60 protein-coding genes and 1 riboswitch (1 of these 61 only partly in view) are annotated in these 56406 nt (G+C 69.8%); of the genes, 8 read left to right on the top strand and 52 right to left on the bottom strand.

The window, feature by feature from the left end; genetic code table 11:
* Nucleotides 1–830: the 3' portion of an ABC transporter substrate-binding protein gene (locus ACGFIW_RS32795; RefSeq protein WP_393324142.1), read on the top strand. It extends 349 nt beyond the left edge of the window; 830 of the gene's 1179 nt are visible here — the last part of the coding sequence; its start codon lies off the left edge, out of view; the stop codon is at nt 828–830.
* 130 nt (nt 831–960) lie between these two features.
* Here ACGFIW_RS32795 and ACGFIW_RS32790 read toward each other — a convergent pair whose 3' ends face one another.
* Together ACGFIW_RS32790 and ACGFIW_RS32785 are read right to left on the bottom strand one after the other, a co-directional pair.
* The gene (locus tag ACGFIW_RS32790; RefSeq protein WP_393324139.1) at nt 961–1821 is read right to left on the bottom strand and encodes an ABC transporter permease; all 861 of its coding nucleotides are present in this window, start codon (nt 1819–1821) and stop codon (nt 961–963) included.
* A 102-nt stretch (nt 1822–1923) separates the two neighbouring features.
* Nucleotides 1924–2952 carry an ABC transporter substrate-binding protein gene (locus ACGFIW_RS32785; RefSeq protein WP_393324136.1) on the bottom strand — a complete coding sequence of 343 codons (1029 nt, stop codon included), beginning with the start codon at nt 2950–2952 and terminating at the stop codon, nt 1924–1926.
* Between the two features lie 270 nt (nt 2953–3222).
* Between ACGFIW_RS32785 and ACGFIW_RS32780 the strand changes: the two genes are divergently transcribed.
* The 4 genes from ACGFIW_RS32780 (at nt 3223) to ACGFIW_RS32765 (ending at nt 8890) form a co-directional block, all read left to right on the top strand.
* Nucleotides 3223–4008, top strand: a complete 786-nt coding sequence (locus tag ACGFIW_RS32780) for an ABC transporter ATP-binding protein (RefSeq protein ID WP_393324133.1) — start codon at nt 3223–3225, stop codon at nt 4006–4008.
* Between the two features lie 2 nt (nt 4009–4010).
* Nucleotides 4011–4961, top strand: coding sequence for an LLM class F420-dependent oxidoreductase (locus ACGFIW_RS32775; RefSeq protein ID WP_393324237.1), 951 nt, complete (start codon nt 4011–4013; stop codon nt 4959–4961).
* On the top strand, nt 4958–5266 hold the full coding sequence (locus ACGFIW_RS32770) for a cupin (protein WP_007465195.1): 309 nt from the start codon (nt 4958–4960) through the stop codon (nt 5264–5266). The genes ACGFIW_RS32775 and ACGFIW_RS32770 overlap by 4 nt, the downstream gene beginning before the upstream one ends.
* A 78-nt stretch (nt 5267–5344) precedes the next feature.
* Entirely contained in the window at nt 5345–8890 is a 3546-nt protein-coding gene (locus ACGFIW_RS32765; RefSeq protein ID WP_393324130.1) for a hypothetical protein, read from the top strand.
* Nucleotides 8891–9096: 206 nt separating this feature from the next.
* Here ACGFIW_RS32765 and thiC read toward each other — a convergent pair whose 3' ends face one another.
* The 7 genes from thiC to thiE form a co-directional block, all read right to left on the bottom strand.
* Nucleotides 9097–10689 carry a phosphomethylpyrimidine synthase ThiC gene (thiC, locus tag ACGFIW_RS32760; protein ID WP_393324128.1) on the bottom strand — a complete coding sequence of 531 codons (1593 nt, stop codon included), beginning with the start codon at nt 10687–10689 and terminating at the stop codon, nt 9097–9099.
* Nucleotides 10690–10706: 17 nt separating this feature from the next.
* On the bottom strand, nt 10707–11492 hold the full coding sequence (gene thiD / locus ACGFIW_RS32755; protein WP_393324125.1) for a bifunctional hydroxymethylpyrimidine kinase/phosphomethylpyrimidine kinase: 786 nt from the start codon (nt 11490–11492) through the stop codon (nt 10707–10709).
* A complete protein-coding gene (locus tag ACGFIW_RS32750) occupies nt 11489–12256 on the bottom strand; it encodes a thiamine phosphate synthase (RefSeq protein ID WP_393324234.1) in 768 nt (255 codons plus the stop codon). The genes thiD and ACGFIW_RS32750 overlap by 4 nt, the downstream gene beginning before the upstream one ends.
* Before the next feature lie 125 nt (nt 12257–12381).
* Nucleotides 12382–13161 (bottom strand): thiazole synthase, encoded by a 780-nt coding sequence (locus tag ACGFIW_RS32745; RefSeq protein ID WP_393324123.1) that lies wholly within the window; start codon nt 13159–13161, stop codon nt 12382–12384.
* Nucleotides 13158–13358, bottom strand: coding sequence for a sulfur carrier protein ThiS (gene thiS, locus ACGFIW_RS32740; protein ID WP_393324121.1), 201 nt, complete (start codon nt 13356–13358; stop codon nt 13158–13160). Before thiS ends, ACGFIW_RS32745 begins: the two co-directional genes overlap by 4 nt.
* Nucleotides 13349–14599 (bottom strand): glycine oxidase ThiO, encoded by a 1251-nt coding sequence (thiO, locus tag ACGFIW_RS32735; protein ID WP_393324118.1) that lies wholly within the window; start codon nt 14597–14599, stop codon nt 13349–13351. Before thiO ends, thiS begins: the two co-directional genes overlap by 10 nt.
* Nucleotides 14593–15219: a thiamine phosphate synthase gene (gene thiE / locus ACGFIW_RS32730; protein ID WP_393324115.1), complete on the bottom strand. Its 627-nt coding sequence runs from the start codon at nt 15217–15219 to the stop codon at nt 14593–14595. The genes thiO and thiE overlap by 7 nt, the downstream gene beginning before the upstream one ends.
* Nucleotides 15214–15323: riboswitch (TPP riboswitch) on the bottom strand. It overlaps the preceding gene by 6 nt.
* A gap of 311 nt (nt 15324–15634) precedes the next feature.
* Between thiE and ACGFIW_RS32725 the strand changes: the two genes are divergently transcribed.
* Together ACGFIW_RS32725 and ACGFIW_RS32720 are read left to right on the top strand one after the other, a co-directional pair.
* A complete protein-coding gene (locus ACGFIW_RS32725; protein ID WP_393324113.1) occupies nt 15635–21478 on the top strand; it encodes a ThuA domain-containing protein in 5844 nt (1947 codons plus the stop codon).
* Nucleotides 21479–21549: 71 nt separating this feature from the next.
* Nucleotides 21550–22077 carry a hypothetical protein gene (locus tag ACGFIW_RS32720; RefSeq protein ID WP_393324110.1) on the top strand — a complete coding sequence of 176 codons (528 nt, stop codon included), beginning with the start codon at nt 21550–21552 and terminating at the stop codon, nt 22075–22077.
* Nucleotides 22078–22261: 184 nt separating this feature from the next.
* On the opposite strand, the gene ACGFIW_RS32715 is transcribed toward ACGFIW_RS32720, so the two are convergent.
* Genes ACGFIW_RS32715 through ACGFIW_RS32705 form a run of 3 tightly spaced genes read right to left on the bottom strand, consistent with a single transcriptional unit; the run spans nt 22262 to nt 25587 of the window.
* Nucleotides 22262–23224 carry an aldo/keto reductase gene (locus tag ACGFIW_RS32715; protein WP_393324107.1) on the bottom strand — a complete coding sequence of 321 codons (963 nt, stop codon included), beginning with the start codon at nt 23222–23224 and terminating at the stop codon, nt 22262–22264.
* A gap of 37 nt (nt 23225–23261) precedes the next feature.
* Complete coding sequence (locus tag ACGFIW_RS32710; RefSeq protein ID WP_393324104.1) at nt 23262–24941, bottom strand: ABC-F family ATP-binding cassette domain-containing protein; 1680 nt, start codon at nt 24939–24941, stop codon at nt 23262–23264.
* Between the two features lie 40 nt (nt 24942–24981).
* Nucleotides 24982–25587: a class I SAM-dependent methyltransferase gene (locus ACGFIW_RS32705; RefSeq protein ID WP_393324101.1), complete on the bottom strand. Its 606-nt coding sequence runs from the start codon at nt 25585–25587 to the stop codon at nt 24982–24984.
* A 103-nt stretch (nt 25588–25690) separates the two neighbouring features.
* Between ACGFIW_RS32705 and ACGFIW_RS32700 the strand changes: the two genes are divergently transcribed.
* Nucleotides 25691–26770 carry a hypothetical protein gene (locus ACGFIW_RS32700; protein ID WP_393324098.1) on the top strand — a complete coding sequence of 360 codons (1080 nt, stop codon included), beginning with the start codon at nt 25691–25693 and terminating at the stop codon, nt 26768–26770.
* A gap of 22 nt (nt 26771–26792) precedes the next feature.
* Here the strand turns inward: ACGFIW_RS32700 and truA are convergent, their stop codons facing one another.
* From truA to ACGFIW_RS32500, 40 genes are all read right to left on the bottom strand, one after another.
* Complete coding sequence (gene truA, locus ACGFIW_RS32695) at nt 26793–27623, bottom strand: tRNA pseudouridine(38-40) synthase TruA (RefSeq protein WP_393324095.1); 831 nt, start codon at nt 27621–27623, stop codon at nt 26793–26795.
* 68 nt (nt 27624–27691) lie between these two features.
* The gene (gene rplQ / locus ACGFIW_RS32690) at nt 27692–28249 is read right to left on the bottom strand and encodes a 50S ribosomal protein L17 (protein ID WP_357557770.1); all 558 of its coding nucleotides are present in this window, start codon (nt 28247–28249) and stop codon (nt 27692–27694) included.
* A gap of 33 nt (nt 28250–28282) precedes the next feature.
* The gene (locus ACGFIW_RS32685; RefSeq protein WP_007465227.1) at nt 28283–29305 is read right to left on the bottom strand and encodes a DNA-directed RNA polymerase subunit alpha; all 1023 of its coding nucleotides are present in this window, start codon (nt 29303–29305) and stop codon (nt 28283–28285) included.
* Between the two features lie 98 nt (nt 29306–29403).
* Nucleotides 29404–30030 (bottom strand): 30S ribosomal protein S4, encoded by a 627-nt coding sequence (gene rpsD / locus ACGFIW_RS32680; protein ID WP_030489600.1) that lies wholly within the window; start codon nt 30028–30030, stop codon nt 29404–29406.
* A gap of 13 nt (nt 30031–30043) precedes the next feature.
* Nucleotides 30044–30451, bottom strand: coding sequence for a 30S ribosomal protein S11 (rpsK, locus tag ACGFIW_RS32675; RefSeq protein ID WP_030329919.1), 408 nt, complete (start codon nt 30449–30451; stop codon nt 30044–30046).
* A gap of 87 nt (nt 30452–30538) precedes the next feature.
* Nucleotides 30539–30919, bottom strand: a complete 381-nt coding sequence (rpsM, locus tag ACGFIW_RS32670; protein WP_030329917.1) for a 30S ribosomal protein S13 — start codon at nt 30917–30919, stop codon at nt 30539–30541.
* A 265-nt stretch (nt 30920–31184) separates the two neighbouring features.
* Nucleotides 31185–31298, bottom strand: coding sequence for a 50S ribosomal protein L36 (gene rpmJ, locus ACGFIW_RS32665; protein WP_088952025.1), 114 nt, complete (start codon nt 31296–31298; stop codon nt 31185–31187).
* A 91-nt stretch (nt 31299–31389) separates the two neighbouring features.
* The gene (gene infA, locus ACGFIW_RS32660; protein WP_007073013.1) at nt 31390–31611 is read right to left on the bottom strand and encodes a translation initiation factor IF-1; all 222 of its coding nucleotides are present in this window, start codon (nt 31609–31611) and stop codon (nt 31390–31392) included.
* Between the two features lie 310 nt (nt 31612–31921).
* The gene (locus tag ACGFIW_RS32655) at nt 31922–32518 is read right to left on the bottom strand and encodes a DUF1707 domain-containing protein (protein ID WP_393324091.1); all 597 of its coding nucleotides are present in this window, start codon (nt 32516–32518) and stop codon (nt 31922–31924) included.
* A 238-nt stretch (nt 32519–32756) separates the two neighbouring features.
* Nucleotides 32757–33608 carry a type I methionyl aminopeptidase gene (gene map, locus ACGFIW_RS32650; RefSeq protein WP_393324088.1) on the bottom strand — a complete coding sequence of 284 codons (852 nt, stop codon included), beginning with the start codon at nt 33606–33608 and terminating at the stop codon, nt 32757–32759.
* A 92-nt stretch (nt 33609–33700) separates the two neighbouring features.
* Complete coding sequence (locus ACGFIW_RS32645; protein ID WP_007465256.1) at nt 33701–34354, bottom strand: adenylate kinase; 654 nt, start codon at nt 34352–34354, stop codon at nt 33701–33703.
* Nucleotides 34355–35683 (bottom strand): preprotein translocase subunit SecY, encoded by a 1329-nt coding sequence (gene secY / locus ACGFIW_RS32640; RefSeq protein WP_393324085.1) that lies wholly within the window; start codon nt 35681–35683, stop codon nt 34355–34357.
* A gap of 234 nt (nt 35684–35917) precedes the next feature.
* Entirely contained in the window at nt 35918–36361 is a 444-nt protein-coding gene (rplO, locus tag ACGFIW_RS32635; protein WP_357557767.1) for a 50S ribosomal protein L15, read from the bottom strand.
* Nucleotides 36361–36543, bottom strand: coding sequence for a 50S ribosomal protein L30 (rpmD, locus tag ACGFIW_RS32630; RefSeq protein WP_007465262.1), 183 nt, complete (start codon nt 36541–36543; stop codon nt 36361–36363). The genes rplO and rpmD overlap by 1 nt, the downstream gene beginning before the upstream one ends.
* A complete protein-coding gene (gene rpsE, locus ACGFIW_RS32625; protein ID WP_007465263.1) occupies nt 36543–37157 on the bottom strand; it encodes a 30S ribosomal protein S5 in 615 nt (204 codons plus the stop codon). The genes rpmD and rpsE overlap by 1 nt, the downstream gene beginning before the upstream one ends.
* A gap of 33 nt (nt 37158–37190) precedes the next feature.
* Complete coding sequence (gene rplR / locus ACGFIW_RS32620; protein ID WP_151488126.1) at nt 37191–37580, bottom strand: 50S ribosomal protein L18; 390 nt, start codon at nt 37578–37580, stop codon at nt 37191–37193.
* Entirely contained in the window at nt 37577–38119 is a 543-nt protein-coding gene (rplF, locus tag ACGFIW_RS32615) for a 50S ribosomal protein L6 (protein ID WP_266246314.1), read from the bottom strand. Before rplF ends, rplR begins: the two co-directional genes overlap by 4 nt.
* Before the next feature lie 16 nt (nt 38120–38135).
* Nucleotides 38136–38543, bottom strand: a complete 408-nt coding sequence (gene rpsH / locus ACGFIW_RS32610) for a 30S ribosomal protein S8 (protein ID WP_007465270.1) — start codon at nt 38541–38543, stop codon at nt 38136–38138.
* 116 nt (nt 38544–38659) lie between these two features.
* Complete coding sequence (locus ACGFIW_RS32605; protein ID WP_007465272.1) at nt 38660–38845, bottom strand: type Z 30S ribosomal protein S14; 186 nt, start codon at nt 38843–38845, stop codon at nt 38660–38662.
* A 1-nt stretch (nt 38846) separates the two neighbouring features.
* The gene (gene rplE, locus ACGFIW_RS32600) at nt 38847–39413 is read right to left on the bottom strand and encodes a 50S ribosomal protein L5 (RefSeq protein WP_110563094.1); all 567 of its coding nucleotides are present in this window, start codon (nt 39411–39413) and stop codon (nt 38847–38849) included.
* Entirely contained in the window at nt 39413–39733 is a 321-nt protein-coding gene (rplX, locus tag ACGFIW_RS32595; RefSeq protein ID WP_179781030.1) for a 50S ribosomal protein L24, read from the bottom strand. Before rplX ends, rplE begins: the two co-directional genes overlap by 1 nt.
* The gene (gene rplN / locus ACGFIW_RS32590; RefSeq protein ID WP_007073026.1) at nt 39730–40098 is read right to left on the bottom strand and encodes a 50S ribosomal protein L14; all 369 of its coding nucleotides are present in this window, start codon (nt 40096–40098) and stop codon (nt 39730–39732) included. The genes rplX and rplN overlap by 4 nt, the downstream gene beginning before the upstream one ends.
* A gap of 97 nt (nt 40099–40195) precedes the next feature.
* Nucleotides 40196–40474: a 30S ribosomal protein S17 gene (gene rpsQ / locus ACGFIW_RS32585; protein WP_030489590.1), complete on the bottom strand. Its 279-nt coding sequence runs from the start codon at nt 40472–40474 to the stop codon at nt 40196–40198.
* The gene (gene rpmC, locus ACGFIW_RS32580; RefSeq protein WP_007465283.1) at nt 40471–40707 is read right to left on the bottom strand and encodes a 50S ribosomal protein L29; all 237 of its coding nucleotides are present in this window, start codon (nt 40705–40707) and stop codon (nt 40471–40473) included. The genes rpsQ and rpmC overlap by 4 nt, the downstream gene beginning before the upstream one ends.
* Nucleotides 40707–41132: a 50S ribosomal protein L16 gene (gene rplP / locus ACGFIW_RS32575; protein WP_053653940.1), complete on the bottom strand. Its 426-nt coding sequence runs from the start codon at nt 41130–41132 to the stop codon at nt 40707–40709. Before rplP ends, rpmC begins: the two co-directional genes overlap by 1 nt.
* A 3-nt stretch (nt 41133–41135) precedes the next feature.
* Nucleotides 41136–42005 (bottom strand): 30S ribosomal protein S3, encoded by an 870-nt coding sequence (gene rpsC / locus ACGFIW_RS32570; RefSeq protein ID WP_007465294.1) that lies wholly within the window; start codon nt 42003–42005, stop codon nt 41136–41138.
* Entirely contained in the window at nt 42005–42463 is a 459-nt protein-coding gene (gene rplV, locus ACGFIW_RS32565; RefSeq protein WP_007465297.1) for a 50S ribosomal protein L22, read from the bottom strand. Before rplV ends, rpsC begins: the two co-directional genes overlap by 1 nt.
* Before the next feature lie 41 nt (nt 42464–42504).
* The gene (gene rpsS, locus ACGFIW_RS32560; RefSeq protein WP_007465299.1) at nt 42505–42786 is read right to left on the bottom strand and encodes a 30S ribosomal protein S19; all 282 of its coding nucleotides are present in this window, start codon (nt 42784–42786) and stop codon (nt 42505–42507) included.
* Between the two features lie 12 nt (nt 42787–42798).
* Nucleotides 42799–43638 carry a 50S ribosomal protein L2 gene (gene rplB, locus ACGFIW_RS32555; protein ID WP_357557766.1) on the bottom strand — a complete coding sequence of 280 codons (840 nt, stop codon included), beginning with the start codon at nt 43636–43638 and terminating at the stop codon, nt 42799–42801.
* Between the two features lie 12 nt (nt 43639–43650).
* On the bottom strand, nt 43651–43953 hold the full coding sequence (gene rplW / locus ACGFIW_RS32550) for a 50S ribosomal protein L23 (RefSeq protein ID WP_007465304.1): 303 nt from the start codon (nt 43951–43953) through the stop codon (nt 43651–43653).
* Entirely contained in the window at nt 43950–44600 is a 651-nt protein-coding gene (gene rplD / locus ACGFIW_RS32545) for a 50S ribosomal protein L4 (protein WP_393324079.1), read from the bottom strand. The genes rplW and rplD overlap by 4 nt, the downstream gene beginning before the upstream one ends.
* Nucleotides 44597–45262, bottom strand: a complete 666-nt coding sequence (gene rplC / locus ACGFIW_RS32540) for a 50S ribosomal protein L3 (RefSeq protein WP_393324076.1) — start codon at nt 45260–45262, stop codon at nt 44597–44599. The genes rplD and rplC overlap by 4 nt, the downstream gene beginning before the upstream one ends.
* 11 nt (nt 45263–45273) lie before the next feature.
* The gene (gene rpsJ, locus ACGFIW_RS32535; protein WP_007073037.1) at nt 45274–45582 is read right to left on the bottom strand and encodes a 30S ribosomal protein S10; all 309 of its coding nucleotides are present in this window, start codon (nt 45580–45582) and stop codon (nt 45274–45276) included.
* 350 nt (nt 45583–45932) lie between these two features.
* The gene (gene tuf / locus ACGFIW_RS32530; protein ID WP_110563098.1) at nt 45933–47126 is read right to left on the bottom strand and encodes an elongation factor Tu; all 1194 of its coding nucleotides are present in this window, start codon (nt 47124–47126) and stop codon (nt 45933–45935) included.
* A 212-nt stretch (nt 47127–47338) separates the two neighbouring features.
* Complete coding sequence (gene fusA, locus ACGFIW_RS32525) at nt 47339–49435, bottom strand: elongation factor G (RefSeq protein ID WP_393324073.1); 2097 nt, start codon at nt 49433–49435, stop codon at nt 47339–47341.
* A 74-nt stretch (nt 49436–49509) separates the two neighbouring features.
* Complete coding sequence (rpsG, locus tag ACGFIW_RS32520; protein ID WP_007465317.1) at nt 49510–49980, bottom strand: 30S ribosomal protein S7; 471 nt, start codon at nt 49978–49980, stop codon at nt 49510–49512.
* A gap of 1 nt (nt 49981) precedes the next feature.
* Nucleotides 49982–50356 carry a 30S ribosomal protein S12 gene (rpsL, locus tag ACGFIW_RS32515; protein WP_007465318.1) on the bottom strand — a complete coding sequence of 125 codons (375 nt, stop codon included), beginning with the start codon at nt 50354–50356 and terminating at the stop codon, nt 49982–49984.
* 497 nt (nt 50357–50853) lie between these two features.
* Nucleotides 50854–51225 carry a hypothetical protein gene (locus tag ACGFIW_RS32510; RefSeq protein WP_393324232.1) on the bottom strand — a complete coding sequence of 124 codons (372 nt, stop codon included), beginning with the start codon at nt 51223–51225 and terminating at the stop codon, nt 50854–50856.
* Between the two features lie 675 nt (nt 51226–51900).
* Complete coding sequence (locus ACGFIW_RS32505; RefSeq protein WP_393324070.1) at nt 51901–52269, bottom strand: hypothetical protein; 369 nt, start codon at nt 52267–52269, stop codon at nt 51901–51903.
* Between the two features lie 93 nt (nt 52270–52362).
* A complete protein-coding gene (locus tag ACGFIW_RS32500; protein ID WP_357557762.1) occupies nt 52363–56250 on the bottom strand; it encodes a DNA-directed RNA polymerase subunit beta' in 3888 nt (1295 codons plus the stop codon).
* Between the last annotated feature and the right edge of the window lie 156 nt (nt 56251–56406).

The following is a 56406-nucleotide window of genomic DNA, read 5'->3' as shown; positions in this document are numbered from 1 at the left end:
TCGGTGCGGTTGGGACCATCAACGAGAAGCGGATTCCCACCATTGCGCTCGCCGCTTCCGGTGCCATCGCCAGCCCGGCCGCCGAACGACGCTTCGTGTTCAAGCTCGGCCCCAACGCCCCGGACAGCGCCGCCGCACTGACCACGGAACTGCGTCGCAACAACATCCGCAAGGTCGGTGCGCTCTTCAGTGACGACGACTATGGCCGGGAGGGCGCGGCCGCACTCCGCAGTGAGTTGGTCAAGGCCAACATCACGCTCCGCGAGCAGCGGGCCAAGACCACCGACACGGACGTCAGCCAGCAGATCCAACAGCTCACGGCGACCAAGCTCGACGCGCTGGTCTTCTGGACCCCGCCGGAGCAGGCGACACTGGCCGCCACCAGCGCTCAGCAGACCACCTTCCGCGGGTCCCTGTTCTTCGACGCGGGTGCGGCCGGCGACCTCTTCCTCGGCGCGGCGGCCAGGGCGACCGAGCGGGCCACGCTGATCTTCACCCAGACGATGGTGATCGACGACGTGATCGCGACGACCCCGGCCAAGGCTGCGCGGCGGCAGTGGTTCCAGGACTACACCGCACGCTACGGCGGATACAACGGGTCCTCGTCCTTCGCGGCGGACGCCATGCAGCTGATCGCCGACGCGGAACTTCGTGCCGGTGGTGAGGTCGGAAAGGTGAACCGTACCGGCATTCGGGATGTGCTTGAAACGTCCCAGATGGACGGCCTGTCGGGCCCGATCCGAATGACGCCGGACAACCACAGCGGTCTGATGCCGCAGGCGCTCACCACGCTGGTGGCCCGCAACGGCCGTTGGCGCCTGGCGGGTTGACGCAATCACCGATCACCCCGTTATCCGCATGATCGACATAACGTCGTCGATGGTGCGGTGACCGGGACGGTCCGACGAGAAAAGGGCCGGCCTCCCGCGGGGAGGCCGGCCCTTCGCGTTTCCGGTGTGGTCAGCGACTGCTGGTGGTCTCGCGGACCCAGGGCAGGGCGATCCGTTCGGTTAGCACGAGCGCCGAGTAGAGCAGGATGCTCACCAACGCCACCAACATGATCGCCGCCCACGCGGTGGCGGTGTCACCGACGCCCGCGTACTGCGTGATGACGTAGCCGAGGCCACTCTCGCCGGCCTGGAACTCACCGATCACCGCGCCGATCGCGGCCAGTGGCATGGCCACCTTGAGCCCGACGAAGATCTGCGGCAACGCGGCCGGGAAGCGCACCTTGCGGAACGCCTGCCAACGGGAGGCGTTCCAGGAACGCACCAGCTCGGCCAGGTCGGCCGGCGTGGTGGTGAGCCCGGTCGCGGTGGAGAGCACGATCGGAAAGAAGCAGAGCAGGAACACCATGGTCAGGATCGGTTTCTGACCCCAGCCGAGCGCCACCACCAGCAGCGGGCCCAGCGTGATCTTCGGCACCGCGTTCACCGCGACCAACAGGGGCGTGAACATCCGCTCCACCGTTCGGGAGCTGGCCAGCGAAAGTCCGATCAGGATGCCGGCCGCCGCCGACAGCGCGAAGCCGACAAGGATCTCCAGCAGGGTGTCCCAGGTGTGTTCCAGCATCTGGGCGGGCTTGTCGACGAACGCGGTGAGCACGTCGCCAGGCGGTGGCAGGGCCGCGGGATGGACCAGTTCCAGCCGGGCGATCAGCCACCACGCCGCCAGGGCGACCAGGAGGCCCGCCGCGGGCAGCAGCGTCGCACCGGCACCGGCGCGGAGACCGGCGCCTCGACCTGCCCGCCCCGCCTGGGGTCCGACACCCACGGGTGGGGATGCCACCACCGCCGCGTCCACCGACCGGACGTCGGTCATCTTGTCCTCCTCGAAATCCCACGGCCCCGAGAGGCCGACGAGCGACGGGGGTACGCCCCACCGGAATTCGGCGAGACGTACCCCCGGGTGACGACCGGACGATCAGGCCTTCGGCGCGAGGCTGAAGTCGATGATCTGCTCGGGGGTGATGTTCTGCTTGAGCGCGCCGGCGCCCTGCAGGATCGCGATGCTCTTGGCGACCCGGCCGCTGTCCAGGGTGCCGATCGCGGTGCCGGTGTTGCCGGACCGGACGTACGCGGCCATCAGCTCCAGCTCGGCGGCGGCGGCGACCGGGTTGGCGGCGTCGACGTTCTTCTTCAGGATCTCGCCGGCCTCCTTGGAGTTGGCCAGGCTGTACTCCAGGCCCTTGAGCAGCGCCGTGGTGAATCGCTTCACCATCTCGGGCTTCTCCTTGGCGATCTTCGAGGACGTGATCAGCACGTTGCCGTAGAGGTCCTGCATCACGTTGCTGTACGGCAGCATGACGGCCTTCTTCTTGGCTACCGCCTCGATGGTCGGCTGACCAACGACGAACTGGCCGATGCCGTCCACCGCGCCGGAGGCGAGCGTGCCGATCAGAGCCTGCGCCTCACCGTTGACCCAGGTCACCTTGCTCGCGTCCACGCCGGCGAGCCGGGCGTACGTCGGGAAGAGGTTGCGGACCACCGAGCCGGGGGTGTCGGCGAGCTTCTTGCCCTCCAGGTCCTTCGGCGAGGCGATGTTCTTGCCCTCGACCGAGGCGATGCCGGCCATGGTGCGCTGCTGGATCGCGGCCACCACGGTGAAGTCCTTCGCCTGGCCGTTGCCGACCTGGAGCAGACTGCCGGTGAGGTCGACCGGGCCGAAGGTGGCCTGACCACCGACGATGGTCTGGATCACGCCACCGGTGCCCTGACCAGGCTTGATCTCGACGTCGAAGCCGGCGTCCTTGAAGAAGCCCTTCTCCTTCGCCACCCAGGCGTAGGAGTCACGGCCGAAGTTGCCGAAGGAGGTGAGGTAGATCACCTTCTCCATTGCCCCGTCCTTGCCGCCCTTGGCGTCAGACGAGTCCGACCCGCTGCTGCAGGCGGAAACGAGAGCGAGGGCGGTGGCCAGCGCGGCCGTAGCGACCGTACGGGTCAGCCTTCTCATCAGTAGCACCATGTCCTTTCCAGCCGGGGCCGAAGGGCCGCCGGAGGGGGTTGTCATGACGGGCCGGCTGGAGGGGTGGAAGCCGGGCGCCGCCGTCGTGGGGGGACTCTTCGCGGGCACAGCGTACGAGAAAGGCACAGTTGTGACGCCAGGCGTATCGGGTTGCGGATCGGGAACAACCTCATGACCACCCCGGACGGTTCGATAGGCGGACACGCCGCTAGCCTTTGTCGGATTCCTGACCGACCACTCAGCGGAGGTGCGCCGGAGATGATCCGACTGACCGGGGTGTCCCGTACCTTCGAGGGCCGTTCCGGCCGGGTGGAGGCGCTGCGGGGCATCGACCTCGACGTCGCCGAGGGTGAGTTCGTCGCCGTGCTCGGTCGCTCCGGCTGCGGCAAGTCCACACTGCTGCGGTTGATCGCCGGGCTACTCCCGCTGACCGCCGGTGAGATCACCGTGGCCGGTACGCCGATCTCCCGTCCCCGCCAGGACATCGCCATGCTGTTCCAGAAGCCGGCGCTGCTGCCCTGGCGCACCGTGCTGGACAACGTCCTGCTGCCGGTGGAGATCTTCGGCTGGAGCCGCGCCAAGCACCGCGAGCGGGCCCGGCAACTGCTCGACGTGGCCGGGCTGGCCGGGTTCGAGAAGCGGCTTCCGCACGAGCTTTCCGGCGGCATGCAGCAGCGGGTGTCGCTGTGCCGGTCGTTGATCGGTGAGCCCAGGGTGATGCTGATGGACGAGCCGTTCTCCGCGTTGGACGCGCTCACCCGTGAGGAACTCTCCGGCGAACTCCAGCGGGTGCACATGGAGAACAAACCGACGATCGTCTTCGTCACCCACTCGATCGACGAGGCGGTGCTGCTCGCCGACCGGGTGGTCGTGCTGAGCCCCCGCCCCGGCCGGATCCGCAAGGTGGTGGACGTCGCCATCCCCCGACCCCGCACCCTGGGCCGCAACGCCCACCTGGCCGACGTCGCCCGCGTCAGCGCCGACCTCCACGAACTGCTGATGGAACGCGACCAGCCGGCCGCGGCCGGCGCGGAAGGACGATGAGCATGCGGGTGTCGGTCTTCACCGAGCCGAACCGTGGCGCCACCTACGACACGCAACTCCGGTTCGCCCGACTGGTCGAGGCCTGCGGCTACGAGGGCTTCCTCCGCGCCGACCACTACCAGTCGATGGGCGCCGACCCGGGCCTGCCCGGCCCCACGGACGCCTGGCTGACCCTCGCCGCGCTGGCCCGGGAGACCGAGCGGATCAGGCTCGGCACCCTGGTGACGTCGGCCACCTTCCGCCTGCCCGGCCCCCTCGCGGTGATGGTCGCCCAGGTCGACCAGATGAGCGGCGGCCGGGTCGACCTGGGCATCGGCGCCGGCTGGTACGAGCGCGAGCACACCTCGTACGGCATTCCGTTCCCGCCGGTCGGCGAACGCTTCGACCGGCTGGCCGAGCAGCTTGAGGTGATCACCGGGCTGTGGCGGACCCCGTCCGGCGAGACCTACAGCTTCACCGGCGACCACTACCGACTGGTCGACGCCCCGGCCCTGCCCAAGCCGGTGCAGGTGCCGGGACCGCCGATCATCGTGGGCGGGCGCGGCCCCAAGCGCACCCCCGAGCTGGCCGCCCGGTACGCCGACGAGTTCAACATGCCGTTCAAGTCCGTGGCGGACACCGCCAGGGCGTTCGACCGGGTGCGTGAGGCGTGCGAGCGCACCGGTCGGACGGAGTCCGGTCGAGCGCCGCTGGTGCTCTCCGCCGGGCTCGTCGTGGCCATCGGCCGGACCGACGCCGAGGCCCAGCGGCGGGCCGCGCCCCTGCACGAGAAGAGCGCGTTGCCGCCGGAGGACCCCGTGGTCGGCTCGCCCGCACAGCTCGCGCAGCGGATCGGCGAGTTCGCCGCGATCGGCGCCACCCGCGTCCACCTGCGCCTGATCGACTTCGCAGACCTCGACCACCTTGAGCTGATCGCCGCCGAGGTGCTCCCGCAACTGGACGGAGAACGATGACAGACGTGATCGACGGCACCGAACTCGGGCCGGTGGGCCAGGAGATCGTGTACGAGAACGACCGGGTCCGGGTCTGGCACATCCGGCTTGAGCCGGGTGAGCGGCAGCCGCTGCACCGGCATGATCACCCGTACCTGGTGGTGGCGATCGAGGGCGCGAAGAACGTCGTGCAGACCATCGACGGCACCCGGATCGACGCCGACGAGCCCACCGGCGGAGTGGTCTACCGGGACCCGGGAGCCGTACACATGCTCACCAATGTCGGAGACACGACATACCTGGCTCGACTGGTCGAACTCAAGTAGACCCGCCGAGCGGCGAGCCGGCGCGCCGCGCGGCGCGCCGGTGGCGGTCCGGTGTACAGGGTGCGTAACGTGCCCGACATGGCCTTTCGGACCTGGGGCAGACTGCTGCTCACGGCGCTCGGGGTGAGCGTGCTGGCCGGGGCCGGCCAGCTCGGCGTCGCGTACGGTTTCGGCATCGTCCGGTTGACCGGCGCCTTCACCGGCACGACCGTCAACCAGTGGCCCGCCCAGCTCGTCTGGGTGGGCTGGTTCGCCGCGAACGCCGCAGTCGTCGGCGCTGTCCTGACCGGACGCCTCGCCCGCAGCGACGCTCCGGCAGCCAGCACCCGCCGGCAGTTGGCCATCGGCGGCGCGGCGGCACTCGGCGCGACAGTCATCGCGCCGCTCTGCATGCAGCCCGCCCGCGCCGCGGAGTTGATCTCCGTTGACCCGGTCTGGGCGGTGGGCATCTGCGCCGTACTCGGCGCGGTGATCGGAGCGGGCGCGGCAATCGCCGTCCTGCTCCGGCCCGAGCTGGGCTGGAACATGGCGGCCGTGGCCGGCGCGATCTGGCTACTGGCGTTGATCTCCGTCCTGCCGTCGCTCGGCACGGCCGGGCCGCTGCCGACCGTCCGCCTCGGCGTGCTGGAGCCGAGCTGGCTGGACGATGCCGCCGCGCAACGACTGGCACTGCTGCTGCTGCCCATCGTGGCGCTGCTGGCCGGGGCCGCGACCGCCGGGTTGGCTCGCTGGCGGGGGCAGGAGCCCCTGATCAGCGGGGCGACCGGGGTGGCCGGTCCGGTGCTCGTAGCATTCGCCTACCTGACCGCCGGCCCGGGCGACTCCGTGGACCGCTACCAGGTGAATCCGTACTACGGCGCACTGATCGCGGTCCTCGCCGGCGCGCTCGGCGCGGCCGCCGCCGCGTTGCTGCGCTGGCCGTCGCGCGCCCGCGCCACGCAATCCACGGCGATCGAACCCAGCGACATCCTGGGCGCGCTGCCCACCGGCCCGGCCCTGCCCAACGCCGCGTCGACGCGCCCGGGGAACGACACGGTCACCACCGACCGGACCGACGCAGCGGAGCCCGCCGGGTCGTCGGCCGTCGTGCCGCTGGCAGGCGGATCGCCGGCGGTCGGATCGCCGGCCGGCGAGATGGCCGGCGCTGAGCTGGCCGGCGCCACGCCAGGTCCGCGCACGGCCGGCGGCTCCGATGGTGTACGCACCGTCCCGGCGCACTGGGACTGGCCGGAGGCCACCGCGAGCGGCCAGCACGGTGCGACTCCCGCCGCTGCGGCGGAGCCCGCGAGTTGGCTGACCGATCCGACAGGTGAATTCACCGCCAGACGGCAGACGCCCTCGTTGGGCCGGGATGATGTCATCTCCCCGGCCGAGACCACGCACTCGGCCAAACCCGCCGCCACCAGCGCGACCGCCATCAGTTCGACCGGCACCAGCTCGACCGCCATCAGTTCGACCGGCACCAGCTCGACCGGCACCACGGCCGGGCGCGCCGACGCCGCCGTTCCGCCGGATGGTCCGGCGGCCGACGAACCGACCGCCAGCAGCGCGGCAAGCAGCAGCGAAAGCCCGACCGGCGAGCGCACCGCCGCCCCGACCGGCGCGGAGGCACCCAGCGACGACACGAGCAGCACGGGCGGCACGGGCACGAGCGGCACGTTCACGAGCGGCACGAGCACGAGCACGAGCAGCACGAGCGGCACGGCAGCAACCGGCGCGGGCGTAACGAGTACGGCAGGAGCCAGCGCAGGCGCAATCAGCCCGGGAAACGTCGGCACGACCGCCGCCAGCACGGGGACAGCCGCTGCGGACGAGGTCAGCACGGGAACAGCCGGCGCGGCCGCCGCCAGCACGGGAACTACCGGTGCGGATGAGGTCAACACGGGGGCAGCCGGCGCGACCGCCGCCAGCACGAACCCCGCCAGCGCGACCGGTGCCAGCACGGGAACAGCCGGTGTGGACAAGATCAGCGCGGATCCCGCCGGCACGGTTGCCTCCAGCACGAGGACAGCCGGTGCGGCCAAGATCAGCGCGGACCGAGCCAGCACGGACGGGACCAGCACGGACGGGGCGGATGTACCGCTGACGGTCAAGCCCCGCCGAGCCCGTAAGCCGAAGGCCAGCCCGCTCGCCACCACCGACAGGGCCGACGGTACGTCGGCATCGGGGTCGGCGAGCACCGACGAGACGGCCGCCGGCACCGATGTGTCCGACACCGAGGGCCGGAGCTCCGAGGCCGGCCCGGCCTCCGAGGCGACCCCGACCACCGCGAGCGCGGCGACCCCGACCACCAGAACCGGTCCGACGAGAACTCCCGTCGCCCCGACCCCCACGACAGGTCCGATGAGAACGCCCACGCCGACCACCAGCGCCGGTCCCACCAGAACACCCACGCCGACCACCACCGCCGGCCCAACGAGGACACCAACCCCCACCACCACCGCCGGTCCGGCCAGAACACCCACTCCCACCACGACCGCGGGCCCACCGAGAACACCCACACCGACCAGCACCGCCGGCCCGGCCAGAACACCTACCCCCACCACAGCCGGCCCGGCCAGAACACCCACTCCCACCACCGGTTTGGCAGGAGCAGCGGCCCCGGCCGGCATACAGGCGGCGGACGATTCGTCGCGTACCCCGGACGCCCCCGGCGCTGCCTCCACGGTGCGGCCTGCCGACCCGGCCAGCGAATCGGCCGCCGCCGGAGCTGGCGAGACGAGCAGCGCGCGGCCGGTCACCGAGGACGATCAGACCGGTGGTTTTTTCGGGGTCGCGGCCGCCAGCGACCCGGACGCGGTCCGGTGGACGCCCGCACCGTCGGCTTGGCCGGTCACCCCGGCTTGGACGGTGCCACCGCAGGCATCCGAGCCGGGGTCGACGGCAGCGGACCCGTCGAGCGGACCGGACGAGTCGATCGGGCAGACGCCGAGGGCCAGGCACCGGGTGCCGCTGCCGGATTTGAGCCGGGTTGCCACCTGGAACGCCTTCGACACCTCTCGCCGCACCGAGCCGACGGAGTCGCCGGACGATCTGGCGGCACCGACCGGCCCGGCCACGGCAGGCGAGCTGGCCGCTGCGGCCAGACACCCGGGCTCGACGGAGCCTCCGGCCGTGCCGGACCGGGCTGGCGCGCCCACCGGCACGGGCACCGGCACGGGCACCGGCACGGGCACCGGCATCGGCATCGGCATCGGCATCGGCAACGGCAACGGCAACGGCACGGGCAACGCCACCAGCAGAGGCAGCGCTACCAGCACCGGCAGCGCCACCGACAGCGCCACCAACAGCGACACCGCCGCTGAGAGCGACACCGGCGACAAAGCAGGCACCGGAGACAGGGCAGGCACCGACGACCCGGCGAGCACCGACGCAACAGGCGCCGCGACCGTCGTCGAGCAGCCCACCCGACGTGGGCGGCTCGGCGGTCTGTTCCGCCGCAACCGGTCCCGGGCCGACGAGAAGAGCCCGGACGGGTCGGACGCGACGGAGGCCCTGCCGACGCAGGACGAGGAGTTCGTCGACTGGGTCGCCGGTCTGAGCAAGCCGGTGTCGGACAACGAGCCGCAGCAGGAGAGCGGCCGACGTTCGCTGCGCTCCACCGGCCGACACCACCGCGACTGACCCGCCGGCCGGTGGGTCAGTCGCTGCTCGGGTGCGACTGATCCACTCGGGTTCATTGAAGTCGGGCTGTCCCGCCCGCCTGGATACCGCGATATCAGTGAACCCGAGTGGATCATCCCGGGGCGCGCGCGGCGGGACGGTCAGGCCACCCGGGGCGCGCGCGGCGGGACGGTCAGGCCACCCGGGGCGCGCGCCCGCGAGACTGGTCAGGCCAGCGGCAGGTAGACCCGGCCGCCGCCGGAGACGAACTCCTCCGACTTGTCCTTCATGCCGCGTGCCGCGTACTCCTTGAGCTCTTGGGTGATCTTCATGGAGCAGAACTTCGGGCCGCACATCGAGCAGAAGTGTGCCGTCTTCGCCGGCTCGGCCGGCAGCGTCGCGTCGTGGTACGAGCGGGCCGTCTCCGGATCCAACGAGAGGTTGAACTGGTCCTCCCAGCGGAACTCGAACCGCGCCTTCGACAGCGCGTCGTCCCAGGCCTGCGCGCCGGGGTGCCCCTTGGCCAGGTCCGCCGCGTGGGCCGCGATCTTGTACGCGATCACGCCCGCCTTCACGTCGTCCCGGTCCGGCAGGCCGAGGTGCTCCTTCGGGGTGACGTAGCAGAGCATCGCGGTGCCGAACATGCCGATCATCGCGGCCCCGATCGCCGAGGTGATGTGGTCGTACGCGGGCGCGATGTCGGTGGTCAGTGGACCGAGCGTGTAGAAGGGCGCCTCGTGGCACCACTCCTGCTGGAGGTCCACGTTCTCCTTGATCTTGTGCATCGGCACGTGACCGGGGCCTTCGATCATCACCTGCACGTCGTACGCCCAGGCGACCTTGGTCAGCTCACCGAGCGTGCGCAGCTCGGCGAACTGCGCCTCGTCGTTGGCGTCCGCGATCGAGCCGGGGCGCAGCCCGTCGCCGAGGGAGAACGTCACGTCGTAGCGCGCGAGCAGTGCACACAACTCCTCGAAGTTGGTGTAGAGGAAGTTCTCCTCGTGGTGCGCCAGGCACCACGCCGCCATGATCGAACCGCCCCGGGAGACGATCCCGGTCACCCGGTCCACGGCCAGCGGCACGTACGGCAGGAGGACCCCGGCGTGCACCGTCATGTAGTCCACGCCCTGCTCGGCCTGCTCGATGACGGTCTCCCGGAACACCTCCCAGCTCAACTTCACCGGGTCCCCGCCGACCTTTTCGAGGGCCTGGTAGATCGGCACCGTCCCGATCGGCACTGGCGAGTTCCGCACGATCGACTCGCGGGTCTCGTGGATCCGTTTCCCGGTGGACAGGTCCATCACGGTGTCCGCGCCCCAGCGGGTGGCCCAGGTCAGCTTCTCCACCTCCTCGGCGACAGACGAGCTGACCGCCGAGGTGCCGATGTTGGCGTTCACCTTGACCAGGAACGCCTTTCCGATGATCGCCGGCTCACACTCCGGGTGGTTGACGTTGAGCGGCAACACCGCCCGACCGGCGGCGATCTCGGCCCGGACCAGCTCCGGGTCGACGTTCTCCCGGATCGCCACGAACTCCATCTCCGGCGTCACCACACCCGCCCGCGCGTACGCGAGCTGGGTGGGCCGACGGCCGTCCATCCCGGCCAGCGGCGTGCCCGCGCCCCGCACCGGGGCCACGTCACCCCGCTCGGCGATCCACGGTCCGCGCAGCGGCGGCAGCCCCACCTCCGGGTCCGAACCAGGTCCGGACGTGTCGTAGAGCCGCACCGGCGGCAGGTCCCCGGTCAGCCCCACCTCTGCGAACGGCACCCGGACATCGGGCCTCGAACCCTCGACGTACACCTTGCCTCGTGCCTGCATGACAACTCCCTTGGTGATCAGGCGGACCAGCCGAAGTGATCCAGCGGTCCACGTCCCGCGCCCAGCTCCCAACTCCGTGCGCCGGTCAGCGCACGGAGCACGTACTCCTTCGCGGCCCCCACCGCGGCCGGCACCGGGTCGCCCAGGGCGAGCCGCACGGCGATCGCCGCCGAGAACGAGCAGCCGGTGCCGTGGGTGTGCCGGGTGTCGACCCGGGGGGCGCGCAGCAGGGTGGTGACGCCGCCGCCGTGCAGCACGTCGACCGCCTCGCCGCCGCCCAGGTCACCGCCGGTGACCACGACGTACTCCGGGCCGCCGGCCGCGAGGGCCTCGGCGGCCACGACCATCGCGGCCACGTCGTCCACCGGGCGTCCGGTGATCGCCGCGGCCTCCGCGCAGTTCGGCGTCGCCACCCTGGCGTACGGCAGCAGCCGCTCCACCGCACTTACCACGCCGAGGCGGTGTCCACTCGTGGCGACGAGCACCGGATCGACGACGAGCTGCGGCAGCCGGCAGTCCCGGGCTGCCTCGGCGACCACGTCCGCGACCGCCGGGGTGCCGAGCATCCCCGTCTTGACCGCGCGCACGGTGAAATCCATGAGTACGCTGTCCAGCTGCTCGGTCACCGTGCGCGGCGGCATCGGCAGCACGGCGTCGACGCCCCGGGTGTTCTGCGCGGTGACCGCGGTGAGAACGCTCGTGCCGTACGCGCCGAGCGCCGCGAAGACCTTGAGGTCGGCCTGGATGCCCGCGCCGCCCCCGGAGTCGGAGCCGGCGATGGTGAGGATGGTGCTCGGGGTCACTTCTCCTCCTTGGTTGCGGTTGGCCGTTTCTGGTTGCGGTTTGGGGCTGCGGCCGACAGTGCCCACTCCGGGCGGTCAGGCTTGATCCCTGCGTGGGCACTGTCGGCCGCAGCCCCGCGCGTGGGGGCCTGGCTGACCCCGCGCCGGGTTTTGAGAGCCTGGGTGAACGCCTCTTGGTAAGCGCTGGTCAGGGTGGTGGCTGTTTCGGCGGGGTCTTCCGCTCGCATGATCGCGCCCAGCACTGCCACTCCTGTGGCTCCTGCCTCTACGCAGGCGGTTACCTGTTCCGGGGTTTCGATGCCGCCCAGGGCCAGTACCGGTACGTGGCTGATCCTGATCAGCTTGCGCAGCCCTTTGGTGGTCAGGGGTGGGCCGTAGCCCGGTTTCGTCCTGGTGAGGTGGACCGGGGAGACGGTGGCGTAGTGCTCGGTGGTCAGGCGGTTCAGTTCGCTGTCGTCGTGGCAGGAGCGGCCGACCAGGCGGTGGGTCGGCGGCGGGTACGGGCCGGCGGCGGGCAGGTGCACGGCGTCGCCGCCCAGTGGGTCGGGACCGGCCACGACGAGGGTTCCGCCGACGTCGGCGAGGATCGCGCGCAGGTCGGTGGCGAGAGCGGCGCGCTCGGCGCGGGGCAGGTCCTTCTCCCGCAGCACCACCCAGCGCACTCCCCCGGCCACCGCTCCCGCGACAACCTGCTCCAGCCCACCGCGAGCGAGCAACCGATCGGTCAGAACGACAACCCCCGACGGCACGGTCCCCGACGAGATCTTGGAAGCAATGCGCCCCTCCAGGGGCAGTTTCCTTCCAAGATCTACCGCCGCTGCCGCTGCCGGCGGCGACGGCGGCGACGGCGGCACCGGCGGCGGCGGGGCTGCTGGTCTTGGTGGGTCGGTCACAGGTTGGGTCTTCCCTCGTCGGGGGTGGACGCCAGCGCGTGGAAGCGGCGGGCGATCCGGCCGGCACCGGCCGCGAGATGCCCGGCCTCGACCGCGTAGCGCATCGCGGTGGCCATCGCCACCGGGTCCGCGGCCCGGGTCACCGCGCTGGCCAGGAGCACCCCGTCGCAGCCCAGCTCCATGGCCAGGGCCGCGTCGGAGGCGGTGCCGATGCCGGCGTCGAGGATCACCGGCACGTCGACACCCTGGCGGATGAGCCGGATGTGGTGCGGGTTGCCGATGCCCAACCCCGAGCCGATCGGCGAGCCGGCCGGCATCACCGCGGCACAGCCCACGTCGGCGAGTCGGCGGGCGAGCACCGGGTCGTCGCTCGTGTACGGCAGGACGGTGAAACCGTCGGCGACCAACTCCTCGGCGGCGCGGAGCAACTCCACCCCGTCGGGCAGCAGCGTCCGCTCGTCGCCGATCACCTCCAGCTTGACCCAGTCGGTGTCGAACGCGTCCCGGGCCAGTCGGGCCACCTTCACCGCCTCGGTCGCGGTGTGGCAGCCGGCCGTGTTCGGCAGCAGGCGTACCCCGCACCGGTCCAGCAGGTCCAGCAACCCGCCGGCCGTGCCCGGGGCGGTGTCCACACGGCGCAGTGCCAGGGTGACCAGCTCGGTGCCGGACGCCCGGATAGCCTGCTCCAGCACGTGCAGATTCGCGGCACCACCGGTGCCGAGGATCAGCCGTGAGGTGAACGTCTCCCCACCCAGCTCGAACGACATCGCGCTCACCCGCCCTGCGCCGCGGTGAGCACCTCGACCCGATCACCGTCGTGCAGCGCCGTCGTCGCCCAACCGGCCCGGGGCACCACCTCGCCGTTGACCGCGACCGCCACCCCGCGCGGTTGCGGGGCGACGTCACGGACCAGGTCGGCCACCGACACCTCACCCGGGACGCTTCGCCCGGCCCCGTTCACCGTCAACTCCACAGGTCCCCCTTCATCGTCGTTTCGGGCTCGCCGTCCGCCGCCGCGCCGACGAACCGGTCCGCCACAAAGGGCTCGCCGTCCCTCGCCGCGCCGACGGATCGGCCCGCCACAAAGGGCTCGCCGTCCGCCGCCGCGCCGACGAACCGGTCCGGCCAGAAGGGCGCGAGCAGCGGATCGGGTACGCCGGTGCACACCAGGTCGGTGATCAGGTCGGCGGTGACCGGGGTGAGCACGATGCCGTGCCGGTGGTGGCCGGTGGCGACCAGGACATCCGGTCGGCCAGGCAGCGGCCCGAGGATCGGTGCGTTGTCCGGGGTGCCCGGCCGCAGCCCGGCGACCGCCTCCACCAGGTCGTACTCGGCCAGCTCGGGCAGCAGGTCGACTCCGGCGCGGAGCAGGCGTTGCACCGCACCGGCGGTGACAGTGGTGTCCGATCGTTCCTCGACCGTCGCGCCGAGCACGACCTCGCCGTCGGGGCGGGGCACCAGGTAGACGGGTTCGCCGTCGGCGTACCCCCGGATCACGTGCCGGAAGCCCGGCGCGACGCCGTCGGGCGCGCGCAGCCGGAGGATCTGGCCCTTCACCGGCCGCACGGGCAGCCCGGTGAGTGCGGCGGCCCCGCAGCCGGCGGCGACCACGGTGACCGCGGCGTCCACATCGGACAGTTGTGTGACCGCCTGCGGCACCAGCACCGCACCGGCCCGCTGCGCGGCCGTGCGCAGCGCCGGCACCAGCAGCCGGGGGTCGACCTGGTGGTCGGTGGGCGCGAGCGCGCCGCCGCGCACCCGGGGGGCGAGCGCCGGTTCGAGGTCGCGCAGCTCGCTGGGGCGCAGCGGGGTCACCGGCAGACCCAACCCCTGTTGGTACGCCCACAGCCGGCGCGCCTCGGCCAGGTCGTCGCGGGTCAACCCGACAAGCAGGGTGCCCTCGGTCCGGTAGCCGATGTCGGTGCCCGCCACCTCGGCAAGCTCGGCGGCGAACGTGGGCCAGCGGGCGGCGGACGCCAGCAGCAGCTCGGTCAACTGCCGCTCACCGAAGTACGCCTCGGCTACCGGGGCGAGCATGCCGGCGGCTACCGCCGACGCCCCCGAGCCGGGTGCCGGATCGTGCACCACCACCCGCAGCCCCCGCGCGGCGCAGCGCCAGGCGATCGCCAGCCCGATCGGCCCGGCCCCGATCACCGCCACGTCCGGCCGGGCCCGGTCGTTGGACGGTGCCGACGGGGACCGGCCGGTCAGCACGTCAGGGCCTCGATCAGCGTGGCGGTCGCCTGCGCCGGGTCGGCGGCGGCGGACAGCGCGCCGACCACCGCCACCCCGTACGCCCCGGCGGCCCGCAGCTCCCGGACGCGGACGGCGGTCACGCCACCGATCGCGATGACCGGCACGTCGACGGCGTCGGCGACGGCGCGTACCCCGGTGGGCCCGATCGGGTCCGGTAGGCCGGACTTGGTGCTGGTCTGGTGACACGGGCCGACGCCCAGGTAGGTGGCTCCCGCCGCGACTGCCGCGGTCGCCGTTTCCGGCGCGCGGGCGGTGGCCCCCAGCACGCCGTCCGGGCCGAGCACCCGACGGGCGGCGGTGACCGGCAGGTCGTCCGCTCCGACGTGGCCGCCGGCGGCACCCACCGCCAACGCCACGTGCAGTCGGTCGTTGACCAGGCAGGTCGCCCCGTACGGCACGCAGAGCGCCAGCACCCGTTCGGCCAGGTCGTACGCCTCGCGGTCGGTGGCGGAGTCCTCGACCCGGACCTGCACGACCAGGTCGGCGCGGGCCACCGTGAGGGCGGCCCGGACCACGGTGAGCGGGTCCCGGCCGGGTCGGGTGTCGGTGATCAGATGCAGTCGCCCCAGGGACGGCACGGCAACTCTCCTCCCTGCGCCGGCATTACCCGGATCAGGTTCGACGGTCGGGGGCTGTCAGCCCCCCTCTCAGCCCGGTACACCGGGCTCCCGTGGGTTACTTGCGTGTCACCGTACGACAGATCCGCCGGTCTGCCAAGGCGGGGCTCGGCGGCGATCCGTGGGCCGGAACGCGCCGAATCGAGCTAGATCTGTGGGGCGGTTCATACGGTCCTGTTCGGAATGTCGCCTGCCGTTGCAGAACCGTTACCCGCCGGCATCTTGCCGGACATTGAACCAGTCGAATTAATTTGTTCAGCGATTCGACAAAATGCCGGTGGGGGCACCCTGGCAGGGTGTGACCACCGGCTCCATCAGGGACGGCCTTCGGCGAGCCGACTCCCGCGATCTCCGTCACTACGACACAGGAGGCGGCGTGTCCCGTTCTCGTCGTGCCCGCGTACCCATCACCGCAACCCTCATCTCCCTGGCCCTCGCCTCGACCACCCTGTTCGGCACGCCCGCGCAGGCCGCGCCGGCCGCCGCACAGGTCCCCCCACGGGAGGCAGCGGCCGGAACCCCGGTCACCCAGGTGGCGCCCAAGGCGCCCAGGAAGGCCGCCGACGATCCCTTCTCGGTCCTGGTCTTCTCCAAGACGGCCGGCTTCCGCCACGACTCCATCCCCACCGGTGTCGCCGCCATCAAGCAGCTCGGCGCCGAAAACGGATTCACCGTGGACGCTTCCGAGGACGGTGCCGCGTTCAGCGACGCCAACCTGGCGAAGTACAAGGCCGTGATCTGGCTCTCCACCACCGGTGACGTCCTCAACGCCGAGCAGCAGGCGGCGTTCGAGCGTTACGTGAAGGCCGGCGGCGGTTACGTCGGCATCCACGCCGCGTCGGACACCGAGTACAGCTGGGCCTGGTACGGCGACCTGGTCGGCGCGTACTTCGCCAACCACCCGCAGAACCAGCAGGCCACGGTCAAGGTGGAGGACCACGCCCACCCGTCCACGGCCGAGCTGCCGGACCGCTGGTCCCGGTTCGACGAGTGGTACAACTTCCAGACCAACCCGCGGCCGGACGTGCACGTGCTGGCCAGCCTGGACGAGAAGAGCTACACCCCGGGGGCGGGCGCGATGGGCGCCGACCACCCGACCTCCTGGTGTCAGGACTTCGACGGCGGTCGTTCCTGGTACACCGGTGGCGGGCACACCCGGGAGTCGTACGCCGAGCCCGAGTTCCTGTCCCACCTGCTCGGCGGCATCCGGACCGCGGCCGGTGTCGCGGACGCCGACTGCGGTGCCACGAAGACCTCGAACTTCGAGAAGGTCGCCCTGGACAGCAACACCAGCAACCCGATGGAGCTGGACATCGCCCCCGACGGGCGGGTCTTCTACATCGAGCGCGACGGCCGGGTGCAGATCATCAAGCCGGACACCGGCAGCACCGTCACCGCCGTCGACCTGGATGTCTTCACCGGCAACGAGGACGGTCTGATCGGCATCCGGCTCGACCCGGACTTCGCCACCAACAAGTGGGTGTATCTCTACTACGCCCCGAACGACGGCGTCACCCGCAACCTGCTGTCCCGGTTCACCGTGACCGGCGACACCATCGACCCGGCGAGCGAGAAGCAGGTGCTGCGGGTCGACACGCAGCGCAACACCTGCTGCCACGCGGGCGGCAGCATGACCTTCGACAGCGCCGGCAACCTCTACCTGGCCACCGGTGACAACACCAACCCGTTCGAGTCCAACGCGTACTCGCCGCTCGACGAGCGCCCGGGCCGCCAGGACTACGACTCGCAGCGCACGTCGGCGAACACCAACGACCTGCGCGGCAAGGTGATCCGGATCCACCCGGAGGACGACGGGACGTACACCGTTCCGACGGGCAACCTCTTCGCGCCGGGCACCGAGAAGACCCGTCCCGAGATCTACGCGATGGGCTTCCGCAACCCGTTCCGGATCGGCACCGACCCGAAGACCGACACGCTGTACGTCGGCGACTACGGGCCGGACGCCAACGCGAACAACCCGACCCGGGGCCCCCGCGGTCTGGTCGAGTGGAACATCGTCACTCCCGGCAACTACGGCTGGCCGTACTGCACGGGCACGAACGAGGCGTACAACGACTACACGTTCCCGTCCGGCCCGAGCGGCGCGAAGTTCGACTGCGCCGCGCCGGTGAACAACTCGCCGAACAACACCGGCCTGACCAACCTCCCCCCGGTCGTCCCGGCCACCGTCGACTACGGCTACGCCGGCGACGCGCGGTACCCGGAGATCGGTGGCGGTGGCGCGCCGATGGGCGGCCCGGCCTACCGGTACGACCCCAACCTCAACTCCACCCGCAAGTGGCCGGCCTACTACGACGGCAAGGCGCTGCTCGGCGAGTGGAACCAGAACAAGATGTACACGATGCAGGTGTCCGCCGACGGCAAGTCGTTGGTGGACATCAACCAGCTGCTCACCGGGATGAGCATGATCCGGCCGATGGACTTCGAGTTCGGCCCGGACGGCGCGCTGTACCTGATCGAGTGGGGCAGCGGCTTCGGCGGCAACAACGACAACTCCGGCATCTACCGGATCGACTACACCGCCGGTGACCGCGCGCCGATCGCGGCGGCGTCCGCCAACCCGACCTCGGGTCCGGCGCCGTTGACCGTCACCTTCTCCAGCGCCGGTTCCCGGGACCCGGACGGTGGCGCGCTCACCTACGCGTGGGCCTTCGGCGACGGGCAGACCTCCACCGAGGCGAACCCGACGCACACCTACGCGACGGCGGGCAACTACACCGCCCAGCTCACCGTGACCAACCCGAAGGGCCGTACCGCGGTGGCCAACGTGCCGGTCACCGTGGGCAACACCGCACCGACGGTGACCATCGAGTTCCCGCCGGACGGTGGTTTCTTCAACTGGGGTGACCAGGTCAAGTACACGGTCAAGGTGACCGACCCGGAGGACGGGGAGATCGACTGCACCAAGGTGAACCTCCAGGTGCTGCTCGGTCACGACGAGCACGCCCACCCGCTGGAGCAGCACACCGGCTGCACCGGCACCGTCCAGACCTCGCTCGCCTCCGGGCACGGCGCCGAGGCGAACGTGTTCGCGGTCTTCGAGGCCACCTACACCGACGAGGGTGGTGCCGGCGGCGCGGGTGCGCTCACCGGCCGCGCGATCGAGGTCCTCCAGCCCAAGCAGATGCAGGCCGAGTACTTCACCGCAACCGGCCGGACGCCGGTGAGCACCGGCGGCGGAGACGCCGGTGTGCAGCGGGAGGCCGGGGCCGACACCGCCGGTGGCGGCCAGAGCATCGCGTTCATCGAGGATGGTGACTGGTGGTCGGTCGCTCCGGCGAACCTGACCAACATCACCGAGATCCGGTTCCGGGCCGCCTCGGCCGCCGCTGGCGGTCGGATCGAGGTCCACGCGGGTGCCGTCGACGGACCGGTGGTCGCCACGGCCGTCGTGCCGACGACCGGCGCGTGGCAGACGTACACGGACGTGAGCGCGCCGGTCACCGGTGCCGCGAGCGGTTCGCTGTTCTTCGTGGCCCGCGATCCGAACGGCGGAACGGGTTCGCTGTTCAACGTCAACTGGATGGACTTCGTCGGCCGCGGTGTCACCGAGAACGCGCCTCCGGCGGTCAGTGCCACGGCCACCCCGGCCACCGGCACCGCGCCGGTCACCGTCGCCTTCGACGGCACGGCGACCGACGCCGAGGGCAACACCCCGCTGACGTACGCCTGGGATTTCGGTGACGGAGGTACGGCGACCACCCTGGACGCCAGCCACACGTACACCAACGCGGGCACCTTCACGGCCACCCTCACGGTGACCGACAGCAAGGGCGCCAAGGCGTACGCCACGGTGCCGGTGCGGGTGGACGCTCCGGACACGTCCTGCCTCGGGGCGCGCTCGGACGACTTCAACGGCAACACCCTCGACAAGGGCCGGTGGACCAGCGTGGTCCGGGAGAACCAGCTCTACTCGCTCAGTGGCGGCGCGCTGCGGCTGCCCACCGGGGTGGGTGACCTCTACGGGGCTCGCAACGACGCCACCAACCTGGTGCTCCAGGCGGCTCCGACCGGCGCCTGGGAGATGACCACCAAGGTCACCCTCCCGGTGACGGCCAACTACCAGCAGGCCGGCCTGCTGGTGTACGGCGACGACGACAACTACGCAAAGGTGGACCTGCTCTACAACGGCAGCCGTCGGGTGGAGTTCATCCGGGAGACCGCGGCCACGCCTCGCAACGATGCCGCCGACGCCGCCAACGCACCGGCGGGTGACACCGTGTACCTGCGGATCACCAGCGACGGGACGAACCTGACCGCGTCCGCCTCGGGCGACGGGCAGACCTTCACCCCGGTCGGCCGTTCGGCCGCGCTCGCCGGCATCACCAACCCGCGGATCGGGGTCTTCGCCCTCAACGGTGGCACCGAGGCACCTGTTGTCGACGCGGCCTTCGACTCGTTCGTGGTCACGCCGGACGCTCCGGCCGGCCCGGTCGACCCGTCGGACGAGTTCACCGGCAGCTCGCTGGACAAGTGCCGGTGGGACGCCGTCACGCGGGAGGACCCGGCCGGTTACCGGGTCGCCGATGGCGCGTTGCGGATCGACGTGCCCAACGGTGACATCTACGGCACCGACAACACCGGGCCGAAGAACTTCATCCTCCAGACCGCGCCGTCGGGCGACTGGACCCTGGAGACGAAGGTCGACGGCAGCCTGCTGAACGAGCAGTACCAGCAGGCCGGTCTGCTCGTGCAGGCGGATGACGACAACTACCTGAAGTTCGACTTCATCGCGGACAACCAGGCCGGCCAGGCGGTGACGCGGCGGATCGAGTTCCGCAGCGAGATCGCCGGGGTGGTGCAGAGCCCGCAGCCGGAGGCGACAAGCCTCACCTCGGCGGTGTGGCACCTGCGGCTGGCCCGCACGGGCAACACGTTCACCGCGTCGTACTCGGCGGACGGCACGACCTGGACCGCCTTGGAGGCACTGACCAACAGCGCGGTCGGGGCCACCCCGAAGGTCGGTCTGTTCACCCTCGGTGCCAACCAGACGGCGTCGAAGACCGCCTCGTTCGACTACTTCCGGCTGAGCACGAAGGTGGCCGACGAGACCGCGCCGGTCACCACCGCGGCGGTCTCCGGCACCCCGACCGAGGGGTGGTACACCGGGCCGGTGACTGTCACGCTCACCGCTGCCGACGAGGCCGGCGGTAGCGGCCTCGCCGGTACGGAGTACCAGCTGGACGGTGCCACCACCTGGACGGCGTACACCGCTCCGGTGGCGGTGAGCGGCGGCGGCGAGCACGAGCTGCGGTACCGCTCGACCGACAAGGCGGGCAACGTGGAGTCGACGAAGACCGTCTCGGTCAAGATCGACGCCACCGCGCCGGTGACCACGGCGACGTTCGCTCCGGCGAACGACGCCGGCTGGCACAACGGGACGATCCCCGTCGTGCTGGCCTCGACCGACGCCGGTTCCGGCGTCAAGACGGTGGAGTGGTCGCTGGACGGCGGCGCGTGGACGCCGTACGCGACGCCGGTCGAGGTGACCGGCGACGGGCAGCACGAGCTGCTGTACCGCGCCACCGACAAGGCGGGCAACGTCGAGACGCTCAAGTCGGCGATCCTGAAGATCGACGGCACCAAGCCGACGCTGCTGGTGTCCGGCATCGCCGACGGCCAGCTCTACGGAGACAGCCAGGACGTCCGGGTGTCCTGGCAGGCCGTCGACCCGACCTCGGGCATCGCGACAGTGGTCGGCAAGCTGGACGGCCAGGCGTACACCAGCGGCACTCTGCAGGCCATGTACGAGCTGCCGCTCGGCCTGCACGAGCTGACCGTGACCGCGACCGACAAGGCGGGCAACGAGACCACCTCGGCTGTCCGGTTCTTCGTCACCACCTCGTTCCGGGACATGCAGAACCTGCTGGACCGGTTCAAGGCGACGGGTCGGCTCTCGGCCAAGGCGCACAAGCAGTTGACGGCGAAGCTCGACGCGGCCCGTCAGGCCGAGGCTGCCGGCAACGACAGCAAGGCGATCAAGCAGTTGACCGCGTTCCGCACGCTCGCCGCCGACGCCACCCTGGTGGCTGAGGCGGAGGTCCGGGATGTCCTGGTGCGGGACACCGACGCGATGATCGTTCGACTCGGCGGCGCGGCCAGCAAGGCCGGCGTCAAGGCGAACGACGGCGAACCGGTCAAGGGCACCGGGCGGCTCGGTGGCGATGCCACCCGGCTCGCACCCGGTCGCCAGCTCTGATCCGACGAGGCCCCTCCCCGACGCCACGGCGGCGGGGAGGGGCCTCCCTCTTTCGTAGCGAGGAGATGTCCGTGACGGGTATCCGCAAGGTGTTGGCCGCCGTGTTCGCCGGACTGGCCCTGACCCTGCTCTCCGCTGCCCCGGCGGCCGCCCGGGCCGACAAACTCAAGCTGGCGGTGGCCGGCGACGGGGCTCAGGGGGTCACCATCCAGGCCACCTACGCCGATGGCCGGCAATTGGACCGGGTGGTGCGCCTGGTGCTCACCGCCACCGGCCCGGACGGGCAGAAGATCGGGCCGGTGCAGTTGGAGCCGCAGCCCGAGGGTCAGGGCTTCTACAGCAGCGGCCCGGTGCTCTCCGCCGGCACGTGGAAGGTGACTGTGGACTCCCCTGCTCCCCTGCCGGCCAAGGCCACCGCCACGGTGCAGGCCCGCCCGGCGCAGTCACCCCCACCGCCCAAGCCGGTAGCGGTGAACAAGCCGGCCGACGGCGGAAGCGGGGCGGGTGCCGGCTGGTGGCCGTTCGCCGCGGCCGGCCTCGTGCTGGTCGCCGCGGCGATGGGGGTGGCCATGCTGTTCGGCCGCCGCCGCACCACCTGACCGACAGGCGTTTCACGACATGGGCCGGGCCGCCACAAGCGGCCCGGCCCATCGCCGTCGCGCGATCGACTCGGTATCCCTGAAAATCGTGGCATCCCGGGCCTCGGGTCACCCCGCTTTCACGAAACGCGAGTGGATCACCAGGTGACGCGCGGATCAGGCCACCGCATGCGCCGCACCTCGCTCAGAGGATGGCGCGCAGTGCCGCCAGGTCCTCGTCGCTGGGCTCCCAGGTGCCGGCGGCGGCGTTGGCGCGCACCTGCTCCGGCGTGGTGGCACCGGCGATCACCGAGGTCACCGCCGGCTGGGCGGCCAGCCCACCGATCGCCACCTGGAGCATGGTCAGACCCCGCTCGGCCGCGTACGCCTCGATCGCCTCGATGGTGTCCCAGTCGGCCGCGGCGAGCCGCTCCGCGTACCGGCCGCCGCCGGAGAGCCGGCTGCCGGCCGGCGGCTGCGCCTCGCGCTTGTACTTGCCGGTGAGCAGCCCGTTGGCGAGTGGGAAGAACGGCAGCATGCCGAGGCCGAACCGCTCGCACGCCGGGATGATCTCGGTCTCCACCGAGCGCTCCAACAGGCTGTAGTGGTTCTGCGCGCTGACGAAGCGGGACCGGCCGTTGGACGAGGCCACCCAGTCCGCGTCGGCGATCTGCCAGCCGGCGAAGTTGGAGTTGCCCAGGTAGCGCACCTTGCCGTCGCGGACCAGGTCGTCCAGGGCGGCGAGGGTCTCGTCGATCGGGGTGCCCGGGTCGGGCTCGTGCATCTGGTAGAGGTCGATGTGGTCGGTGCCGAGCCGACGCAGCGACGCCTCGACGGCCCGGGCGATGTAGCGCCGCGCCCCCCGGGCACCGAAGTCGGGCCCGTTGAGGCCGTTCATGTCCATGCCGAACTTGGTGGCCACCACCACGTCGTCCCGGCGGCCCTTGAGCGCCTGCCCGAGCAGTTCCTCGGAACCGCCCTGCGGCTCACCGTAGATGTCGGCGGTGTCGAAAAGGGTGATCCCGGCGTCCAGGGCCGCGTCCACCACGGCACGGGTGCCGTCGAGGTCGAGCTTGCGGCCGAAGTTGTTGCAGCCGATGCCGACGACGGACACCACGAGCCCGGAGTCGCCCAGCCGGCGATAGGTCATCTCAGTCACGAGATCCACCCTATGCCGGCCGGACGCACCGCTGCCCGGTGACCGCTCAGCCCACGTCCCAGACCGGTTCCGGGGTCTCCACCACCTCGCTGTCGCCGCGGAACAGCACGAACCTGTCGAAGGAGCGGGTGAACCACCGGTCGTGGGTGACCGCCACCACCGTCCCCGCGAACGCGTTCAGGCCCGCTTCGAGCGCTTCCGCGCTGGCCAGGTCGAGGTTGTCGGTGGGCTCGTCGAGCAGCAGCAGGGTCGCCCCGGACAGCTCCAGCAGCAGCACCAGGAACCGGGCCTGCTGCCCGCCGGAGAGCGTGCCGAAGCGCTGGTCGCCCTGTGCGGCCAGCTCGTAGCGACTGAGCACCCCCATCGCCGCGTGCCGGTCCATCCCGGTGCGGTGCTCGTCGCCGCGCCACAGGATCTCGACGAGCGTCTTGCCCGTCAGCTCCGGCCGGTCGTGGGTCTGGGAGAAGTGCCCGGGACGGACCCGGGCGCCCAGCCGGGCCGTGCCGTCGTGCGCCACCGGCGCGAGCGCGCCCGCCCCGTCGACCGGCCCGTTGGCCGGGTCGGGGTCGGTGCCACCCCGGGCCAGCAGCCGCAGGAAGTGCGACTTGCCGGTGCCGTTGGCACCGAGCACCGCCACCCGGTCGCCGTACCAGATCTCCAGGTCGAAGGGGAAGGTCAGGCCGTCCAGCTCAAGCTGCTCGCAGACGACCGCGCGCTTGCCGGTCCGCCCGCCGCTCAGCCGCATCCGGATGTCCTGGTCCTTCGGGGGTACGGGCGGCGGCCCGGCCTCCTCGAACTTGCGCAACCGGGTCTGCGCGGCCTGGTAGCGCGAGGCCAACCCGTCGTTGTACGCGGCCTTCTGCTTGTACATCAGCATCAGCTCGCGCAGCTTCTGGTGCTCCTCGTCCCAGCGCCGGCGCAGCTCGTCGAGACGGGCGTGCCGAGCCACCCGCGCCTCGTGCCAGCTCGCGAAGCCGCCCGGGTGCACCCAGGCGCTGCCACCCTCCACGGCCACCACCCGGTCGGCGCTCTGGGCCAGCAGCTCGCGGTCGTGCGAAACGTACAGCACCGACTTCGTCGACTCGCGCAGCCGCGCCTCCAGCCAGCGTTTGCCGGGCACGTCGAGGAAGTTGTCCGGCTCGTCGAGCAGCAGCACCTCGTCCGGGCCGCGCAACAGCAACTCCAACGCGAAGCGCTTCTGCTGGCCGCCGGAGAGGGTACGCACCGGCCGGTCCCGGACGGCGTCCCACGGCTGGCCGAGCACGATTGTCGCGACGGTGTCGAACAGCACCTCGGCGTCGTACCCGCCGGCCTCGCCCCAGGCCCCCAGCGCGTCGGCGTACGCCAACTGGGCCTTGCCGGCGGCGTTGCTGAACTTGCCGTGGGCCTCGGCGGCCCGCATGGCCGCCTCGGTCTCGGCAAGTCGGCGGCCGGCGTCGCGCAGCGCGGGCGGGGCCAGCGACAACGCCAGGTCGGCGAGCGTCGACTCGTCACCGATCATGCCGATGAACTGCCGCATCACGCCTAGACCGCCGGCCCGTGCGATGGCGCCGGTGCGCACCGGCAGGTCCCCGGCGACCATCCTCAGCAGCGTCGTCTTACCCGCGCCGTTCGGCCCGACCAGGGCTACCTTGCTGCCCTCACCCACCCGGAACGACACGTCGGCGAAGAGTTCCCGACCGTCGGGCAGGATGTGCCCGACCGCTGCCACATCCACGTATCCCACGCCGGGATCCTGCCCCAGTGCGGGCGGGAGGGACATCCAATTACCGGGTGACCCGCAGCACCCGGAAGCCCTTCTGGCTGGCGTACCGCTCGACCTGCCAGCCCTGCTCGGTGAGCCAGCGTTGCAGCGAGTCGCCGCCGAGGTGCCGGGCGACGACCAGCCAGCCGACACCGTCCGGTGCGAGTCGCGGCAGCCAGCGCAGCAGCAGCTCGTGCAGCTCGTCCTTGCCGATCCGGATGGGCGGGTTGGACCAGATCTGGGCGAACCGGATATCCGTCGGCACGTCGTCCGGCGCGTGGACCCGGACCCGGTCGGCCGCGTCGACCCGGGCCGCGTTGGCGACGGTCAGCTCGCGGGCGCGGGCGTTGACGTCGACCGCCCAGACGGTGCTCGCCGGTGCCAGGTCGGCCAGCACGCAGGCGATCGGGCCGAATCCGCAGCCGAGGTCGAGCAGGTCACTGGCGGTGTCGGCGGCGGGCAACTCGGCCTTGCGCAGGAGTACGGCCGTGCCGGGGTCGAGGCGGCTGGCGGAGAAGACGCCGCCGGCCGAGACGAGTCGGTAGTCGCGGTCGGCGACGGAGAACTCGACCTCGCGCGGCGGAGCGTCGCTGGCGGGTTGAGCGGTGAAGTAGTGGTCGCCGGTCACGCCGGCAATTCTCGCACCGACCCGGGGCGACCAGGACACGGCCCACGCGCACATTTCCCCGATATTACCCCCTAAAGGGACAATCACTCTTACTCTGGGCGACATGGTGTATCGGTACGAGTCCGATGAGGACGCTTTCGAGGAGTACCCGGAGCCCGGGTCCGACCTGTCGGTGTTCGGCGCCGGTCCGCCCCCGCCGGCCGGACCCTCTCCGTCCCGCTTCCCCACGCCGTCGCTGCCCCGGCCGAACCAACTCTCCCTGCCGTCGACGCAGCCGCCGCCGACCCGTACCGAGATTCCGCCGCCGACCCGTGTCGACGTTCCGCCGCCGACCCGTGCCGACGTTCCGTCTGCCGCGTCCCGCAGCCAGGTCTACACCTCGGCCACGGCGTTGGAGCCCAGCTCCCGACGCGGCGGTGGCCGGCTGTGGCAGGTGCTGGTCGGCGGCGCGGCCGTCCTGGTGCTGCTCGCACTCTGCGGCCTCGGCGCCGCCGCGCTGATCGACCGCAACGAGCAACCCGCGGCCAGCCCGACGTCCCAGCCGACCACCGCGCCGACCTCCGCCGCGCCGGAACGGCTGGCCCTCGACTCCCGAGAATCCGACAGGGCCCCGCTCACCGCCAAGGAACTCTTCCCCGGCAAGGATCTGACGCTCACCGCCGGCCGGCCGAGCTACCAGGTGCTCAAGACCCAGTCCAGCGGCAGTTGCGCCGTCGCCGCCACCGGCGAGGTCGCCGACCTGCTGACCCTCCTCGGCTGCAACCAGGTCGTCCGGGCCACGCTGCGTACGCCGAACGGCGATCACCTGGTCACCGCCGGGTTGTTCAACCTCACCGACAGGGCCAGCGCGGAACGGGCCCGGGACCGGATCCGCCCACTGCTCGACGAGCGGAAGGGCCGCTTCCGTGGCCTCGCCGCCGGTGACGGCACCGACGTGCTGAGCAGCGCCCCCGCCCGGGTCGGCTGGCAGGTCCGCGGTCACTACGTGGCGTACGCGCTTGTGGTCCGCGAGGACGGGGCCACGATCAAGGCGGGCGACGCCACGGTCCGCGAGATCCTGTTCGACATGATCGAGCTGCACCTCAGCCGGGGCGTCCTGCAACAGCGGGCCGAGGGTGGCACCGCGGCGCAGCCGACGCCGGAATCCTCCGCCAGCGGCGACGGCGACCTGCCCGGCGAGTGAGCCTCCGGCACAACGCCGGCGGTCAACCCTCGATCGGGACCCGCAGTCGACGGGTGAGGTCGGCGCGGCGCGCGTAGTCGGCCGGATCGGCGGGGTAGCCGACGGCGACCAGGGTCAGCCCACGCGCGGGAGCCACAGTCACCTCGCTGGAGCGGTCCTGTCGGGTGAGCAGGCTGCCCGGCCACTCGACCGGGCGGCGGCCGTCCCCGGCCACCAGCATCGCCCCCACCAGGCTGCGCACCATCGCCTGGCAGAACGCGTCGGCCTGCACGGTGGCGACCAGGATGCCGTCCGGGTCGCGACGCCAGTCCAACCGGGTCACCTCGCGCAACGTGGTCGCGTTCTCCTTGCGCCGGCAGTACGCGGCGAAGTCGTGCTCGCCGACCAGGCCGGTCGCGGCGGCGTTGAGCGCGGCCAGGTCGAGCGGCTTCGGCCAGGCCAGCACCTCGTGCCGGCGCAGTGGCTCCGCACCGAAGGGCGCATCGGTGACCCGGTACTCGTAACGGCGGAAGGTGGCCGAGAACCGGGCGTCGAAGTCGGCCGACACCTCGGTCATCGCGCGGACGCGGACGTCGGTGGGGAGCAGGCGGGCCAGGCGGCGCAGCAGCCGCCCCTCGTGCTCCTGCCACACGTCGACCGGCAGGTCCAGGTGGCACACCTGCCCGGTGGCGTGCACTCCCGCGTCGGTGCGACCGGCGACCGTCAGACCGGTGGCCGTGCCCGCGCCGAGGACGAGGTCCAGGGTCTCGACGAGCACCCCCGCGACGGTGCGCCGGGTCGGCTGGGCGGCCCAGCCGGAGAAGCCCGTGCCGTCGTACGAGACGTCCAGCCGCAGCCGGATCCGCTCGTCCACCTCGTACCTCCTGTCATGGGTCGGGCCCGACACCCCGATGGGGGTGCCGGGCCCGACGTTGCCCTTGATCAGGCCTTGTTCTCGGTGGCCTCGTCGCTGTCCTCGCGGGCGGCGTCGGTGTCACCGGACGCCGACACCGGCGCCTCGGAGTCCTGGTCGGCCTGAGCCGACTGCGGGGCCTCGTCGGCCGGGGCGAGCGCCTCGACCTTGTCCTGCTGCGCGGCCTTGCGGGCGGCGGTCTTCTTGTTCACCTTCGGCTCGGCGACCTGAAGCTCCTCCACCAGCTCGATGATGGCCATCGGCGCGTTGTCACCCTTGCGCGGACCGGTCTTCACGATCCGGGTGTAACCGCCGGGGCGGTTCGAGTACCGAGGCGCGATCTGGTCGAACAGGGCGTAGACCACGTCCTTGTCCTTGACGACACCCAGCACCCGCCGCCGCGAGGCGAGGTCACCGCGCTTGGCCTTGGTGATGAGCTGCTCGGCCAACGGACGCAACCGCCGGGCCTTCGTCTCGGTGGTCTGGATCTTGCCGTGCTGGAACAGCGCGGTCGCCAGGTTGGCGAGCATCAGCCGCTCGTGCGAGGGGCTGCCGCCGAGGCGGGGGCCCTTGGTGGGCGTGGGCATTTTGGTGCTCCTCAGTTGTGGCGGCAGCGCGGACTAGAGCTGCTCGGTCTCGCGGTAGTCGTCGGTGTCGTAGTCGGCCTCGCCGAAGGTGTCCACGACGTGCGCCGGGTCGAAGTTCGGAGCCGAGTCCTTCAGCCCGAGACCCATCCCGGCGAGCTTCATCTTGACCTCGTCGATCGACTTCTGACCGAAGTTGCGGATGTCGAGGAGGTCGGCCTCGGTACGCCCGATGAGCTCACCAACGGAGTTGATGCCCTCGCGCTTGAGGCAGTTGTAGGAGCGGACGGTGAGGTCCAGCTCCTCGATCGGCAGAGCGAGGTCCGCCGCCAGCTGGGCGTCCTGCGGGGACGGCCCGATGTCGATGCCCTCGGCGGTCTCGTCCAGCTCCCGGGCCAGCCCGAACAGCTCCACGAGCGTCGAACCGGCGGAGGCCAGCGCGGTGCGCGGACCCATCGACGGCTTGGTCTCGACGTCGATGATCAGCCGGTCGAAGTCGGTGCGCTGCTCGACACGGGTCGCCTCGACGCGGTAGGTCACCTTCAGCACCGGCGAGTAGATCGAGTCGACCGGGATCCGGCCGATCTCCGCGCCGGACTGCTTGTTCTGTGCCGCCGTCACGTAGCCCCGGCCCCGCTCGACGGTCAGCTCCATGTCGAGCCGGCCCTTGCCGTTGAGGGTCGCGAGCTTGAGATCCGGGTTGTGCACCGAGACGCCGGCCGGCGGCTGGATGTCGCCCGCGGTCACGTCGCCCGGGCCCTGCTTGCGCAGGTACATGCTGACCGGCTCGTCGTGCTCGGAGCTGACGCACAGCTCCTTGATGTTCATGACGAGCTCGACCACGTCCTCCTTGACACCGGGGATCGTGGTGAACTCGTGCAGCACACCGTCGATCTTGATCGAGGTGACGGCCGCGCCCGGGATCGACGACAGCAGCGTACGCCGCAGCGAATTACCCAGGGTGTAGCCGAAGCCCGGCTCCAGCGGCTCGATGGCGAACCGCGACCGGGTCTCGTTGATCGACTCCTCGGAGAGGGAGGGTCGCTGGCTGATGAGCATCTTTTCTCTTCTCTTCCGGGGCGCCCGCTATTTGACGCCCACGACACAAACTGTTCCGGTGGCCCGCCCCGAGGGGCGGGCCACCGAACGAGCTCGGACTACTTGGAGTAGAGCTCGACGATCAACTGCTCCTGGACCTGCGTGTCGATGACCTGCCGGGCCGGGAGGGAGTGCACGAGCACCTTCATCTGGCTCGGGATGGCCTCAAGCCACGCCGGAACCGTCTTCGAGCCGGCCTGAGCCTGCGCGACGATGAACGGGGTGAGCTCCTTGCTCTTGCCCCGAACCTCGATGATGTCGTGCTCCTTGACGCGGTACGACGGGATGTCGACCTTCTTGCCGTTCACCGTGAAGTGACCGTGCTTGACCAGCTGGCGGGCCATGTCCCGCGAGTGGGCGTAGCCGGCCCGGTAAACGACGTTGTCCAGCCGCGACTCGAGGATCTGCAGGAGGACCTCACCGGTCTTGGCCTGCTTGCCAACGGCTTCCTCGTAGTAACCGCGGAACTGCTTCTCCAGCACGCCGTAAACCCGGCGGGCCTTCTGCTTCTCACGGAGCTGGAGCAGGTACTCCGTCTCCTTGGTGCGGCCGCGGCCGTGCTGCCCGGGCGGGAACGGCCGGGACTCGAACGGGCACTTCGGACCATCGCACTTGCTGCCCTTGAGGAACAGCTTCATCTTCTCCCGCCGGCAACGGCGGCAGTCTGCACCGGTGTAACGAGCCATCTCTCTCTACCTCTCAGACCCGGCGACGCTTCGGCGGACGGCACCCGTTGTGCGGCTGCGGGGTGACGTCGGCGATCTGCCCGACCTCGAGGCCCACTGCCTGCAGCGAACGGATGGCGGTTTCCCGGCCGGAGCCGGGGCCCTTGACGAACACGTCGACCTTGCGCATGCCGTGCTCCATGGCGCGACGCGCGGCAGCCTCGGCGGCCAGCTGCGCAGCGAACGGAGTCGACTTGCGGGAGCCCTTGAAGCCGACCTGGCCGGCGGAGGCCCAGGAGATGACCGCACCGGTCGGGTCCGTGATGGACACGATGGTGTTGTTGAACGTGCTCTTGATGTGCGCCTGCCCGTGGGCGACGTTCTTGCGTTCCTTGCGCCGGACCTTCTTTACAGCGGCTCCGGCACGAGCCTTCGGTGGCATAAGTCTGTGCGCTCCTAGTTGACTTTCCGGATCGGGTTGCGGCCTGGCCCACCTCGGCGGCGGCCGACCCCGTCATCCGGTCAAGAACTACTTCTTGCCGGGCTTCTTCTTGCCGGCGACGGTCCGCTTCGGGCCCTTGCGGGTCCGGGCGTTGGTCTTGGTCCGCTGGCCACGCACGGGCAGGCCCCGGCGGTGCCGGATGCCGGCGTAGCAGCCGATCTCGACCTTGCGGCGGATGTCAGCGGCGACCTCGCGGCGCAGGTCGCCTTCAACCTTGTAGTTGCCCTCGATGTGGTCGCGGAGCTGCACGAGCTCCTCGTCCGTGAGGTCCCGAGCGCGCTTGTCCGGCGAGATGCCGGTGGCGGCGAGTGTCTCCAGGGCGCGGGTGCGACCGACCCCGAAGATGTAGGTGAGCGCGATCTCCAACCGCTTTTCGCGGGGGAGATCCACGCCGACTAGACGTGCCATGTGCGGGCGTACTCCTCGTGATGTGTGGCGGAGGTGTGGACCCGTCCCACCCCGCTACCGGCCGTCCCGTCTTTCCGACGCGGTGAGCGCCGGCGACCGGGATCGGTCGCTGCCCGAGCGGGCCCCGGCCTCCGACCGGGGGTCAGCCACGCAGGAGTACGACTCGCGTACCACTCGCGGCTGGGACGAGCATGTGTGATGTGTGTGTCGCTGGGGATCTGCCCGGACCAACGCCACCCGGCCGGTTACGGCCGGACGGGCTGAGTCAGCCCTGGCGCTGCTTGTGGCGCGGGTCGCTGCAGATAACCATGACCCGGCCGTGCCGGCGGATAACCCGGCACTTCTGGCAGATCCTCTTGACGCTCGGCTTGACCTTCACGGTTGCCTTACTTCCCATCTGGCCCGGTTACGCGCTCTGCGCGACACCGGACGTCGAAGACGGACACGGGACTTCCCGGCCGTCGTCAGGACTACTTGTAGCGGTAGACGATGCGCCCGCGGGTCAGGTCGTACGGCGAGAGTTCGACGACGACCCGGTCCTCCGGAAGGATGCGGATGTAGTGCTGCCGCATCTTGCCGCTGATGTGAGCCAACACCTTGTGGCCGTTCGCGAGCTCCACCCGGAACATGGCGTTCGGCAGGGGCTCGATGACCCGACCCTCGATCTCAATGGCTCCGTCTTTTTTCGGCATGTCCTCCGCTGTCCTGACGTCGATTGCTCCGGGCGGCCCACAACGTCTTACACGGAAATCTGATCAGAATCAGAAGACCGCGCCAGCCGCGGCTCCAGGTCCCACCGAAGCGCAGGGTGGGCATGCCGGAGTGGACGCTGTGCGCCGATCTGAAAGTGTACGCCGACCTGCGGGCGCTCGCCAAACCGGCCACCCAACACGCTGCCGGGGCGGGTACCGAGCCCCGCCCGAGGGCCAGATGATCTCCGCGAGACCACCTGTCGATCTCCTGGCTCCGGTCGCTTCCGACCCGAGGCGACGCCGTCGGTGGTCAGCCAGCCGGCTGCGGATCGTCCCGTTCGTCCGACTCAGCGGCCCGCAGCTCCCGCCGACGTTCCCGCTTCGCCCGCTTGCGCTCGCGCCGACGCGCCCGCTCGATCGCCTGCCGCCGGGGCTCGCCCCCGGTCAACCCCGTGACCGTACGCACCACCAGCACCGCACCCCACGGCCCCGCCACCCAGGCCGGCCAGAAGTAGAGCAACTGCCGGCTGAACAGCGACGTCACCGCCCAGATGGTCACGACGATGGCGATCACCCTCAGGTACGGCAGCCACACCCCACCCAACCAGCGCGCGGTGGCACCATCGGTCGGCACCTGGTCGGGCTGGTCGGGCTGGCCGGCCAGCGGGCCGACCGCCGGCCCACCGGCCGAGGCCGGTGCCAGGACCGACGACTGCGACGGCGTCACCGGCGGCAGGTCGGTGAGCAGAGCCTCCAACTCGGCGTACGTGCGGGCCGCATAGGCCCGCTGCAACCGCTCGTCGTACTCGTACAGGTCCAGTCGACCCTCGTTGAGGGCGACCAGCAGCCGGTCCGCCACCGCCGCACGGTCCGCGTCCGCGGCTCGCATTCCGTCGCGCCCGTCCATGCCGGCAAGCATGCCACTCCCACGCCAGTCCAACGCCCCCACCAAAACCGCCCCCACCGGGCCAACGGCGGCCCGGCCACCGGCCACCGGGCCACCCACCGCCGCCTCGCCGGTCGCCGCTCGCCGCTCGCCGCTCGCCGGTCGATCATGAGGTTGCCGTTCGGGACAGCGTGTCGCGCCGCCAACCCCATGATCAACGGGACGGGCGCCGGGACGGGGTGCGGCAGGGAGGGTGGGGTTAGGGGGTGGTTGAGGCTGCCGGTTGGCGGGCGGTCACCAGGTCGCCCAGGCGGGCGCGGCCGCCGTCGAAGGCCGTGAGCACCCAGACGCCGTCGGGCAGCAGGGCCATCGAGTGCTCGACGTGCGCCGCCACCGAGCCGTCCCGGGTGACGACCGTCCAACCGTCGGCCAACTCGACGGTACGCGGCGACGCCATCGTGATCATCGGCTCGATGGCCAACGCCATGCCGGCGACCAGTCGTGGGCCCTTGCCCGGCCGGCCGTGATTGAGCACGTGCGGGTCCTGGTGCATCTCGGTGCCGATGCCGTGCCCGCCGTAGCCGTCGACGATGCCGTACCGGCCGCCCTGACGAACGGCGGTCTCCACCGCGTGCGAGATGTCCGTGAGTCGGCCCTTGCCGCTTGCCGCACCGCGGGCGGCGGCGGCGATGCCGGCCCACATCGCGTCCTCGGCGACCTCGGCCATCTTCAGCAGTGCCGGGTCGACGTCGCCGACCCCGACGGTGATGGCGGAGTCGCCGTGCCACCCGTCCAGCACGGCGCCGCAGTCGATGGAGATCAGATCGCCGGCCTGGAGCACCTGCTTCGGCGACGGGATGGCGTGCACGATCTGCTCGTTGACCGAGGAGCAGATCGACGCCGGAAAACCGTGGTAGCCCTTGAACGACGGGACACCACCCGCCTCGCGGATTGTCGACTCGGCGATGGCGTCCAGATCGGCGGTGCTCACACCGGGGGCGACGGCCTCCCGCATGCGGCGAAGCGCCTCGGCCACCACCAGCCCGGCGGCCCGCATCTTCTCGATCTGGTCCGGGGTCTTCAGCTGGATGTCCAGCTGGGGACGACGCATGGAGCGATTACCTTTCGTTGCCGAGCCGAACAGCGGGGCACGTCACGCGTACCCCGCTGTCCGCACTCTATCCGCCGTGGTCCGGCGGGACCTCAGCCGCCGTACGACCGCAGTGCGTCGATGGCCCGGGTGGTGACGTCCTCCACCGGGCCGGTGGCGTCGATCCCGACCAGCTTGCCCTGGGCGCCGTAGTAGTCGACGAGGGGCGCGGTCTTCTCGCTGTACTCACGAAGCCGGGTGGCGATCGTCTCCGGCTTGTCGTCGTCGCGCTGGAACAGCTCGGCGCCACACCTGTCACAGATGCCCGGTCGGGTGGTGGCGTCGAACTCGACGTGCCAGATCTTGCCGCAACCCCGGCAGGTACGCCGACCGGAGAGCCGCCGGATCACCTCGTCGTCGTCGACCACCAACTCCAGGACCAGATCCAGCGCGGTGCCCAGATCGGCGAGGAGCTTGTCCAGGGCGGCCGCCTGCGGAGTGGTCCGCGGGAAGCCGTCGAGCAGGAATCCCTCGCTGGCGTCGGGCTCGGCCAGCCGGTCCCGGACCATGTTGATGGTGACCTCGTCCGGAACCAGCTCGCCTGCGTCCATGTAGCGCTTGGCCTCGACGCCGAGCGGCGTGCCCTGGGTGACGTTCGAGCGGAAGATGTCTCCGGTCGAGATCTTGGGTACCGACAGGTGCGCGGCGACGAACTCTGCCTGCGTGCCCTTACCCGCACCCGGCGGGCCAACCAGAACGAGTCTCATCTACCGCAGGAACCCTTCGTAGTTCCGCTGCATGAGTTGGCTCTCGATCTGCTTCACGGTCTCCAGACCGACGCCAACCATGATGAGCACAGCGGTGCCACCGAACGGGAAGTTCTGGTACTGCTGGCTGTCCAGCCAGATGAAGAAGAAGTTCGGCAGGATCGAGATGATGCCGAGGTAGAGCGCGCCCGGCAGGGTGATCCGGCTGAGGATGAAGTCCAGGTAGTCGGCCGTCGGCTTGCCCGGGCGGATGCCCGGCACGAACCCGCCGTACTTCTTCATGTTGTCCGCGACCTCGGTCGGGTTGAACGTGATCGAGACGTAGAAGTACGTGAAGAAGATGATCAGCAGGAAGTAGACCGAGATGTAGATCGGGCTGTTCGGCGCGACCAGGTTGTTCTGGATCCACGCCTGGACCTTGCCCGGGTCGTTCTGGTCGAAGAACTGCAGGGCCAACTGCGGCAGGTAGAGCAGCGACGAGCCGAAGATGACCGGGATCACACCCGCCTGGTTGACCTTGAGCGGGATGTAGGTCGAGGTGCCGCCGTACATCCGCCGGCCGATCATCCGCTTGGCGTACTGCACGGGGATCCGGCGCTGCGCCTGCTCGATGAACGTGACCGCGGTGATGACCACCAGGACCAGCGCGATGACGAGGGCGAACTTGCCCCAGCCCTGGCTGGTCTTGATCTGCCAGCCCTCGCCGGGCAGCCGGGCCGCGATCGAGGTGAAGATCAGGACGGACATGCCGTTGCCGACGCCCCGGTCGGTGATCAGCTCACCGAGCCACATGACCATGCCGGTGCCGGCGGTCATGGTGATCACCAGGACGGTCAGGGTCAGCCAGTCCGGGATGCCGGTGTTCTCGGGGATGATCGGGAACTGGTCGCAGCGGTTCTGGAAGAGCTGGCCCGAGCGGGCCAGCGCCACGAACGCCGAGGCCTGCAGCACACCGAGACCGAGGGTCAGGTAGCGGGTGTACTGCGTGATCTTCGCCTGGCCGGCCTGGCCCTCCTTGCGGAGCTGCTCCAGGCGCGGGATCACGACGGTCAGCAGCTGCAGGATGATCGACGCGGTGATGTAGGGCATGATGCCCAGCGCGAAGACCGAGAGCTGGAGCAGCGCCCCGCCGGAGAAGAGGTTGAGCAGATTCAGCGGGCCCGTCGTGTCACCCGAGATGGAGTCGAGGCACTTCTGCACGTTGCCGTACGAGACGCCCGGGCTGGGGAGCGTCGCACCCAGCCGGTAGACCGCGATGATGCCTACTGTGAACAGCAGCTTCTTGCGCAGGTCAGGCGTACGGAACGCACTGAGAAAGGCGGACAGCAACTTCTTCCTCCTGCGCGAGGCGGGCCGCCGGTGAACCCTGGCGGGTGGGGGTGGATCACGAGCGAGTGCCCGCAATCCATGGCTGGGATGGGACTCTAACAGCCCCACCCCGGTCCGGGCAGATGTGCCCGACTACATAAATCGATTCCGATATTACCGGGCGAACGAAGCCCAGGCACACCATGGCGCCCGCCAGTTGCTCACAACTGGACGGGCGCCATGGTGGGGTACGCCTTACAGCTCGGTGGTGGAGCCACCGGCAGCGGCGATCTTCTCCTTGGCCGACGCACTGAACGCGTGCGCGGACACCTGGAGCGACACACCGCCGAGGTCCCCGGTGCCGAGGACCTTGACCGGGTGACCCTTGCGGACCGCGCCGGACTCGACGAGCTCCAGCGGGCCGACCTGACCACCGTTCGGGAACAGCTCAGCGAGTCGGTCCAGGTTGACCACCTGGAAGACCACCTTGAACCTGTTCTTGAAGCCCTTCATCTTCGGCAGGCGCATGTGGATGGGCATCTGCCCACCCTCGAACGCCGCCGAGATGTTCTTACGGGCCTTGGAGCCCTTGGTACCGCGACCAGCGGTCTTGCCCTTGGAACCCTCACCGCGACCCACACGGGTCTTCGCGGTCTTGGAACCGGGCGCCGGGCGCAGGTGATGCACCTTGATCGTCATTACTCGACCTCCTCGACCTTCACGAGGTGGCTCACAGTGAAGATCATGCCGCGGATCTCGGGCCGGTCCTCCTTGACCACCACGTCGTTGATCCGCTTGAGACCAAGCGAACGCAGCGACTCACGCTGGTTGTGCTTGGTCCCGATACCGGACCGGAGCTGGGTGACCTTCAGACGTGCCATCAGCGCGCCACCCCCGCACGTGACGCCAGCATGGCGGCCGGCGCGACGTCCTCCACCGGCAGGCCACGACGCGCCGCGACCTGCTCGGGGGACTCAAGCCCCTTCAGGGCCGCCACGGTGGCGTGCACGATGTTGATCGGGTTCGAGGAGCCGAGGCTCTTCGAGAGCACGTCGTGGATCCCGGCGCACTCCAGCACGGCGCGCACCGGACCACCGGCGATGACACCCGTACCGGCCGAGGCCGGCTTGAGCAGCACGACGCCAGCGGCGTCCTCACCCGTCACCGGGTGCGGGATCGACTGACCGATCCGCGGAACCTTGAAGAAGTGCTTCTTGGCCTCCTCGACACCCTTGGCGATGGCCGCGGGCACCTCCTTGGCCTTTCCGTAGCCCACGCCGACCGTGCCGTCGCCGTCGCCCACGATCACCAGGGCGGTGAAGCTGAAGCGACGACCACCCTTCACGACCTTGGCGACGCGGTTGATCGCGACGACCCGCTCAAGGTGCGGGGTCTTCTCGACGGGCGCGTTTCCGCGGCCGCCCTCACGGCGGTTGTCGCGGCGACCACCCTCGTTGCCACCGGACCCGCCGCCACGGCGCTGTTGACCTGGCATCAGCAGCCTTCCTTATCTCTCGTGACGGGGTTGTTAGAACTCGAGCCCGGCTTCGCGGGCGGCGTCGGCAAGCGCGGCGACTCGCCCCGCGTACCGGTTGCCGCCGCGGTCGAAGACGACCTTGGAGACGCCGGCGGCCTTGGCCCGCTCGGCGAGCAGCGCGCCCACCTTGCCGGCGAGGGCACTCTTGTCGCCCTCCGCACCGCGGAGCGAGGCGTCCAGGGTCGACGCCGACGCCAGGGTGTGGCCCTTGGTGTCGTCGACGATCTGGGCGACCATGTGCCGCAGCGAACGGGTGACGACCAGGCGCGGACGCTCGGACGTACCGCTGACGTTCTTGCGGACGCGGAAGTGCCGACGCGCACGCCCAACGGCGCGCTTGGCGGCGACGCCGCGGCGGCGCTTGAGCAGCGTGGCGCTCACTTCTTACCTGCCTTTCCGGCCTTGCGGCGGATGACCTCGCCCTGGTACTTCACGCCCTTGCCCTTGTAGGGCTCCGGCGGGCGGATCTTCCGGATGTTGGCGGCGACCTCACCGACCTGCTGCTTGTCGATGCCAGCAACGTGGAACAGGGTCGGTCGCTCCACCGTGAAGGTGATGCCCGCCGGGGCGGGGACGACCACCGGGTGCGAGAACCCGAGCGCGAACTCGAGGTCCGAACCCTTGGCGGTGACCCGGTAACCGGTGCCGGCGATCTCCAGGCTCTTGCGGTAGCCCTCGGTGACCCCGACGATCATGTTGGCAACCAGCGTACGGCTCAGGCCGTGGAGTTCCTTGGCCTTGCGCTCGTCGTTCGGCCGGTTGACGTTGAGCTGCCCATCCTCGGCCCGCTCGACCGTGATCGGCTCGGCGAGGGTGTGCTCAAGCTGGCCCTTGGGGCCCTTGACCTTGACGGTCTGCCCGTCGATCGTGATGTCGACGCCGGCTGGTACCGGGATCGACTTACGTCCAATTCGCGACATTTCTACCAGTCTCCCGTTACCAGACGAAGGCGAGGACTTCCCCGCCAACACTCCGCTTGCGGGCCTGCCGGTCGGTCAGCAGCCCCTGGGACGTCGAAATGATCGCCACGCCCAGCCCACCGAGCACCCGCGGGAGCCCGTCCGACTTGGCGTACACCCGGAGACCGGGCTTGGACACGCGCTTGATGCCGGCCAGGCTCCGCTCGCGGTTCTGGCCGTACTTCAGCTCGACGACCAGTCGCTTGCCGACGGCACCCTCCTCGGGCTCCTCGACCGACCAGGTGGCGATGTAACCCTCGGCCTTCAGGACCTCGGCGATGTTCGCCTTGATCTTGGAGTAGGGCATCTTCACCTGATCGTGGTACGCCTGGTTGGCGTTACGCAGACGCGTGAGCATGTCTGCGATCGGGTCGGTCATCGTCATGGATTTCGTCAGCCTTTCTCGCCGGGGTTCCCGGGGCATCAGCCCCGGGCCTACGGCGAAGAGCAATACCTAATCGGTGCAGGAGTTCCCGGCCGACGGCCGGGACGCGGTCGCCCTTACCAGGAAGCCTTGGACACGCCCGGCAGCTCACCGCGGTGAGCCATCTCCCGGATGCAGACCCGGCAGAGCCCGAACTTGCGGTAGACCGCCTTCGGACGCCCGCACCGCTGGCAGCGGGTGTACGCGCGAACCGAGAACTTCGGCTTCGCGGCCGCCTTGATGATCAGCGCCTTCTTGGCCATCTCAGTTCTCCTTGAACGGGAAGCCCAGGAGCTTGAGCAGCGCCCGGCCCTCGTCGTCGGTCGTGGCGGTCGTGACCACCGTGATGTCCATGCCCCGCTGGCGATCGATCCGGTCCTGGTCGATCTCGTGGAACACCGACTGCTCGGTCAGACCGAACGTGTAGTTGCCGTGCCCGTCCAGCTTGCGCCCGTCCAGGCCGCGGAAGTCGCGGATACGCGGCAGCGAGATGGACAGCAGCCGGTCCAGGAACTCCCACATCCGGTCGCCGCGAAGGGTCACCTTCGCACCGATCGGCATGCCCTCGCGGAGCTTGAACTGCGCGATGGACTTGGTCGCCCGCCGCACCTGCGGCTTCTGGCCGGTGATCGTGGCGAGGTCGCGGACCGCGCCGTCGATCAGCTTGGCGTCGCGAGCAGCCTCGCCGACACCCATGTTGACGACGATCTTGACCAGCCGCGGCACCTGCATGGGGTTGCCGTAGCTGCGCTGCTCGCGCAGCTGGGCCACGATCTCGTTGCGGTACCGCTCCTTGAGGCGCGGCAGGGTCTTTTCGGTAGCCGTGGTCATCACAGGTCCTTACCGGTGCTACGCGCGATGCGGACCTTCTGGCCGTTGTCGTCGATCCGGTAACCGACGCGGGTCGGCTTGCCGTCGGAGTCCAGGACCTGCACGTTCGAGACGTGGATCGGGGCCTCCTGAGTGACGATGCCGCCGGTCTTGGCGCCACGCTGGGTGGTGCTGATGCGGGTGTGCTTCTTGACCCGGTTCACGCCCTCGACCAGGACCTTGTCCTGCCGCGGGTAGGCCGCGATGACCTTACCCTTGGCACCCTTGTCCTTGCCGGCGATGATGACGACCGTGTCGCCCTTCTTGACCTTCACGGTCACAACACCTCCGGCGCGAGGGAGATAATCTTCATGAACCGCTTGTCCCGCAGCTCCCGGCCCACCGGGCCGAAGATGCGGGTACCACGCGGGTCCCCACCGTCCTTGATGATGACGGCGGCGTTCTCGTCGAAGCGGATGTACGAGCCGTCCGGCCGACGCTTCTCCTTGGCCGTGCGAACGACGACCGCCTTGACGACGTCGCCCTTCTTCACACCGGCACCCGGGATCGCGTCCTTGACCGTGGCCACGATGACGTCGCCGATGCTCGCGTAGCGCCGACCCGAGCCACCGAGAACCCGGATGCACAGGATCTCCCGAGCACCCGTGTTGTCGGCGACGCGCAGTCGCGACTCCTGCTGAATCACGTCTATCTCCTATGTCTGCCGGTTCTCCGGCCGCCGTAGCGGCCGGAGCCTGGCGGAACCTACGCCCGACGCAACGCCGGGCGAGCTCGAGCCTTCGCTACTTGGCCTTTTCCAGGATCTCCACGATCCGCCAACGCTTGGTGGCGCTCAGCGGCCGGGTCTCCATGATGAGAACCCGGTCACCGGTGCCAGCGGCGTTCTGCTCGTCGTGCACCTTCAGCTTGGCCGTACGGCGCATGATCTTGCCGTACAGCGCGTGCCGAACCCGGTCCTCGACCTCGACGACGACGGTCTTGTCCATCTTGTCGCTGATCACCAGGCCCTCGCGGACCTTGCGGCGCGACCGCGCGGCGGCGGTGGCGGTCTCTTCGGTCATGATGCAGTCACCTCAGTCGGCGCGGCCGAGAGCCCCAGCTCGCGCTCACGCATGATCGTGTAGATCCGGGCGATCTCCCGACGGATGACCTGCAACCGCCGGTTGTTGTCCAGCTGCCCGGTTGCGGCCTGCACGCGGAGGTTGAACAGCTCCGCCTTGGCCTCCCGCAGCTTCGTGACCAGCTCCTCTTCGGAGAGCTCACGCAGCTCGGTCGCCTTAACGCCCGCTGCCATCAGGATTCACCCACTTCGCGCGTAACAATGCGGCACTTCATCGGGAGCTTGTGGATCGCGCGACGCATGGCCTCTCGCGCGGTCTGCTCGTTGGGGAAGGACATCTCGAAGAGAACCCGCCCCGGCTTGACGTTGGCGACCCACCACTCGGGTGAACCCTTACCGGAACCCATCCGGGTCTCGGCAGGCTTCTTGGTGAGGGCCTGGTCCGGGAAGATCGTGATCCAGACCTTGCCACCACGCTTGATGTGGCGAGTCATCGCGATACGTGCCGACTCGATCTGCCGGTTCGTCACGTACGCCGGCTCGAGAGCCTGGATCCCGAACTCGCCGAACACCACCCGGTTACCACCCTTGGACGCGCCACTGCGGTCCGGGTGGTGCGGCTTGCGGAAGCCCTTCGGGGGCTTGCGCGGCATCAGCATCTGTCAGCCCTCCTGCTGCGTTTCTGCCGGAGCAGCCGCGGCCGCGACAGCTGCGCTGTCGACCGGCTCGCCACTCGGCGTCTCGGCCTGCTGCGCGATGGTGGTCGCAGCAGCCCGCCCGGCCTCGGTGCCACCGGCCGTGGTGCCGGACGAACCCGACCGGCCACGACGCGGACGCTCGGGACGGTCGCCACGCTCACCACGACGCGGGCGGGACGGACCGGCCTCGGCCGGAGCCTCCCGGCCCGGGACGGCGTCGCCCTTGTAGATCCAGACCTTCACACCGATCCGGCCGAACGTGGTACGGGCCTCGAAGAAGCCGTACTCGATGTTGGCCCGCAGCGTGTGCAGCGGAACCCGGCCCTCACGGTAGAACTCGGTCCGGCTCATCTCGGCGCCGCCGAGGCGACCCGAGACCTGAACCCGGATGCCCTTGCAGACCGGGTTCTTCATCGCCGACTGCATGGCCTTGCGCATCGCCCGACGGAAGCTGACCCGGCTGGACAGCTGCTCGGCCACGCCCTGCGCGACAAGCTGAGCGTCCGACTCGGGGTTCTTCACCTCGATGATGTTCAGCTGAACCTGCTTGCCGGTGAGCTTCTCGAGCTCGCCGCGGATCCGGTCGGCCTCCGCACCCTTACGGCCGATGACGATGCCCGGCCGGGCGGTGTGGATGTCGACCCGGACCCGGTCGCGGGTGCGCTCGATGTCGACCTTGGAGATCCCGGCGCGCTCGAGGCCCTTGGACATCATGCGGCGGATCTTGACATCCTCGCCGATGTAGTCCTTGTAGAGCTTGTCTGCGAACCAGCGGGACTTCCAGTCGGTCGAGATGCCGAGCCGGAACCCAGTGGGGTGAACCTTCTGACCCATTACTCGGCGTCCTCCGTCTTGCTCTGCGCTTCGGCCGGTGCGGCCTCCGTGGCCGGGGCGGCCTTCTTCGCCGCGGCCTTCCTCGGCGCTGCCGGCGCGACCGCTTCGACCGCCACGGTGATGTGGCAGGTGCGCTTGCGGATTCGGTACGCCCGACCCTGCGCCCGCGGCTGGAACCGCTTCATCGTCGGGCCCTCGTCCACGAAGGCCTCGCTGACGAGCAGCGCGTCGGGGTCCAGCCGCTCGTTGTTCTCCGCGTTGGCGATCGCGCTAGCGAGCACCTTGTACACCTGCTCGCTCGCAGCCTGCGGCGCGAACTGCAGCACCGTTAGCGCCTCCTTCGCGGGCAGGCCGCGGACGAGGTTGACCACCCGGCGCGCCTTCATCGGCGAGATGCGCACGTGCCGCGCAACCGCCCGCGCGCCCGGAAGCACCGGAGCGTCGCCCTTTCCTGGCATCGCTGTAACCCCTTGTTCCCTCTATCCGTATGCCCGCGGCGTCAGCGCCGACGGCTCTTCCGGTCGTCCTTCTCGTGACCCTTGAAAGTGCGGGTCAGCGCGAACTCGCCGAGCTTGTGCCCGACCATCGCCTCGGTCACGAACACCGGGACGTGCTTGCGTCCGTCGTGCACGGCGATCGTGTGCCCCAGCATCTCGGGGATGATCGTCGAGCGCCGCGACCAGGTCTTGATCACGTTCTTGGAGCCCTTGTCGTTCTGTACTTCCACCTTCTTGAGCAGGTGGTCGTCTACGAACGGGCCCTTCTTCAGGCTGCGAGGCATGTCTTATCTCCCTCAGCCGCGCTTACGCGTGGCGTAGCGACGGCGGACGATCAGCCGGTCACTCGGCTGGCCCTTACGGCGGGTGCGGCCCTCGGGCTTACCCTGCGGGTTGACCGGGTGGCGACCACCGGAGGTCTTACCCTCACCACCACCGTGCGGGTGGTCGACCGGGTTCATGGCGACACCACGGACGGTCGGGCGCTTGCCCTTCCACCGCATACGGCCGGCCTTGCCCCAGTTGATGTTCGACTGGTCGGCGTTGCCGATCTCGCCGATGCTGGCGCGGCAGCGCACGTCCACCCGCCGGATCTCGCCGGACGGCATACGCAGGGTCGCGTACGCGCCCTCGCGGCCGAGCAGCTGGATGCCGACACCGGCGGAACGGGCCAGCTTGGCCCCGCCACCCGGACGCAGCTCCACGTTGTGGATCGTGGTACCGACCGGGATGTTGCGCAGCGGCAGGTTGTTACCCGGCTTGATGTCGGCGCCCGGACCGGACTCGACGCGGTCGCCCTGCTTCAGGTCCTTCGGCGCGATGATGTACCGCTTCTCGCCGTCGGCGTAGTGCAGCAGCGCGATGCGCGCCGTGCGGTTGGGGTCGTACTCGATGTGAGCGACCTTCGCCGGCACGCCGTCCTTGTCGACCCGCTTGAAGTCGATCAGACGGTACTGGCGCTTGTGACCGCCGCCGTGGTGCCGCGTGGTGATCCGGCCGTGGGCGTTACGCCCGCCCTTCTTCGGCAGCGGAACCAGCAGCGACTTCTCCGGCGTGGACCGGGTGATCTCGGCGAAGTCAGCGACACTCGAGCCACGTCGGCCCGGCGTCGTCGGCTTGTACTTACGGATAGCCATTGTCTACACCCCTCAGCTGACCGGGCCGCCGAAGGCCTCGATGCGGTCACCGTCAGCCAGCTTCACGATCGCCCGCTTGGTCGCTTTGCGCTGACCGAAGCCGGTCTTGGTGCGCTTGCGCTTACCCTGGCGGTTGAGCGTGTTGACCGTCAGGACGCGGACGTTGAAGATCTGCTGGATAGCGATCTTGATCTCGGTCTTGTTCGCGTCCGGGTGCACCAGGAAGGTGTACCAGTTCCGGTTCAGCTCGCTGTAGCTCTTCTCCGAGACGACCGGCGCCACGATGATGTCGCGCGGGTCGGCGATCGTGCTCACTTGCCACCCTCCTCGGTGGTCTCGGCGGGCACGCCCAGGAACTCGTCCAGGGCGTCCTTGGTGAAGACCACGTCGTCGGCCACCAGCACGTCGTACGTGTTCAGCTGGCCGGACTCGATCAGGTGCACGCGCGGCTCGTTGCGCAGCGACACCCAGTTCAGCTCGTCGGTGCTGCTCAGCACGACCAGGACCCGACGGGCCTCGGTGAGCGTGGTCAGCGTGGCCAGGGCCGCCTTGGTCGACGGCTTCTCGCCCGAGACGAACGCCTCGACGACGTGCACCTGCCCGGCGCGGGCCCGGTCGGAGAGGGCACCCCGCAGAGCGGCGGCCTTCATCTTCTTCGGGGTCCGCTGGCTGTAGTCGCGCGGCACGGGACCGTGCACGACGCCACCGCCGGCGAACTGCGGCGCGCGGATCGAGCCCTGCCGGGCGCGACCGGTGCCCTTCTGCTTGTACGGCTTCTTGCCGCCACCAGCGACTTCGGCGCGGGTCTTGGTCTTGTGCGTGCCCTGTCGGGCCGCCGCGAGCTGGGCCACCACGACCTGGTGCATCAGCGCGACGTTGGCCTGCACGTCGAAGATGTCCGCCGGCAGCTCCACGGAGCCGCTGGTGGTGCCTTCGACGGTGCGCACGTCAACGGTGGTCACTTGGCCGCACCGCCCTTCTTCACCTTGATCTTGGCCGCGGTACGGACCAGAACCAGCGCGCCCTTGGGGCCAGGAATGGCGCCCCGGACGAGCAGGAGGTTGTTCTCCGTGTCGATCGCCTGGACGGTCAGGTTCTGCACGGTGTAGCGAACGCCACCCATCCGGCCGGCCATCCGGGTGCCCTTGAAGACACGACCCGGGGTGGCGCAGGCGCCGATGGAACCGGGCGAGCGGTGCTTGCGCTCGACACCGTGGCTGCTGCCCAGACCGTGGAAGCCGTGCCGCTTCATCGCGCCGGCGAAGCCCTTGCCCTTGGTCTTGCCGGTGACGTCGATGGTGACGCCGGCCGGGAACTCCTCGACAGTGACTTCCTGGCCGAGCGAGTATTCCCCCGCGTCCGTGGTGCGCAGCTCGACGATGTGCCGGCGCGGTGCCACGTCCGCCTTGGCGTAGTGCCCGCTGATCGGCTTCTTGACCTTGCGCGGGTCGATGGTGCCGTAGGCCAGCTGGACCGCGGAGTAACCGTCCTTCTCGGCGCTACGAACCTGGCTGATGACGCACGGGCCGGCCTCGACCACGGTCACGGGGACAACCTTGTTGTTGTCCCAGACCTGGGTCATGCCGAGCTTGGCGCCCAGGATCCCCTTGACTTGCCTGTCCATTTGTCCGGTCCCTACAGCTTGATCTCGATGTCGACGCCAGCCGGCAGGTCGAGGCGCATGAGCGAGTCGACCGTCTTCGGGGTCGGGTCGATGATGTCGATCAGCCGCTTGTGCGTGCGCATCTCGAAGTGCTCGCGCGAGTCCTTGTACTTGTGCGGCGAGCGGATAACGCAGAAACGGTTGATCTCCGTGGGCAGCGGCACCGGGCCCGCGACCTGCGCCCCGGTGCGCGTCACCGTCTCGACGATCTTCCGAGCCGAGGAGTCGACGACCTCGTGGTCATAGGCCTTGAGCCGGATGCGGATCTTCTGTCCCGCCATGGTGGCTTCTGTTCCTTCTCTCGATGCCGCTGTGTTGCGGGCGCCTGTACCGGCTGGCACAGGCCCACTTCGCCGACCCCCGCGGTCGGGCGTGTCGCGCCCTCGGGCCGGGCTCCGCCCCGTGGTTCCGGAGTGGTGCTGACCGCGCGGTGGGTCAAGGCGCCGATCGCATTACCGCGACCTGAACGCCGTGCGAGGGTGGTTGGCGACTGGGCCGCCAACCACCCCACGCTCGACTGCCTCGCCACCCGGAGGTTCAGCGAAAGCCGAACACAGGCGACGAACTGTCGTTACGCAACCTGACTAGTATGCCGCACGACCGGCGGCGGGTCTAATCGGGGTTACCTAGTTCACTTGATGATCTTGGTGACGAACCCGGCGCCGACGGTGCGGCCACCCTCGCGGATCGCGAACTTGAGGTTCTCCTCCATGGCGATGGGCTGGATCAGCTTCACCGACATGGTGGTGTTGTCACCCGGCATGACCATCTCGGTGCCCTCGGGGAGGGTGACGACACCGGTGACGTCCGTGGTCCGGAAGTAGAACTGCGGGCGGTAGTTCTGGAAGAACGGGGTGTGCCGGCCGCCCTCCTCCTTGGAGAGGATGTAGACCGTCGCCTCGAACTCCGTGTGCGGGGTGTTCGAGCCCGGCTTCACGACGACCATGCCGCGCTCGACCTCGTCGCGCTTGGTGCCACGCAGCAGCAGGCCGACGTTCTCGCCTGCGCGAGCGTCGTCCAGGGTCTTCCGGAACATCTCGATCGCGGTGACCTTGGTCTTGAAGCTCTTCTCCTTGATACCGACGAGCTCGACATCCTCGTTCGGCAGGAGAACGCCGCGCTCCACGCGACCGGTGACGACGGTGCCACGACCGGTGATCGTGAAGACGTCCTCGACCGGCATCAGGAACGGCATGTCGACCTCGCGCTCCGGCTGCGGGATCGAGGTGTCGACAGCGGTCATCAGGTCCAGCAGCTTGCCGGTCCACTCGGGGTCACCCTCGAGGGCCTTCAGCGCCGAAACCCGAACGACCGGCAGGTCGTCACCCGGGTACTCCTGCGAGGAGAGCAGCTCGCGGACCTCGAGCTCGACGAGCTCCAGGAGCTCCTCGTCGTCGACCATGTCGCTCTTGTTGAGCGCCACGACGATGTACGGCACACCAACCTGACGGGCCAGCAGCACGTGCTCGCGGGTCTGCGGCATCGGGCCGTCGGTCGCCGCGACCACCAGGATCGCGCCGTCCATCTGCGCGGCACCGGTGATCATGTTCTTGATGTAGTCCGCGTGGCCGGGGCAGTCGACGTGCGCGTAGTGCCGCGCCTCGGTCTGGTACTCGACGTGCGCGATCGAGATCGTGATGCCGCGGGCCTTCTCCTCCGGCGCCTTGTCGATCTCGTCGAACGGCGTGTAGGGGTTCAGGTCCGGGAACTGGTCGTGCAGGACCTTGGTGATGGCCGCCGTCAGCGTCGTCTTACCGTGGTCGATGTGACCAATGGTGCCGATGTTGACGTGCGGCTTAGTCCGCTCGAACTTAGCCTTCGCCACTGGTGTCCTCCTGTGGACTTCTTGGTTCGTACGCCCGGCGCGCCGGTCGGCGCTTAGGACTCTGTCGACAGCCTTTCCGGCCTGACGGCCGGGAAGCCATTGTGGGTTCTGCGGCGATGAAGCCTACAGGCCCGGTCTCACGCGATCCGATCGTGGTGGCCGCGGGCGGGTTGAACCTCCCGCGACCAACCACGAATCACCTGCTCAGGGCGTTACTCGCCCGTTGCCTTCGCGATGATCTCCTTCGCGACGCTCTGCGGAACCTCGGCGTAGGAGTCGAACTGCATGCTGTAGCTAGCCCGGCCCTGGGTCTTCGACCGCAGGTCGCCGACGTAGCCGAACATCTCCGACAACGGCACCAGCGCCTTCACGATGCGGGCGCCGCTGCGCTCCTCCATCGCCTGGATGATGCCGCGGCGGGAGTTGAGGTCGCCGATGACGTCACCCATGTTCTCCTCAGGAGTGGTGACCTCAACGGCCATCATCGGCTCGAGCAACGCCGGGTCGGCCTTGCGGGCCGCGTCCTTCATCACCATCGAGCCGGCGATCTTGAATGCCATTTCCGACGAGTCGACCTCGTGGTACTGGCCGTCCAGCAGGGTCAGCTTCACACCGACCAGCGGGAAGCCCGCGAGGATGCCGTACTGCAGCGCGTCCTGCGCACCGGCGTCCACCGACGGGATGAACTCCCGGGGGATCCGGCCGCCGCTGACGGCGTTGGCGAACTCGTAGGTCGGCGATTCGTTGTCCAGCGGCAGCGGCTCCACGCTCACGATCACGCGGGCGTACTGGCCGGAACCACCGGTCTGCTTCTTGTGGGTGTACTCGACCTTCTCCACCTTGCGGCGGATGGTCTCGCGGTACGCCACCTGCGGCTTACCGACGTTCGCCTCGACGTTGAACTCGCGGCGCATCCGGTCGACCAGGATGTCCAGGTGCAGCTCACCCATGCCGGAGATGACCGTCTGACCGGTCTCCTCGTCCAGCTGGACGCGGAAGGTCGGGTCCTCCTCGGCCAGGCGCTGGATCGCGGTGCCCAGCTTCTCCTGGTCGGACTTGGTCTTCGGCTCGATCGCCACCGAGATGACCGGCTCCGGGAACGTCATCGACTCCAGGATGACCGGGTTCGCCGGGTCGGAGAGAGTGTCGCCGGTGGTGGTCTGCTTGAGACCCTGCACGGCGATGATGTCGCCGGCCTGCGCCGACGGACGCTCTTCCCGCTTGTTGGCGTGCATCTGGTAGATCTTGCCGATCCGCTCCTTGCGGTCCTTGGTGGAGTTGACCACCTGGGAGCCGGAATCGAGCGTGCCGGAGTAGACCCGGACGTAGGTGAGCTTGCCCAGGTGCTTGTCGGTCTGGATCTTGAACGCCAGGCCGGAGAAGGGCTCCGAGTTGGACGGCTTACGCAGCAGCGGGGTCTCGCCGTCGGGGGCCGTACCCTCGATGGCCGGGACGTCCAGCGGCGACGGCAGGAAGTCGACAACGGCGTCGAGCATGGGCTGGACGCCCTTGTTCTTGAACGCCGAGCCACAGAGCACCGGGTTGGCCTTGCCGGCGATGGTGGCACGCCGGATGGCGGCCTTGATCTCCTCGACGGAGACCTCCTCGCCTTCCAGGTACTTCTCCATCACCGAGTCGTCGACGTCGGCGAGGGTCTCCATCAGCTTCTCGCGCCACTCGGCCGCGGAGTCGGCCAGCTCGGCCGGGATCTCCTCGATCGCGTAGTCATCACCCTTCTGGGTCTCCCCACGCCAGGTGAGAGCGCGCATGCCGATCAGGTCGACGACACCGATGTGGTCGCCCTCGAGCCCGATCGGGATCTGGAGCACCAGCGGGGTGGCGTTCAGCCGGTCGATCATCATCTGCACGCAGCGGAAGAAGTCGGCGCCGGTCCGGTCGAGCTTGTTGACGAAGCACATCCGCGGGACGTTGTACTTGTCGGCCTGCCGCCAGACGTTCTCCGTCTGCGGCTCCACGCCGGCGACACCGTCGTAGACCGCGACCGCACCATCCAGAACACGCAGCGACCGCTCGACCTCGACCGTGAAGTCGACGTGACCGGGCGTGTCGATGATCTGGATCGTGTGGCCCTTCCACTCACACTTGGTAGCAGCAGAGGTGATGGTGATACCACGCTCCTGCTCCTGCTCCATCCAGTCCATGACGGCAGCGCCCTCGTGGACCTCACCGATCTTGTACGTGATGCCGGTGTAGAACAGGATTCGCTCGGTGGTCGTGGTCTTACCGGCATCGATGTGCGCCATGATGCCGATGTTGCGTACGTTGGCGAGCGCGTCTGCGGCGGCCACTTCAATCCCTACTTATCGTCGTCTCGACTCAACTGGTGGCGGTTCCGGCGCCCGGAGGCGCCGGAACCAGGGTGTTACCAGCGGTAGTGCGCGAAGGCCTTGTTGGACTCGGCCATCTTGTGCGTGTCCTCGCGCCGCTTGACGGCGGCACCGAGGCCGTTGCTCGCGTCCAGCAGCTCGTTCATCAGCCGCTCGACCATGGTCTTCTCGCGACGGGCGCGGGAGTAGGTGACCAGCCAGCGCAGGCCCAGGGTGGTGGCCCGGGTCGGGCGGACCTCGACCGGCACCTGGTAGGTGGCGCCACCGACACGACGGCTGCGCACCTCGAGGGTCGGCTTGACGTTGTCCATCGCCCGCTTGAGGGTGACGACCGGGTCGGTGCCGGACTTCTCGCGGCAGCCCTCAAGGGCCGCGTACACGATCGACTCGGCGAGCTGACGCTTGCCGCGCAGCAGGATCTTGTTCACCAGCTGGGTGACCAGCGGCGAGTTGTACACCGGGTCAGCGACCAGTGGCCGCCGCGGAGCGGGTCCCTTACGCGGCATGTCAGCTCTTCTCCTTCTTCGCGCCGTAACGGCTGCGCGCCTGCTTGCGGTTGCGGACACCCTGGGTGTCCAGCGAGCCGCGAACGATCTTGTAACGCACGCCGGGGAGGTCCTTCACCCGGCCGCCGCGAACGAGCACGATCGAGTGCTCCTGCAGGTTGTGACCGACGCCCGGGATGTAGGCCGTCACCTCGATCTGGCTGCTGAGCTTCACACGAGCGACCTTGCGCAGCGCCGAGTTCGGCTTCTTCGGGGTAGTGGTGTACACGCGGGTGCACACGCCGCGCCGCTGGGGAGACCCCTTGAGCGCCGGGGTCTTGGTCTTGGTCGTCTTGGCCTGACGGCCCTTTCGGACCAGCTGCTGAATGGTGGGCACCGGGTTTCTCCGCTCCCTTCGGCCGCATTCGCGGCCGCGCCGTCTGCTCGTTAACCGGCCTGCTGACCGGCTCTCCTACATTCCGACCAGGGCCACCTCACGGAGACCCCGGCACCCGCGGTCGGGCGTGTCGCCCTGCCCACGGTCCCGTTGCGGACGCTTGCGCGTGCGATCGGGTTTGTGTCACCGGCACGCGGGTCGCCCCGCCCCGGATCCTTGACTTGCCGTGCCGCCGCCCGGAATCCGGAAACAGCGCACGCACGAGTTGCCCGGGCATGCCCGGGCACAAGGGGAAAGAGTACCTACCACAACCGCCCAGGTCAAAACGGAAGGGCCCGGCGGCTGTCGCACACCCGCCGGCCGAATCTCGTTTTGCCCCGTCGCCCGCGATGGGCACCTACGAACACAAGTGTACCGGCTTCCCCATGGAACCACCCGTCGCCCCCGACCGGGGCAGCGGCCGGGGGCGAGAGCCCGGGCTCGCACGGCGACCTACCTCAGGTCAGGGCGAGAAGCAGCGCCAGACCCAGACCCAGGAGACTGAGCAGTGCTCCCGCCGCACCACAGCTGATCCCGGCCAGCGCGAGCCCTCGGCCGGTGAACCGGACCGCGGGGGGCGCGGCCGGACGGCGGATCTGCCGCCGACCGAGCAGGCCGGTGACGACCGCCGCCACGCCGGCCAGCAACCCGAGTGCGGCGAACGCTCCGGAGGCCCACGCCCCGCCGTCGTTCGCGAAGGCCACTCCGAAGCAGATCACCAACAGCGACACCAGGACCGACGCGATCCCGGCCACCAGCGACCCGATGGCCAGCCCGGACGTGACCGGCGCCACGTCCAGGTGCACGACGCCGAACGGCGTACCGGGCACCGCCTCCACCCGTTTCGGCGGCCGGCGCTGCTCGTCGGTGGGCGGCGGCACCGGACGCCCCGGCATTCCCGCCCCAGCGGGTGCGGGTCCGGACGGCGGCCCCCAGCCGGGCGGCACACCAGCCCCAGACTGCGGCGGACCCCACCCCGGCGGCACAGGTCCAGAGTGCGGCGCACCCCACCCCGGCGGCACAGCCCCAGAGTGCGGCGGACCCCACCCGGGCGGCACACCAGGCCCAGACGGCGCAGCCCACCCCGGCGGCACACCAGCCCCAGGGTGCGGCGGGCCCCACCCGGGCGCCACACCAGCGCCGGACGACGGCGGCACCCCAGGCCCGGACGACGTCGGGTCCCCGCCCGGCGGTGTCGGGGTGGGCACGCCGGGGACCGGGTCGGGCTGGCCGGAGCCGGACGGACTCGTCGTACCCCACCCGGGGTGCGGCCTCCCCCACTCCGGCGTGGACGCGGGGGGATGCGGTTCGCTGCTCGGGCCCGATTGCGCCCGGTCACTCGGCTCGGACGGAGCCGGCGCAGCCGGCTGGTCGGCCGGTTCGTCCGCAGGGGGCCGCGCCGGATCCGTCACGAGGTCCTCCTGTCGAAAGGCCGCCACCCCCGCGCGACGGACACCGGCCAGGCTACCGCCGAGAGCGCCGAGGCCCGCGCCGGGCGCGGTGGCTCAGTCCATGTTCGTCGGGTAGTCGTGGCCGAACGGCGAGCCGGCCAACCGCACCACGCCGATCACCACCATGGCCACCACGCTGACCGCGGCCAGGACCAGGCCGGCCCAGGCCATCCGCTCCCCCCGCCGCAGCCAGGCGCCGCCGGTCAGGAAACCCCCCGAGGAGTACGCCTCACGGCGCGCCTGCCGGGCCAGTTGCAGTGCCACCGTCGCCGGCACCACGCCGCCGATGAACAGCCCGGTCAGCAGGCCGAGCAGCCCGAGAGCGAAAACCGCCCGAGCCTTCGTGGCACGGGCCGGATCCGGGTCCAACGGGTGGCGCAGCCCCTGCTGCGCGACGGACACCTGCCCGGGTGCGGTCGTCATCCCCCCATCATGCCGAACTCGGACCAGGCTGGGTGGGTCCGGACACGACGAGGCCCCCGGCATCCGCCGGGGGCCTCGTCGTGCGCCTGGTGCCTAGCGGTACGACCCGAAGTCGAAGTCGTCGAGCGGCACAGCCTGCCCGCTGGCCGGCCCGAAACCGTAGTCGGTCTCCGGGTACCCGGTCATCGAGTAGACCTTGGCCTTGGCCTCCTCGGTCGGCTCGACCCGGACGTTGCGGTACTTGCTGATGCCCGTACCGGCCGGGATGAGCTTTCCGATGATCACGTTCTCCTTGAGGCCGACCAGCGAGTCGCTGCGCGAGTTGATCGCCGCGTCGGTCAGCACCCGGGTGGTCTCCTGGAAGGAGGCCGCCGAGAGCCAGGAGTCGGTGGCCAGCGAGGCCTTGGTGATACCCATCAGCACCGGACGACCGGCGGCGGGCTCGCCGCCCTCCGACACGAGCCGGCGGTTCTCCGACTCGAACAGCGCCCGGTCGACGAGCACACCCGGCAGGAACTCGGTCGAGCCGGAGTCGATGACCGTCACCCGCTTGAGCATCTGGCGGATGATGATCTCGATGTGCTTGTCGTGGATGAGCACACCCTGCGAGCGGTAGACCTCCTGGACCTCACTGGTCAGGTGGACCTGGACCGCCCGCGGACCCATGATCCGCAGCAGCTCGTGCGGGTCGATGGTGCCCTCGGTCAGCTTCTCGCCGACCGCGACGTGACCGCCGTCGTGGGTACGGAGCTTGACCCGCTTCGAGATCTTGTCGTAGACGATCTCTTCGCTGCCGTCGTCCGGCACCACGATGATCTTGCGCGAGCGCTCGCCGTCCTCGATCCGGATCCGACCCGGGGTGTCGGCGATGGGCGCCTTACCCTTCGGGACCCGAGCCTCGAAGATCTCCTGCACACGCGGCAGACCCTGGGTGATGTCCTCACCCGCGACACCACCGGTGTGGAAGGTACGCATCGTCAGCTGCGTACCGGGCTCACCGATGGACTGGGCGGCGATGATGCCGACCGCCTCGCCGATGTCGACCGACTTACCGGTCGGCAGCGACCGGCCGTAGCAGGCCGCGCAGACACCCAGCTTGGACTCACAGGTGAGCACGCTGCGTACGCGGACCGTCTCCACTCCGGCGGCGACGATCTTGTCGACCCCGATGGAGTTGATGTCCTGACCACGCTCGGCCACCACGGTGCCGTCCGGCCCCTTGATGTCGTCGGCCAGGGTCCGGGCGTGCACGCTGGTCTCGGCGTGGGTGTGGACGACGAGCTTGCCGTCGAGCTTCTCGCCGATCTGCATCGGGATCGCCCGGTCGGTGCCGCAGTCCTCTTCGCGGATGATGACGTCCTGCGAGACGTCCACCAGACGACGGGTCAGGTAACCCGAGTCGGCGGTCCGCAGCGCGGTGTCGGCAAGACCCTTACGGGCACCGTGCGTGGAGATGAAGTACTCCAGTACGGACAGACCCTCCCGGTAGCTGGCCTTGATCGGCCGCGGGATGATCTCGCCCTTCGGGTTGGCCACCAGACCACGGATCGCGGCGATCTGGCGGAGCTGGAGCAGGTTACCGCGGGCACCCGAGTTGATCATCTTCCACAGTGGGTTCTCCTGCGGCAGCGCGGTGTCCATCTCCTTGGCGACCTCGTTGGTCGCCCTGGTCCAGATCGTGATGAGCTCGCCGCGACGCTCCTCGGCGGTCATCAGACCACGCTGGTACTGCTTGTCGATCTGGTCGGCTTCCTTCTCGTACCGCGCCAGGATCTCCGCCTTGCGCGGCGGAGCGATGACGTCCTCCATGCCGATCGTCACGCCGGACCAGGTGGCCCAGTGGAAACCGGCCTCCTTGAGCCCGTCCAGGGTGGCGGCCAGCGCCACCTTGGGGAAGCGCTCGGCGAGGTCGTTGACGATCGCGGAGAGCTGACCCTTGCGGATCTCGTAGTTCACGAAGCGGTAGCCCTGCGGCAGCGTCTCGTTGAACAGCACCCGACCCAGGGTGGTCTCCACGGTCAGCGGGTCACCCTCGACCCAGCCCTCCGGGGCGGTCCACGCCTCGGCGCCGGCGCCGTTGTCGACACCGACCACGGCCCGCAGGCGGATCTTCACCGGGGCCTGCAGGTGCAGCTCACCGTTGTCGAAGGCCATCCGCGCCTCGGCGTCCGAGCTGAACGCCCGGCCCTCGCCCTTCTCACCGGCGGTGAGGTGGGTGAGGTGGTAGAGACCGATGACCATGTCCTGGGTGGGCATGGTGACCGGCTTGCCGTCGGCCGGCTTGAGGATGTTGTTCGACGACAGCATCAGGATCCGTGCCTCGGCCTGCGCCTCGGCGGACAGCGGCACGTGCACCGCCATCTGGTCACCGTCGAAGTCGGCGTTGAACGCGGTGCAGACCAGCGGGTGGATCTGGATCGCCTTGCCCTCGACCAGCTGCGGCTCGAAGGCCTGGATGCCCAGGCGGTGCAGGGTCGGCGCGCGGTTCAGCAGCACCGGGTGCTCGCCGATGACCTCTTCCAGCACGTCCCACACGACCGGGCGCTGACGCTCGACCATCCGCTTGGCGGACTTGATGTTCTGGGCGTGGTTGAGGTCGACAAGCCGCTTCATCACGAACGGCTTGAACAGCTCCAGCGCCATCTGCTTGGGCAGACCACACTGGTGCAGCTTGAGCTTCGGGCCGACCACGATGACCGAACGGCCGGAGTAGTCGACGCGCTTGCCCAGCAGGTTCTGGCGGAACCGGCCCTGCTTGCCCTTGAGCATGTCGGACAGCGACTTGAGCGGGCGGTTACCCGGGCCGGTGACCGGCCGACCGCGACGGCCGTTGTCGAACAGCGCGTCGACGGCCTCCTGGAGCATCCGCTTCTCGTTGTTGACGATGATCTCGGGCGCGCCGAGGTCGATCAGCCGCTTGAGGCGGTTGTTCCGGTTGATCACGCGGCGGTACAGGTCGTTCAGGTCCGAGGTCGCGAAGCGGCCACCGTCGAGCTGCACCATCGGGCGCAGGTCCGGCGGGATGACCGGGACGCAGTCCAGCACCATGCCGAGCGGCGAGTTGCGGGTGTTCAGGAACGCCGCCACGACCTTGAGTCGCTTGAGCGCCCGGATCTTCCGCTGGCCCTTGCCGGACCGGATGGTCTCCCGCAGGCTCTCGGCCTCGGCGTCGAGGTCCATGTTCTGGACCAGCGCCTTGATCGCCTCCGCGCCCATGGAACCGGTGAAGTACTCACCGAACCGGTCGCGCAGCTCGCGGTAGAGCAGCTCGTCGGTGACCAGCTGCTTCGGCTCCAGCTTGCGGAAGGTGTCCAGCACCTCGTCCAGGCGGTCGATCTCGCGCTGGGCCCGGTCGCGGATCTGGCGCATCTCGCGCTCTCCGCCCTCCTTGACCTTGCGCCGGACGTCCGCCTTGGCACCCTCGGCCTCCAGCTCGGCCAGGTCGGCCTCGAGCTTGGCGGCCCGCTTCTCGATCTCCGAGTCGCGGCTGTTCTCGGACTGCCGCTTCTCGGCCAGGATCTCGTTCTCGATCGTCGAGAGGTCACGGTGACGCGACTCCGCGTCCACGCTCGTCACGACGTACGAGGCGAAGTAGATGATCTTCTCGAGGTCCTTGGGGGCGAGGTCCAGCAGGTAGCCCAGCCGGCTCGGCACGCCCTTGAAATACCAGATGTGGGTCACCGGAGCGGCGAGCTCGATGTGCCCCATCCGCTCACGACGGACCTTGGAGCGAGTCACCTCGACGCCGCAGCGCTCACAGATGATGCCCTTGAACCGGACGCGCTTGTACTTACCGCAGTAGCACTCCCAGTCCCGCTGCGGACCGAAGATCTTCTCGCAGAAGAGCCCGTCCTTTTCCGGCTTCAGGGTGCGGTAGTTGATCGTCTCAGGCTTCTTGACCTCGCCGTGCGACCACTGACGGATGTCGTCGGCGGTGGCGAGACCAATGCGCAGCTCGTCGAAGAAGTTGACGTCGAGCACTATGTCCCCTATGTCGTCGTCTGTACTGCTAATTCTCGGGTGGGGTCGGGGGGGGGGGGGGGGGCCCCCCCGCCGGGCCGCCCCCCCCCCCCGCCCGCGCGGGGGGGGGGCCGCGGCGGGGGGATTGGCCCCCCCGCCCCGGGCCCGGAACACCAC

This window comes from Micromonospora sp. NPDC048935 (genome assembly GCF_043197875.1).
Lineage (GTDB): Bacteria > Actinomycetota > Actinomycetes > Mycobacteriales > Micromonosporaceae > Micromonospora.
The sequence above is the reverse complement of the archived record's forward strand: the minus strand, read 5'-3'. Positions and strand labels throughout refer to the sequence as shown.

Bases quoted from the DNA above. Each gene is read 5' to 3' on its own strand.
- ACGFIW_RS32790 (WP_393324139.1), bottom strand. From the start codon at position 1,821: ATGACCGACGTCCGGTCGGTGGACGCGGCGGTGGTGGCATCCCCACCC.
- ACGFIW_RS32785 (WP_393324136.1), bottom strand. From the start codon at position 2,952: ATGAGAAGGCTGACCCGTACGGTCGCTACGGCCGCGCTGGCCACCGCC.
- ACGFIW_RS32780 (WP_393324133.1), top strand. From the start codon at position 3,223: ATGATCCGACTGACCGGGGTGTCCCGTACCTTCGAGGGCCGTTCCGGC.
- ACGFIW_RS32775 (WP_393324237.1), top strand. From the start codon at position 4,011: ATGCGGGTGTCGGTCTTCACCGAGCCGAACCGTGGCGCCACCTACGAC.
- ACGFIW_RS32770 (WP_007465195.1), top strand. From the start codon at position 4,958: ATGACAGACGTGATCGACGGCACCGAACTCGGGCCGGTGGGCCAGGAG.
- ACGFIW_RS32765 (WP_393324130.1), top strand. From the start codon at position 5,345: ATGGCCTTTCGGACCTGGGGCAGACTGCTGCTCACGGCGCTCGGGGTG.
- thiC (WP_393324128.1), bottom strand. From the start codon at position 10,689: ATGCAGGCACGAGGCAAGGTGTACGTCGAGGGTTCGAGGCCCGATGTC.
- ACGFIW_RS32700 (WP_393324098.1), top strand. From the start codon at position 25,691: ATGGTGTATCGGTACGAGTCCGATGAGGACGCTTTCGAGGAGTACCCG.
- rplQ (WP_357557770.1), bottom strand. From the start codon at position 28,249: ATGCCCACGCCCACCAAGGGCCCCCGCCTCGGCGGCAGCCCCTCGCAC.
- ACGFIW_RS32685 (WP_007465227.1), bottom strand. From the start codon at position 29,305: ATGCTCATCAGCCAGCGACCCTCCCTCTCCGAGGAGTCGATCAACGAG.
- rpsD (WP_030489600.1), bottom strand. From the start codon at position 30,030: ATGGCTCGTTACACCGGTGCAGACTGCCGCCGTTGCCGGCGGGAGAAG.
- rpsK (WP_030329919.1), bottom strand. From the start codon at position 30,451: ATGCCACCGAAGGCTCGTGCCGGAGCCGCTGTAAAGAAGGTCCGGCGC.
- rpsM (WP_030329917.1), bottom strand. From the start codon at position 30,919: ATGGCACGTCTAGTCGGCGTGGATCTCCCCCGCGAAAAGCGGTTGGAG.
- infA (WP_007073013.1), bottom strand. From the start codon at position 31,611: ATGCCGAAAAAAGACGGAGCCATTGAGATCGAGGGTCGGGTCATCGAG.
- ACGFIW_RS32655 (WP_393324091.1), bottom strand. From the start codon at position 32,518: ATGGACGGGCGCGACGGAATGCGAGCCGCGGACGCGGACCGTGCGGCG.
- map (WP_393324088.1), bottom strand. From the start codon at position 33,608: ATGCGTCGTCCCCAGCTGGACATCCAGCTGAAGACCCCGGACCAGATC.
- ACGFIW_RS32645 (WP_007465256.1), bottom strand. From the start codon at position 34,354: ATGAGACTCGTTCTGGTTGGCCCGCCGGGTGCGGGTAAGGGCACGCAG.
- rplO (WP_357557767.1), bottom strand. From the start codon at position 36,361: ATGACGATCAAGGTGCATCACCTGCGCCCGGCGCCCGGTTCCAAGACC.
- rpmD (WP_007465262.1), bottom strand. From the start codon at position 36,543: ATGGCACGTCTGAAGGTCACCCAGCTCCGGTCCGGTATCGGGACCAAG.
- rpsE (WP_007465263.1), bottom strand. From the start codon at position 37,157: ATGCCAGGTCAACAGCGCCGTGGCGGCGGGTCCGGTGGCAACGAGGGT.
- rplF (WP_266246314.1), bottom strand. From the start codon at position 38,119: ATGTCGCGAATTGGACGTAAGTCGATCCCGGTACCAGCCGGCGTCGAC.
- rpsH (WP_007465270.1), bottom strand. From the start codon at position 38,543: ATGACGATGACCGACCCGATCGCAGACATGCTCACGCGTCTGCGTAAC.
- ACGFIW_RS32605 (WP_007465272.1), bottom strand. From the start codon at position 38,845: ATGGCCAAGAAGGCGCTGATCATCAAGGCGGCCGCGAAGCCGAAGTTC.
- rplE (WP_110563094.1), bottom strand. From the start codon at position 39,413: ATGACCACGGCTACCGAAAAGACCCTGCCGCGCCTCAAGGAGCGGTAC.
- rpsQ (WP_030489590.1), bottom strand. From the start codon at position 40,474: ATGACCGAAGAGACCGCCACCGCCGCCGCGCGGTCGCGCCGCAAGGTC.
- rpmC (WP_007465283.1), bottom strand. From the start codon at position 40,707: ATGGCAGCGGGCGTTAAGGCGACCGAGCTGCGTGAGCTCTCCGAAGAG.
- rplP (WP_053653940.1), bottom strand. From the start codon at position 41,132: ATGCTGATGCCGCGCAAGCCCCCGAAGGGCTTCCGCAAGCCGCACCAC.
- rpsC (WP_007465294.1), bottom strand. From the start codon at position 42,005: ATGGGTCAGAAGGTTCACCCCACTGGGTTCCGGCTCGGCATCTCGACC.
- rplV (WP_007465297.1), bottom strand. From the start codon at position 42,463: ATGCCAGGAAAGGGCGACGCTCCGGTGCTTCCGGGCGCGCGGGCGGTT.
- rpsS (WP_007465299.1), bottom strand. From the start codon at position 42,786: ATGCCTCGCAGCCTGAAGAAGGGCCCGTTCGTAGACGACCACCTGCTC.
- rplB (WP_357557766.1), bottom strand. From the start codon at position 43,638: ATGGCTATCCGTAAGTACAAGCCGACGACGCCGGGCCGACGTGGCTCG.
- rplC (WP_393324076.1), bottom strand. From the start codon at position 45,262: ATGGACAGGCAAGTCAAGGGGATCCTGGGCGCCAAGCTCGGCATGACC.
- rpsJ (WP_007073037.1), bottom strand. From the start codon at position 45,582: ATGGCGGGACAGAAGATCCGCATCCGGCTCAAGGCCTATGACCACGAG.
- rpsG (WP_007465317.1), bottom strand. From the start codon at position 49,980: ATGCCGCGTAAGGGACCCGCTCCGCGGCGGCCACTGGTCGCTGACCCG.
- ACGFIW_RS32505 (WP_393324070.1), bottom strand. From the start codon at position 52,269: ATGACGACCGCACCCGGGCAGGTGTCCGTCGCGCAGCAGGGGCTGCGC.